This is a genomic window from Nonomuraea sp. NPDC049158 (assembly GCF_040648335.1).
GTDB lineage: Bacteria > Actinomycetota > Actinomycetes > Streptosporangiales > Streptosporangiaceae > Nonomuraea.
In genome coordinates this window covers 62910-118368 of record NZ_JBEZDM010000001.1, presented here as the reverse complement: position 1 = coordinate 118368, position 55459 = coordinate 62910, and the positions used below count along the sequence as shown (strand labels likewise).

The following is a 55459-nucleotide window of genomic DNA, read 5'->3' as shown; positions in this document are numbered from 1 at the left end:
GATCAGGTCGGAGAGGAGCTGTCGAAGGCGGGGATGTTCCTGCTCAGCTCACGCTCCGAGGGGATGCCGATGGCGTTGATCGAGGCGATGAGCAAGGGCCTGCCCGCCGTCGCCTTCGACTGCCCCACCGGTCCGGCCGAGGTCATCACCGACGGTCTCGACGGCCGCCTGGTCAAGCCGGGCGACGTCGGCGCCTTCGCCGAGACGATCTGTGAGCTCATCGACAATGAGGACCTGCGCCGCAAGTTCGGCGCCACCGCGAAGCGCACCGCCAAGGCCTACGACCCGCGGGAGATCGGCGCCCACTGGGACAGCCTGCTGGCCGAGATCACGGAGCCTCGGCGGCCGCCCCGGCCCAGGACGGCCGCGGAGATCCCGGAGCGGCCACCGCATACTGGGCCACGCCGTCGCCGAACGACCAGTCGATCGGCTCGTTCTCGGTGACCGTGACGAAGAGGTTGCGTGGCTCGGTGCCCGCGTAGTCCTGGGCGAGCTCGGCGATCCTGCGGTAGAGGGCCTGCTTCTGCTCCGCGGTGCGCCCGGAGCGCATCGTAATGGCCACGAACACGAGGTCGTCGTCCCGGTGGATGCCGAGGTAGTCCTCGTCGTAGCTGATGATCCGCCGCGTTCCGTCGTGGCCGGTGATCACCTGGAACCTGTCGTCCGGCGGGATGCCGATGGCCTCGACCAGGGCATCGTGCACGGCCCGGCCCAGGGCCGCCAGCCGCTTCTCGTCTGCACGAACCGCATCAATGCGAACAAATGGCATTACTTCTTCCTTTCAACGATCCGGTTCAGTGGGCAGCGAGCAGGCCGAGCGCGCCGTCCACGGCCTGCGCGTAGACGTCCGCGTCGCCGGCCGCGCGGGCCAGCACATACGCGCCCTGCAGCACCGCGACGAGCGCGGTGGCGGTGGCCGCCGGGTCGAGCGCCGTGGCCAGCTCGCCGGCCGCCCGTGCCTCCGTGAGAACCCCGGCCAGCCGGTCGCGCAGCCAGGCGAAGGTCTCCTCGATCGGGCGGCGCAACGTGGGCTCGGCCATGACGTCCGAGTCCTGGGTGAGCCGGCCGACCGGGCAGCCCCGGAGCGCCTCCCGCTCCCGGCGCAGGTAGGTGGCGACCCGCTGGAGCGGCGTCCCCGAGCCGCCGAGCTCCGCCTCCGCGCGATCACGCAACTCCTCGGCGCTCCGGGTGATCGCGGCCAGCGCCAGGTCGGACTTCCCGCGGAAGTGGTGGTACATGCTGCCCTGGCCGGCGCCGGATCGCCGCTGGATCGCCTTCGGCGAGGTGCCTACGTATCCGCACTCCCACAGCAGTTCCCGGGTGCTCTCGATCAGCCGTTCCCTCGTGTCCACGACACTGACCGTACATACTAGTAGGTACAGAAGCAACCCCAGGGCGGAGTCAGTGCTTGGACCCGCGCGCCAGCCCGAGCTTCCCAGCCACCTGGTCCAGCCGGTAGTACAGCCGCGGCGGCACGCGCGGGAGCAGCACCGACTGCCGCTGGCCGAGCAGCGCGAACAGCTGCCAAGGCGGCAGGTCGATGTAGCGCGGGAGGCTCTCGTACCACCGGGCGCTGTAGCGGGCCGCCCGCTGCGTCGGCCGGATCACGGCCCGGCGTTCCCGCTCGTAACGGGCGAGGGCCGGTTCGAGCAGCGTCTCCTCGTGCAGCGCGTTGACCAGGAAGGCGGCGTCCCCCAGCGCGAGGGCGGTGCCCGCGCCGATGGAGTAGTGCGTGGTGTGCGCGGCGTCCCCGAGCAGGACGAGGTTGCCGTGGTGCCACGTCCGGTTGGTCAGGGTGCGGAAGTTCAGCCAGTGCGCCCGGCCGTCGGGGTGCGCCCGGCCGATCAGGGGGTGCCCGTCCAGGATGTCGGCGAAGAGCTTCTCCAGGAGGGCCAGGCCGTCGGCCTCGGTCGCCTGGTCGAGCCCGAGCCCCCGCCAGGTCTCGGGGGAGCACTCGATGACGCAGGTGCTGTGCTCCTTGCCGAATCCGTAGCCGTAGTACCAGATCCAGCCGTGGTCGGTCTCCACGAAGGCGAAGGTGAAGGATTCGAAGATCTTGGTGGTGCCCAGCCAGATATAGACGTTCCGCCCGACCGCGACCTGGGTGCCGAAGTGGTCGGCGTGGCGTTCACGCAGCACGCTGTTGACCCCGTCGCCGGCGACGATGAGGTCGGCGTCGGCCAGCTCCTCCTCTTCGGCGATCTCACGCTCGTACTCGATGCGCACGCCGAGGGAGCGGGCCCGCTCGGAGAAGATGTCGAGCAGCCGGTGCCGGCCGATGCCGAAGCCCTCGTCCCCATGGTCCACGGTCACCGTCGCGCGGTCGTGGACGTGCATGATCCAGCCGTCCCAGCGGACCGAGCTCTCGCTGATGGCGCGTGCCGACTCGGGATCGACACCGTGGAGATTGTTGAGCAGGTCGTAGATATATGTCACGCCCCAGCCATACGTCGACCCGGCCGGGTTCCGCTCATAGACAGTGATGTCGTGGGACGGGTCCACCCGCTTCATCAGAATCGAGAAGTACAGGCTGGCGGGCCCGCCGCCGACGCAGGCGACCTTCACACTAACTCCCATAGCTACGCAACGTAATCAAGTCATGTCATAGCGTAGCAACGAGGTATGTATTGCAGCGGTTTCCTCTTGCCGAACCACCGGCCATGAGATGGCCAATAATCGGCACAACCCCGCCCCCCAGGGAGTGGCCATGCGCGTTCCCGTGCAGGTGGGACAATGGGGGTGTTCATTCCGTGCTCCCCCTTGGCGACGATTTCCGGAAAGGGGGCGGCCATGGCGACCATCGCTCATCACCCGGCGACAGACGCGGCGTCCGGCGCCCTGCGGCTCGGCGCAGCGCTCATGGCACTGGCCGGCCTGGCATTCATGGGTTACGCGGTGATCTTCTTCATCCGCAACTTCACCGGCGGGTTCCTGGAGCTCGGCATCGGTCCGCACGAGGTCGATGTCAGCCGGGCCCAGGTCCAGTCGTTCAGTCCCGATCTGTTCAGGTACATCGCGCACCTGCACATCGCGCTGTCGGGCTTCATCGCCTCGACCGGGCTGGCCACCGCGGCACTCGCCTGGTTCGGGGTCAGGCACGGGCTCTGGTGGGCGTACGTGACGGCGATCGTGGTCCCGGTGCTGGCCTTGATCATCGCCCTGCCCGCGCACTACCCGTACCATTTCGCCACTATCGGCCACCTCGGGCTCATCTACCTGGCCACCGTGATCTTCGTCGTCGGCGCGCTGGTGGCGCTGAAACCGATGCTGCACGCGCGGCACACCTGATCGAGTCGGGCGAACCAGGAGCGGTTGCCTCCGGACCCGCTCCTGGCGCGTGATCGTCAGGCGGACGGAGAGACATGGTGACCTTGCGGCACGAGTTGTCCGTACGGACTCGGATGACGCTGCTGGCCGGTGCCGTCATGGCGGCGTTGTGCCTGGTCGTCTGCGTGTTCATCCTGGTGGGCGCCCACGAACGCGCCATGGACGACCGGACCGACACGATCCTCCAGGCCGAGCTGCACGTGGCCCGGCACATCTCGCGCAACCAGCTCCCTTCCCTGCTCCCCGACCATGGAATCGCCGCTCTCCAGGTGGTGAACGCCCACGGTGAGCTCGTCGCGGCGAACCTGCGGATGCTCAGCGAACCACGCATGGCCTCCTTCGCCCCACCGGATGACAATCTGATCAAGGACCGGGTCATCTGCACCGTGCCGAGCTTCGCGAACGCGTGCATGATCGTCGTGGCCATACGGGTCGCCGGGGCCGGCGGCGACTGGATCGTCTACGGCGCCGATCTCGTCGTCCCCTGGTACATCGATCGCTCGGTCGTCATCGCCCTCCTCGTCGGGTCCGCGCTGCTGATCAGCGCCACGGCGATCGGCGCCTACCGTACGGTCAGCAAGACCCTCGACCCCGTCGACGACATCGTCGCCGAGCTGGCCGAGATCACCTCGACCGACCTCGGCCGCCGGGTGCCCGTGCCCGACCACCACGACGAGATCCGGAAGCTGGCCGAGACCGCGAACCTCACCCTGGAGCGGCTGGAGGCGGCGGTCGAGCAGCAGCGGCGCTTCGCCTCCGACGCCTCGCACGACCTGCGCAGTCCCATCACCGCCATCCGCACCCAGCTGGAAGCGGCCATGCTGCACCCGGACGAGGCGGACTGGACCGCCATGGCGCAGGCCCTGCTGGCCAGCCTCGACCGGCTGGAGGCGATCGTGGTCGACCTGCTGGTGCTGGCCCGGCTCGACGCCGGCGCGCAGTGCGACGGCGACCGCGTGGACCTGCGCGAGCTGGTCATGACCGAGCTCGAACGCCGTGCCCCCAAAGCACGCGTCGTGACAGACCTCGGGCCCGAGGCGATCGTCGACGGAGACCGGCTCCAGCTCGGCCGCCTGCTCACCAACCTCCTGGACAACGCCGCGCGGCACGCCGACTCCACCGTGGCGATCTCGGTCCGCCGCAAGGGCGAGGAGGCGGTGCTCGAGGTGAACGACGACGGCCCCGGCATCTCCCCCGACCAGCGGGAATTCGTCTTCCAGCGCTTCACCCGGTTGGATGCCGCCCGCAGCAAGGACATGGGAGGTACGGGACTCGGCCTGGCGATCGCCCGGGAGATCGCCGAGCGCCACGGCGGGTTGCTGACCATCGAGGATTCGGAGAAGGGCGCGCGATTCGTGCTGAAAATCCCTGTCGCTCCTGCCGACCCAGCACGTTGAGAGGGCTTGACAGAGCCAGTCATCGGGATGGATCTTCTCATTCATCAGATGAATTGCCTCACCAGCCCCCCAGCGGAGGCACAAATGTCGGAAAATACATCCTCGCGACGAACATTCCTCGGAGGTCTCGCCTTAGGCGGGGCCGCTGCCGTGGTCGCCACCTCCCCCACCGCGTGGGCACAGGCCGTACCGGAGAAGACGGACGCGTACGGGGACGTCCTGCGGGACGCCGCCATGATCTGGAGGCGGCTGCCCAGCGGCTGGCAGAACGGGCCGTTCCTCGGTAACGGGTTTCTCGGCGTACACGTCTACAACAAGGGCGGCGAGGGGAACGTCCTGCGGTTCATGCTGAGCCACTCCCTCGTACAGGACCAGCGAGGGCAGTGGGAGGCGGCGATCGGCTACTCGCGGCTGCCCATCGGCTATCTGACGCTGACCTTCGCCGGGGCCGTCACCGCGGTGGACTGGCGGCTGGATCTCGAACGCGCCGAGCTCACCGGGACCGTGACGACCGCCCAGGGCGGCGTCCGGTTCAGCGCGCTCGTGCTCAACCAGCGCGGCGTGCTGCTGGTGTCCATGACGCCGACCCCGGGAGAGGAGGCGGCGGCGTGGGGCTTCACGTCCCTGCCCTCCCATACGACCAGGACGATCCGGCTCCCGCCCGAGTACACCGGCAACCCCGAACCGGTGGCCGCCGAAGGGCGCGTCGAGCAGCCCATGCACGCCGGAGGCGGCTACACCACGGCTTGGCGCGAGGTCCGGCACGGCACCAGCCGGGTGCTCGCGGCCACGATCGCCTATGGATACCCGGACTCGACCGGGGCCGAGGAGGCCGTACGGACCGTGCGCCGGGTGCTCGACGGGAACCCGGAGGCACAGGTCGTGGCCCACCGGCTTTGGTGGCACCGGTTCTACCGGCGCAGCCTGGTGTCGATCCCGGACAAGCGGCTGCAGCGGTTCTACTGGATCCAGCTCTACAAGATGGCCTCGGCCACCAGGGACGGCGCGCCCGTGGTGACCGAGTGGGGGCCGTGGTTCCCCGAGGTGGGCAACAGCTGGACCAACATCTGGTGGAACCTGAACGTCCAGGTCAGCTATCCGATGATCAACGGCTCGAACCACCCGGAGCTGGACGCGGTAACCACCACGTTCCGGAAATATCGCGAAAATCTGGAGCTTAATGTGAATCCGGGTTATCGCGATGGGAAGTCCTACGCGCTGTGCCATCCGGGCGACCGCATGCTCCGGCCCGGCCCGCGATACGTCGGCGTACCCGGCGTGAGCCCCAACGACCACACCGGCAACCTCACCTGGGGCATGCACAACGTCTGGCTCGCCTACCGCCACTCCATGGACGACGGCGTGCTGCGCGACCTGCTCCACCCGATCCTCACCGGCGCGATCACCTACTACGAGCGCTTCCTCGTCGAGGGCGCCGACGGCCGGCTGCACCTGCCCGAGACCCGCTCGCCCGAGTACGCCAACGCCTCCGACGCCACCTACGACCTCTCGCTCATCCGCTGGGGCTGCCGCACCCTGCTCGACAGCGCCGAGCGGCTACGCCTCGACGACCCGCGCAAGGCCCGCTGGCAGGACATCCTCGCGCGGCTGGTGCCGTACCACCAGAACGAGGACGGGGTGATGATCGGGGCGGACGTGCCGCTGGCGGAGTCGCACCGGCACTACTCGCACCTGCTCTGGATGTATCCGCTGCAGGAGTCGCTCGACCGGCGCAGCTTCGAGCACTGGACCAGTATGCGCGAGCGGTGGCACGGCTACAGTTTCGCGGCGGCCTCCTCGATGGAGACGCTGTTCGGCAACCCGGAGGAGGCGCTGGCCCAGCTGCGCTTCTTCATCGACGGCAACGTCGTGGACAACTGCGCGATCACCCCCAACACCATGTACAGGGAGGGCGCCAACTTCGCCATCGAGAGCCCGCTGGCCGCCGCCCAGTCGGTGCTCGACATGCTGATCCAGAGCCACGGCGGGGTGGTCAAGGTGTTCCCGGCGGTCTCCGCCACCTGGGCCGACGTCTCGGTCGAACAGCTGCGTACGCAGGGCGCGTTCCTGGTGGACGCCTCGCGGAGCCAGGGGCGTACGGACTGGATCAGGGTCCACAGCGAGGCAGGCGAGCCGCTGCGGCTGCGGCACGGGATCGAGGGCCCGGTCGAGGTCCGCGACGAGCACGGCAGACCCCTCTCCCACCGGGGTACGGACACGCTCGAGATCCCGCTGCGCAGAGGCAGGACGGCCATCGTCAGCCGGCCAGGTCAGCACCCTTCCCGGCCGCGCGACGTCCCGGGCGATGGCAGCGCGCCGGCTTGGGGACTGCCCTAGCGACTGCCGGATTGAAGACCGTCGACGGATAGCCCGTCGGCGGTCTTCGCGTTGGGTGCGCGATGTGCCATGTAAAACTTTCTAGACATGAAGTCAAAGATTTGCTACTTTCGAGATGTCAAAGATTCTGTACATCAAGGAGCCGTCATGACACTCGAAGAGAGACGGGCGTGGATCCGGCTGATCGTCTCCGTCGCCGCGTACGGCGGGTACGCGTTCGTGGTCTTAAGCCGGGCCGGCGACCGCCCGCTGGCCGAGGTGCCCTATGGCGCGGCGCTGCTGTGGAGCGTGGGAGGGGCCATCCTCGCCACGATCGCGCTCGAGGTCGTGGTCGCCGCGGCCAGGCCGGCGTCCCTGGTCAAGGACGAGAGAGACCGGGAGATCGGGCGGCTGGGCGACCACGTCGGCCAGGCGTTCGTGGTGATCGGCGCGGTCGCGGCGATGCTCATGGCGATCGCCGGCTGGGACCGCTTCTGGATCGCCAACGTGATCTACGTGTGCTTCGCCCTGTCGTCGGTCCTCGGCAATGTCGCCAAGGTCATCGTCTACCGCAGGAGCCTGCCTCAATGGTGAAGCCGACCCGTGTGACCAACCGCATCCGCGCCCTGCGCTTCGCGCACGACGAGATGACGCAGGCCGAGCTGGCCGACCGCATCTCCGTGACCCGCCAGACCGTCATCGCCATCGAGCAGGGCCGCTACTCGCCGTCCCTGGAGATGGCCTTCCAGATAGCCCACGTGTTCAAGGTCCCGCTCGACGAGGTGTTCCAATACCCCGGCTCCCAGGAGGAGACACAATGAAAGCGATCGCTCAGGACACGTACGGCTCGGCCGATGTCCTCCGGTTACGCGAGCTGGACCGGCCGTCGATCGGCGACGAGGAGGTGCTGGTCCAGGTGCGCGCCGCCGGGGTGGACCCGGGCGTGTGGGTCTGCATGACCGGCCGGCCCTACGGAGCGCGTGCCTGGTTCGGCCTGACCAGGCCCAGGGTGCCGGTCCGCGGCCGGGCACTGGCCGGGGTGGTCGTGGCGGTCGGCGCCGGCGTTCAGCGGTTCAAACCCGGTGACGAGGTGTACGGCACCAGCCCGCGTAGCGGCACGTTCGCCGAATACGCGGCCGCCCCCGCCAAGCGGCTCGCGCCCAAGCCGCCCAGTCTGTCGTTCGAGCAGGCCGCCGCGGTGCCCATCTCCGGGGTGACCGCGCTGGAGTGCGTCCGCGACGGCGGCCACGTACACGCCGGACAGAGAGTGATGATCACCGGCGCGGCCGGGGGCATCGGGTCGTTCGCGGTGCAGATCGCCAAGGCGGCCGGCGCGAAGGTGACCGCCGTGTGCGGCACCGGCAAGGCCGACCTGGTGCGGTCGCTCGGCGCCGACGAGGTGATCGACTACACCCAGGAGGAGGTCGACCGCGACGGGCCGAGCTACGACGTGATCATCGACCTCGCGGGTTGTCGCCCGCTGGCCCTGCTGCGGCGCGCCCTGACTCCGCGCGGGACCCTGGTGCTGGCCGGCGGCGGGCATGACGCCGGCGGACTGCTCGGCGGCTACACCCGCCAGATGCGCGCACCCTTCGTCTCGATGTTCACCAGCCAGCGGCTCCGTGGCGTGACCTCCAAGGAACGCGCCCAAGAGCTGGAGGAGCTGGCGGAGCTGATCGAATCCGGTGCGGTCACCCCGGTCATCGACCGCACCTACTCCCTCGCCGACGCACCCGACGCCATCCGCTACCTCGCCGAAGGCCATCCCGCCGGGAAGATCGTCATCACCGTGGGATCAGGTCCGTCGACGGACGCTCCGTGACCTCCGCCCCCGCTCACTTAGAACCTGGCCACCGAGATGGCAAGAGGAGCGCGCCGTCCCGGCGCTGCGAGAATGGTGCGCAGCTGCCAGGAGGCCCGACGCCCGGACGGCGCGGCAGGCGAAGGAGGCGTGTGGACGAGAGCGTGTCGTTGGCCCAGTTGGCCCATCGGCTGGAAGAGGTCGTGGGCGAGCTGCGCGGCATCCCCGTCGACGTCGAGCGGCTGGAGGACCCCACGCTCGTACGGCAGCAGATCGCGCAGGCCGCCGCCTCGGCCCGGGAGCTGCGCGCCATGCATCCGGTGGGCTCGCCGGAGAAGGGCCGCGAGGAGCAGAAGAGCCGGGTCCACGTGCTCGACGCCCTGCGGGACGGCATGACGATGCGCACGATCATCCACGCGAGCGTGCTGGACGACCCGCGCAAAGCGGCCCGGCTCAGGGAGCTGCACGCGGCCGGTGACCTGCACCGGGTCGTCGACGAGCCGATACAGCAGTTGCTCATCTTCGACCGGACCATAGCGTTCGTCCGCATCACCCCCGTCGCCTACTCGCCGGGTGCCCTGGTGATCAGGCAGCAGAGTCTGATCGCCACCCTCATCGACCTGTTCGAGCAGACCTGGGCCAGGGCCAGGGAGGTCACCGAGCCTGCTCACCAGCTGACCCCGCGCGAGCGCGAGGTGCTCGCGCTGATCGCCGAAGGGCGCTCCAACAGGGCCGTCGCCCGCGCCCTGTCGATCACGGAAGCGGCCGTCGGCAAGCACGTGGCCGGCGTGTTCGCCAAGCTGGAACTGCCTGCTTCCGACGACGACAACCGGCGGGTGCTGGCCGTGCTGGCTTATCTGCGCGGCGCAGTCAGGTAGTGCGCGGCCAGGTAGTGCCAGACCTACCTCGTCCTCGTCCCAGCCCCACTGCGGACCGCACCCGGCAGGGATTTCAATAAGCTCATGCAGCGAATGACTGGATTGCTGGTTGGCGCGGTCTTCGGCGCGGTCTTCGTCGTCGTCAACGCGCAGAGCCCGCTCAACACCGTGACCGTGAATCTCTTGAGAGTGGCCGCGTGCCTGGCGGCCGCGAGTGTCATGGCCCTATGGTTTGTCACCGCCCGCAAGGAGCGGTCCGTCGCGGCCCCGCAACGGAACATGTTCAGCCGCGGCTACCTGATCATCGTCGCCGCCGAGGCGATCCTGCTCTTCGGCGGCATCCGGGTGCTGACCGCCTGGGAACGTCCGGTTGAGACCAACGTGGCCTGGGTCGCGTTCGTGGTCGGTGTGCACTTCATCGCGTTGGCACCCATGTGGAAGGACTGGAGCATCGCCGTGCCTGGTGTGGTTCTCACTCTGCTGGGCGTCGCCGGTCTCGTTCTGGCGTCCACGGCGGCCGTGACCTGGGTGCCGCTCATCAGCGGTGTGCTGTCCGGCCTGGTGCTTCTGGCCGGCGCCGTCACCTTCGGGTGGCGGACGGTGGCGGCTCGGACGGCTTAGCTCGCAGCTCGGTCGGCTTAGATCGCGAGCCGGTTCGCCGGTCCTTTCTGGCGTACGGAGGGACGGTCGGCGGGCCGGTTCACGGGTCCTTGCCGGACGTACGGAGGGAGACGCACGGACACGGAGCGAAACCATGCAATTTCTGTATGTTTTCTGTACGGATTTTCCGCACCCTGGGCCCTAGCAAGACATACACGGTGCGGAAGGGGTCCAGTGAAACTCCGAGCTATCGCGATCGCGGGCTTAGCCCTGTTCCTGAGTGTTGCCGCCGCCGACCCAGGCGAGGAGAGCGGCGGCGACCCGCCCAACCAGGTGACGGCGGACGCGAGCATCATGGCCACCAACTTCCAGCTGCCCTTCCCCTGCGGGCAGTCGTGGACCGGCAATTCCAACGGGAGCAGCGCCCACCTGTCGTGGGAGATCGACTTCAACAGGGGCAGCACGCCCGAGGCCGACCTGGGCGACCCCGTGGTGGCCGCGGCCGCGGGCACGGTGGTCATCTCCGCCCACCAGGGCTCGACCAACGGCTACGGCAACCTTGTCAAGATCGACCATGGCGGCGGCTGGGCGACCTACTACGCGCACCTGAACACTCGCTCGGTCAGCGAGGGAGCCACCGTCTCCCAGGGACAGAAGATCGGCACGGTCGGCAACACCAGCAAGCCCGGTAACAACATCTCCCCCCACCTCCACTACGAGGTACGGCAGGGCACCGACTACCCCTCCAACATCCAGAAGGCAGTCTTCAACGGGACGACCTTCGGCTATCCCGTCCAGACGTTGACCTCCAAGAACTGCGGCAACACCTCCAACCCGTACACCCCGCAGGAGGTCTGCGGCGCCGGCTACAACGTGATCGACTCGGCGGCGCTCGGCACCTCCGGCACGGTCTACCTGCTCTACAACAGCGGCAACGGCAACAACTGCGTCGCCACCCTGAAGCGAACCTCCCTCGGCACCGCCACGGCGACGAGCGCCTACCTGGAAGTGCAGGGAAGCAGCAGAGTTACCGACTCAGGCAACTTCACGTACTACGCGGGGCCCGTACGCGCCGCGGCGGCGGACAAGTGCGTGAGGTGGGGCGGCAAGGCAGGCTCCTCAACTTACGACAGCATCTTCGAACACTGCAGCTGATCATCGAGCGTTGACAGGGCCTCCCCGGCGCGGTGGAGGCCCTGTTTTCGTGCGCGCTGAGGACGACCTGCACGGCGAGCATGGCAATCCAGCGACCGACTGCCGACGGCGGGCGGCGGGCGGCGGGCGGCCCTGGCCTCCACGATCGCCACGCACAGCCTCGCGGTGTCCGGCCCGAGGACGTTGCCGCAAGGCGAGTACCTCCTGCGCATGAACGGCCTCACCCCGCCGCGCCTCGCCACTCGCGCGTTCGGCGCCCTGCTGCGCACCCTCAGCGACCGGATCTGACGCCGGAGGGATGCGGCGCTGAAACAAGGCGGCTTCCCGGGCGGCCATGCCACGACATGGCCGCCTGGAAGGAAACTGTCAGGGGCGCGCTACGGCCAGGACGGGGTCGGCTTGGGTCGCGATGCGGCGCAGACCCCGCTCCGCGGCGCGGGTCATCTCGGTCGGCACCCCGAGATCGTCCAGGTATGCCCCGGTGTCGTGCATTTCCTGCGCCCGCCGTACGGCATGCGTACGGGTGCCGGTCAGGAACCGGTCGATGATCGCCTGCCCGTCACCGGCGAGCTGCCTGGCGACCTCGGCCCGGATCCAGTCCTTGTCACCCGCGGCCTCCCCCGCCGTGACGACCTCGCAGACCACCAAGGCCAGCCCCTTCATGAACACACTGCGCAGGAGCTTGCGGGCCATGGCCGCGCCGGGCGGCGCCTCGAGCACCTCCACAGGGGTGCCGAGCGGGCTCACGAGCTGGGAGATCGCCGCCGCGCCCGGCCCGCTGACGAGGAGCGGCACCTTGTGCCCGTGCAGCGGCACGGGGCCGAGAATGGCCACGTCCGCGAAGCCGCCGATGGTCTCGCCGAGCCGCTCCATGACCGCGGGGGGCGCGGTGGTGAAGTCGGCATAGCAGGCGCCTTCGGCCAGAAGGGGCCCACACTCCGCCGCTACGTCAGGGGCGGCGGAGGCCGCGGTCAGGACCAGCACGTACGCGGCTGACTCGACGCATTCCCGCAGCGTCGCGGTCCTGGTGACGCCTTCGGGTGTTGGCGTGTTCGCGGGGTCGTACCCGAGCACCTCGTGCCCGGACGCGGCGAGTGCGGCGGCGAAGACGCCGCCCGCCTCTCCCAGGCCGATGACGGCACAACGCATGTTTCATCAATCCTTGCTAAGAAAGTAGAGAGGTCAACGAAGAAGAGATCGTCAGAGGTCACGCGCGCGGCCGAGCGCGGCGGCGGCGCGGAGCAGTTCGGGCACGATGCTCAGCATTTCGCTCTCGGGGTGGCGTTCGGCGGGACCGGAGATGCCCACCGTGGCCATGACCTGGCCGTCGGGGCGCGGCACGGGCGCGCTCACGCCCGAGGAGCCGACCACGCGCTCGTCGGCGGAGACGTGGTAGCCGCGCTCCCTGATCAGCGCCAGCTCGGCACGCAGGTCCGCCTCGCTCACGGACTTGCCGCCCGCGGTGCTCAGGTCGCGTACCGCTGACATCAGGGCCTCGAGCTCTTCCTCGGGCATGGCCGCCGCGAGCACCTTGCCCGCGCCGAGATGCAGCGGGAGCCGCTGGCCGATGGGCAGCTGGTAGCGCAGCGGGTCGGCGCCGTCGACCCGGGCGATGACGATGCGCTCCAGGCCCGATCTGATGTGCAGGGTGGCGGTCAGGCCGGTGGTGGCGGCCAGTTCCTGCAGTACCGGGGTGGCGGCGCGGCTCAGGCTGTCGGTGACGAGGAAGCTGTGGGCGGCGGCGAGCGTGGCCGGACCGAGGTGGTAGGCCTGCTGCTCGGCGACCACGAACCCGCGCCGCTGAAGCACCCCGAGCAGGCGCAGGGTGGTGGCCGGGGACAGGCCGGCCCGGCGCGCGACGTTCGAGAGCCGCATCGGCTTGTCGCTCTGCTCCAGCACCTCGATCACGTCGAACGCGCGCTCGACCGAGCGCATGGACGGCTGTGGCTGCCCGGCGGCCATCGGCGGAACTCCCTCGCCTTTAGGAGAACGGTTGTCACGCGGATTCAAGGATGGCAGCCCGTTTGCCCTCCTCGAGGCTGAAGACCGCCTCCGCCGCCTGCGCGACCCGCTCGCGACATAGACCGAGAGGGCCACGAGGGCGGCCTGCGCCCCGGTTCTCAGCCGGGCGTCAGCGGGCGGTGCCGCTGGTTCCGGTTGGTCGGGAGGGTGCTGGGCGAGCGCGGGTTCGTGGCTCATGGGGGTGTGCCGCCTTCCAATGCTTTTCACTGTGTGAAAAGGCTTTTCATTTCCCGACAAGCGTGCTGGGTGGCGGGTTGGCGTGTCAAGGGTTGCGCGGAGGTTTCCGGCTTTCGACCGCCATGTGACATCACCCGCAGGGGTGGCCATCCGCCCAGGTCAGCCGGCCGATCTGCCGATTCAGGATTAACGAGACAGCCCAGGGAAACGGACAATATAGACAAATCACTCGGACGCTGAGGGAACGCCAATGGCTGACATCGATGTTCCGATCTGGGCCGCCCGCCTGAGGGTCCTGCGCCGCGGCCGGTTGTGGAGCCGCGACGAGCTCGGTAGACGGCTGGCCGACGCGGCGGACGAGACGACGCGTGATCAGCTCCCCGCACCGGAGGCGCTCAGCACGATGATCCGGCTGTGGGAGACCGGTGAGCGGCGGCTCGAGGAGTCGCACGCGGAACTGCTCTGCCGGGCCTTCGGCGTGGACGAGGCGGACCTGTTCGTCGGGGACGCGGCCGGCACCACCCGGTGGCACTACGTCACGAACATCCCGCTGCAGTCGGGGATGTTCAGCGCCGAGGAGGAGGAGCGCACCGGCCGGGCGATCGAGGCGCCCCAGCGCGCCGATGACGGGACGGTCCGTTACTTCAGGACCCTCCTCGACGCCTACTCCCGGACCGACCTGCGGCCCGCCGACCTGATCAACGCGCTGCGGCCGGTCTTCGCCGGGATCGAGGAGTTCCACCGCGACGCCAGTACGCCGGTCAGGCGGGCCTTCCTGGCGCTCGCCGCGGAGAACGCGGAGCTGATCAGCCGCATGTACCACGAGGCCGGCGACCCCGACGGGGCGCTGACCTGGTCGGACGAGGCCATCCGCGACGCCCGTGAAACGGCGGACGCGCTGCTGGAGGCGTACACGCTGGCCCAGCGGGGCGGTCTTTCCGACACCCGAGGCGGTCCCGGCCGGCTCGTGGACCTCGCCATCGCGGCCCGCGAACGCGCAGAACTTCCGCCCCGGATGGACGCCTTGTGCCGGCATCACGAAGCGCAAGGTCACGCCCTGGCCGGCGACGTGGACATGTGCCATCGCCGCCTGGAGGAGTCGGCGCAGTCCCTGGAGGAGCCGGGCGAGGACCCGCCCTACCGGTTCGACTGCTCGGCCGAGGCGCACAACGCGCTGTGCGCCGGGTGTCTCATCGACCTCGGGCAGGCCGGTGGCGCGATCGAGATCCTGGAGCTGGGACCGCCGAAGGCGCAGCCGACGTACGCCATCGCCTACGCCCTGGCCCGCATGGCCCACGCCTACGCCGACGCCCATGACAGGGAGCGCTCGGCCGAGACGGCCCGTCAGGCACTCGCCCTGGCCAGGCGGAGCGGCGCGTCGCGCGCCCTGCGCGAACTCGCCAGGGTCCAGCGTCCTCGCCAGTACGCGGGGCACCGACGCATCCTGCTGTAATCACCCAGCGACGGCGTGCTGCGAGTAATGAGTTCTTTTCTCTTTACTAGTTTCGAACCAGTGGATTCCCGGGCTTTGCTGGAAGGGTGTTCTCAGGGGTGCTACGACCCGCCTGAGACACCTTTTCAGGGGGCCGTCATGGCTAGTTCGCGCATTGTCTTCTCGCTCTCACTGGTCGCGGCGATCGCGCTGGTGGCGCTGGTACTCGGAGTGGTGGGAGGCCGCGCGACGAGTACGGCCGGCCACGCGGCGGGCGGCGGCGCGGGCGGGCTGGCGAGCGGCAAGAAAATCGATGTGATCATCAAGGCGAGCGACTCCTCGTTCTGGCAGACGATGATCGCCGGGGCGAAACAGTCGGGCGGGGATTTCGGGCTCAACGTGAGCACGTTCGGCCCGACTTCCGAGACGAACATCGACCAGCAGGTACAACTGGTCGAGAACTCCATCTCCCGGGGCGTTGACGGGCTGGTCATCGCGCCCAACTCCTCCAGCGCCCTGAACTCGGCGATCGACCGGGCACGCAAGGCCGGTCTCAAGGTCATCACCGTGGACAGCCGCGTGACCACCCCCTCGGAGGGGTTCATCGGCACCGACAACGTCAAGGCCGGGACCCAGGCGGGCAAGCGCATGTGCGAGCTGCTCAAGGCGCAGAACAAGACGAGCGGCACCGTCATGATCGAGTCCTCGGTGGCCGGCATCCAGTCGCTCGTCGATCGGGACGCCGGCTTCAAGCAGGGCATCACGAACAACTGCCCGCAGGTCAAGGTGGGGCTGCAGCGCTTCAACAACAACGACATCAACACCGCCGCGTCGCAGGTCAACGACGCGCTGACCGCCAACCCGAACCTGGCGGGGGTCTTCGCCGACAACAACACCTCAGGTGTCGGCGCGGCTCGGGCGATCCAGGACAACCACGCCGCCGCGACCGTCCCCGTCGTGGCCTTCGACTCCGACCCGCAGGAGAACGCCGCGCTCGCCGCCGGCACGATCGACGCGCTGGTGGTGCAGAACCCGTACTTCTTCGGTTACCAGGGCGTTCTGGCGGCCGGGATGGCCACGGTCAAGCGCATCCCGCCACGGGACATCGACCCCGGGGCGGTCGTGGCCGACAAGGGCAACATGACGGCGCCGGATGTGAAGCAGCTGCTCCACCCGCCGACGATGAAGGCGGAATGATGACCGCGCCGGTCGTCGAGCTGCACGGCGTCTCCAAGGCCTTCGGCCCCGTCCAGGCCCTCAGCGACGTCTCGCTCCGCCTGGTCCCCGGCCAGGTGAACTGCCTGGCCGGGGAGAACGGCGCGGGGAAGTCGACCCTGATCCGCGTACTGACGGGTGCGCTGCGCCGCGACAGCGGCAGCTACGAGATCGACGGCCGCCCGGTCACCGCGCCGACCCCGGCATCGGTACGCGCGGCCGGCGTCCAGGCCGTCTACCAGGAGCTCAGCCTGCTCCCCCACCTGTCGGTCGCGGAGAACCTGTTCATGGGCCGTCTTCCGGCACGGACCGGGATCATCGCCAGGAACCAGCTGGAGACCCGCGCCAGGAAGGCCCTCGACGAGGTCGGCCTGACAGAGCTCAGTCCGCACTCGATCGTGGAACGCCTTCCGGCGGCCACCCGCCAGCTCGTCGAGATCGCCAAGGTGCTGACCGCGGACTCGGTCAAGGTGATCGTCTTCGACGAGCCGACCACGGCGCTCACCGAGGCCGAGTCGGAGCGCCTCCTCCAGCACATCCTGCGGCTGCGCGAGCGCGGCATAGCGATGCTGTACGTGACCCACCGGCTGGAGGAGATGTTCGAGATCGGCGACTGGGTGACCGTCCTGCGGGACGGGGGCCTGTCCGAGGCCGGGCCGATCAGCGGGTACGACGAGGACCGGCTGATCACCGCCATGGTCGGCCGGGAGATCAGCTCGCTCTATCCGGAGACCCACCGGCACGCGGGCACGCCCGCGCTGCGGGTCCGGGGCCTGCGCCGGTTCGACCGCTCGCCGAGCATCGACCTGCACGTCGGGGAGGGCGAGATCCTCGGCATCGGCGGGCTGCTGGGGGCGGGGCGGAGCGGGTTGCTGCTGTCCATCTTCGGCGCCGCTCCCATCGTGGCCGGTGAGGTGGAGGTCAGGGGCAAGTCGGTGAAACCGTCCGGGCCGCGCACGATGATGAACGCCGGAGTGGGGCTCCTCACCGAGGACCGCAAGGTGCTGGGGCTGCTGCCGGAGCTGTCGATCCGGGAGAACGTCACCATCGCGAGCCTGCGCAGCGGCTCTCGCCGGGGTCTCCTGCCCGGCCGCGAACAGGCCGAGGAGGCGGACCGGCTGCTCGACAGCCTGCGGCTGCGCGCCGGTTCGTACGACCAGCCGGTGTCGACGTTGTCCGGCGGCAACCAGCAGAAGGTGCTGCTCGCCCGGTGGCTGCTCACCAAGCCGAAGGTGCTGATGTTCGACGAGCCCACGAAGGGCATCGACGTCGGGGCCAAGGGTGAGCTCTACACCGTCATCGGTGACCTGGCGGCCGACGGGCTGGGGATCATCGTGGTCTCGTCGTACCTCCCGGAGCTGCTGGGGCTCGCCGATCGCATCCTCGTGCTGCGGGACGGCGCGGTCGCGGGCGAGCTGCCCGGAACCGCCACTGAGGAGGACGTCCTCCGCCTGGCCAGCGGCGCCGGAGGCACCGAGCTCGCGGACGCCGAGCTCCTGGACGCCGAGCTCCCGGACGGTGAGCCCCCGGACAGCGAGCCCCCGAAGAGCGGGCTCCAGAGTGGCGGAGATGACCCAGGAGGGGTGAGCCGAGATGCCTAAGCTGGTCTGGCGCGAGCCGATCGAGACCACGACGATCACCAACCGGCCTCCCGGCGGCGCAACGGACGACGCGGCGGCGCTGGAGACGGTGCCGCAGCCCAGGCAGGCGCTCGAGCCGACGGCCGAGCCGAAGCGGCGGGTCGTCACGCTGGGCGACATCGCCGGACGGGAGAGCGGCGGGCTCGTCGTCCTGCTCGTGGCGATCGGCGCCCTCACGCTGGCCAGCGACGAGTTCCTCACCGGCAACAACCTGGCCAACCTCGCCCGTCAGGTCGCCATCTTCGGGATCATCGCGATCGGCCAGCTCCTGGTCATCCTGACCGCCGGGATCGACCTGTCGGTCGGCTCCATCCTCGGCCTGTCCGGCGCCTCCACCGCGCAGTTCCTGGTCGCCGGTGTGCCGATCCTGCCGTCGATCCTGCTCGGCGTGGCCATCGGCACGGTGCTCGGGATCGTCAACGGCCTGCTGGTGACCAAGGCCCTGCTGCCGCCGTTCATCGCGACGCTGGGCATGCTCGGCATCGCCCGTGGCCTGGTCCTGGTCACCACGGACGCCCAGACCATTCAGGGAGTGCCGGACGCGTTCCAGACCATCGCCAACGGCACGATCCTGGGGATCCCCAACCTCCTCATCATCGCCGCCGTGGTGACCGCCGTGATGTGGTTCGTCCTCGCCCGGACGGTCTTCGGCCGCTACATCTACGCCGTCGGCTCCAACCCCGAGTCGGCCCGCCTCGCGGGCGTCCCCGTCCGCCTGGTGACGATCTCCGTCTACATGATCTCGGGCCTGCTCGCCGGCCTCGGCGGGGTGCTGCTCGCCTCCCGTCTGGGAGCGGGCATCCCCACCGCCGGCACCGGCTTCGAGCTCAACGCGATCGCCGCCTGCGTCATCGGCGGCGCCAGCCTCTTCGGTGCGAAGGGCAGCGCGGTCGGCGCCGCCACCGGCGCACTGATCATGGGCGTACTCAACAACGGCGGCAACCTCCTGGCGATCAACGCCTTCTACCTGCAGATCGCCATCGGCGTGCTCATCCTCGTCGCGGTGGGCTTCGACCAGCTGAACACCAGACGATCGGCCGCCGGCGGCTGACTGGGAACGGGAACCTGTCAGGTCAACAGGAGGGTCTTGCCCAGGGTGTCGCGGTTCTCAAGGGCGGCGTGCGCTTCGGCGGCGTGTTCCAGCGGGAACGTCTGGCCGATGAGCGGACGGATCCGGCCGGCCACCGCCTCCTTCAGTACGCGCCCCACCCACTTCCTTCGATGAGCCTGGCCCTCGACAAGCTGCTCCATGCCGATCGCGGTCACCCCGCGTCGCGCCGCCTCGTCGCGGTCGATCTCGGTGAACCCGCCGCCGGAGAATCCGTAGTTGGAGTACGTGCCGCCCGGCTCCACCAGGTCGAAGACGGCCCGGCCGAGCTCCCCGCCGACGCCGTCGAAGACCACGTCCACCCTGCCGACCTGGCCGAGCCAGCCGGGTGTGGTGTAGTCGACCACCACGTCGGCGCCGAGCTCCTCGACTGCCTTGAGCTTGCGGGCGCCACGGGCGGCGCCGATGACCCGGGCACCGGCGGCGTGGGCGAGCTGCACCAGCCCGCTGCCCAGGCCGCCGGCGGCGGGCTGGACCAACACGGTCGCGCCGGGCCGCAGGTCGACCCGGTCGAAGAGCTGCATCGCCACGGAGCCGTCGTGGAGCAGCGCCAACGCTTCCCGCGTCCCCAAGCCGTCCGGGATCGGGATGAGGCTCTCCGGCGTGGCGGTGACCTGCTCGGCGTACGCGCCGTTCTCGACGTCGGCGAGGACCCGCCGGCCGATCCACTCCCGCTCGATGCCCTCGCCGACCGCGCTGACCCGCCCCGCCGCACCGACGCCTGGCACGTAGGGCAGCTCCACCGGGAAGATCTCACCGGCCTGCCCGCTGCGGATCACCGTGTCGATCGACAGGACTCCGGCGGCCTCGACGTCGACGACGACCTGGCCTGGCCCAGGGACCTGGTCCGGCACTGTCGCGATCTGAAGGACCTCCGGGCCGCCGAACTCCGCCACTCGTACAACTCGCACAACTGATCACTTTCCTCGCTTGACGACTACGAGAGCCAGTCTGGAACCTCAACTTCGGTAGAGGTCAAGCGTGCGGCGTAGGCGTGCCTGCGGACCGCGGCCCGAGACCCACCGTCACCCCCACGACACGTGGCGTATCCCCTGAAATCGGGTCGGGAAAGTCTTGATTTGTGAGGTAGATCGCTCTTAGAGTCGGAATAGTGTCCCGTTAACTACGGTTAAGTGATCCTGTGAGGTTCATCGTCCTGTCTGTGTGGCTTGTTGAGCGGCTGCACATTGATCTCTGTCGTCTGACCGGCTCCCTCTGTCGCTGACCGCGCTCTGACGAGCGCTGGATTCCCCGACCCCTCACCCGCCCCCCTTTCGCATGCCCTCCTAGGCATGCCGTCTTTCGGAGCCTTCCTCATCGTGAAGAGATTCTCTTTCTCCCTGCAGTTGCTGCTGGGCCTGGTCGTGGGCGTGGCCCTCGGCTTCGCCGCCCGTATCTGGGACCTCGCCTGGCTGGCCACCACGCTCACCGAAGTCGGAAAACTCTTTGTTCAGCTGCTGAAGCTGGCAGTGCCGCCGCTGGTGTTCACCGCCGTGGTGGTCAGCGTCGCCAACCTCCGCAACGTCAACGGCGCGGCCAGGCTGGCCGGCAAGACGCTGTTCTGGTTCCTGGCCACCGCGCTGATCGCCGTCATCATCGGCATCGGCCTCGGTCTGATCATCAACCCGGGCCAGGGCATCACCCTGAACACGGCGGGCGCGAAGGCGCCCGAGAACGTCGGCACCTGGGTCGACTTCCTCACCGGCATCATCCCGACGAACATCGTGACGGCGTTCACCGAGCTCAACGTCCTCCAGATCGTCTTCCTGGGGATCGTCCTCGGCGCGGCGGCCATCGCGATCGGTGAGAAGGCCGAGCCGTTCCTCACCTTCAGCCGCTCCATCCTCGAACTGGTCCAGAAGGCGCTGTGGTGGGTCATCCGCCTGGCCCCCATCGGGACCGCCGGCCTGATCGGCAAGTCGGTCGCCACGTACGGCTGGGACCTGATCGCGCCGCTGGCCAAGTTCAGCCTCGGCGTCTACGTCGGCTGCTTCATCGTCCTGCTGGCCGTCTACCCGACGCTGCTCGCGGTGGTCGGCAAGGTCAACCCGATCACGTTCTTCCGCAACGCGTGGCCCGCGATCGAGCTGGCCTTCGTCTCCCGCTCCTCGGTCGGCACGCTGCCGCTGACGCAGAAGGTCACGATCGAGCGCCTGGGCGTCGACCGCGACTACGCCTCCTTCGCCGTACCGTTCGGCGCGACCACCAAAATGGACGGCTGCGCCTCGATCTACCCGGCGCTGGCGGCGATCTTCGTGGCGCAGGTCTTCAACGTCCCGCTGGGGATCGGCGAGTACCTGTTGATCGCGTTCGTCTCCGTGGTCGGCTCGGCCGCGACAGCCGGTCTGACCGGCGCGATCGTCATGCTCACGCTGACGCTGAGCACCCTGGGCCTGCCGCTTGAGGGCGTCGGCCTGCTGCTGGCCATCGACCCGATCCTCGACATGATCCGCACCGCGACCAACGTCGCGGGACAGATCGTGGTGCCGGTCCTCGTCGCCCGCGGCGAGGGTCGTCTCGACGAGGCGGTGTTCAACGCTCCCCCGCAGTCGCTCGACGAGGCTCCGGTGAGCGCGCCGCGCCCCTCGGGCGAACCGGCCATCGCCTGACCTCATGAAAAGACCGGGCGGCCCCTGCGCAGGGGCCGCCCGGTCTTGCTATTCGGCGGCGCGCAGCCCGCGCATCATGGTGTCGAAGGCGTCGTCCCAGTGGCGGCGTGCCTCGTCGGGGCCACCGAGGGCGCCACGCAGGTTGAGGCTGCACAGCCCGTGCGCGAGGGCGTTGATCCGCACGGCGAGCTCTTGGGGCTCACCGGGCGCGAATTCGCCTTCCTGTACGCAGCGGGCGACGGCGGCGACGAGAGTGTCGAAGGTCGGCTGGATCAGCGCGGCGGTGGCGGCGTCGGGCTGGAAGGCGGGGATCGGCCGGCCGAACATGAGCTCGTACAGGTGCGGGTTGGCCAGGGCGTTGGCCCGGTAGGCGTGGCCGAGTGCGAGCAGGTCGGCGACCGGGTCGCTGGTACGAGGGACGGCGGCGAAGGCCACGGCGAGGCGCTCGAAGCCGGCCAGGAACATCTCGCGGATGAGGCCGGCCTTGTCGCCGAAGAGCTGGTAGACGGCCGTGGTGGACACGCCCGTCTCCTGTACGACCCGGCGGGTGGTCAGCGCCGCCGGGCCCTCCGCGGCCAGGAGCCGGCCGCCTGCGTCGACGAGTTCGAGTCGAAGCTCGCCGTAGTCGCGGGTTCTCGGTCTTGCCATGGAAGCCATGGTAAACATAACCTTGTTACATAACAACGGTTTGAAACTGGCTTTCGGGGGATCAATACCATGTCTGACCTGCATGTCGTCCTTGGCGCCACCGGCGGGGTCGGCGCGGCCGTCGTCGCCGAACTCACCGCCCGCGGCCACCGCGTCCGCGCCGTCAGCCGGGGCGCCGCCTTCGGCCGAGACAGCCTCCGAGCCGACGTCACCACCTCCGAGGGCGCCCTCGCCGCCTGCCAGGGCGCCGCGGTCGTCTACCAGTGCGCGCAGCCGAAGTACGAGCGCTGGGCCGAGGAGTTCCCCGGCCTCATCCGTACGATCCTGACCGGGGTGGAGGCCGCCGGGGCGAAGCTGGTCATGGCCGACAACTTGTACGTCTACGGACCCGTCGACGGCCACATGACCGAAGACCTCCCGTACGCCGCCACCACCCGCAAGGGCCGGGCCCGCGCCGAGGTCGACGAGTTGATCCTCGACGCCCACCGGTCCGGGCGCGTCCGCGCGACCATGGGGCGCGCCTCCGACTACTACGGCCCCGGAGGCGTCAACACCACCTACGGCCCGACCATCTTCGCCGCCGCCCTGGCCGGCAAGACCGCCCGCTGGGTCGGCGACCTCGACCAGCCGCACACCGTCGCGTACCTGCCGGACATCGCCGCCGGACTGGTCACCCTCGGCGAGCGCGCCGACGCCGACGGCCGCTCCTGGCACCTGCCCGCCGCCGAGGCGATCACCGGCCGCCAGTTCCTCGACCTCGTGCGTGCCGAGATGGGAGGCGAGCTGAAGACCGCCGGGCTAGGCCGGGGTATGCAGCGCCTCATCGGCCTGTTCAACCCCACCGTGCGCGAACTCGGCGAAACCTGGTATCAGCGCGACCGCCCGTTCGTCGCCGACGACTCGGCCTTCCGCAAGGCCTTCGGACCGGTCGAGGTCACCCCGCACGCCAAGGGCATCGCCGCGACGCTCGACTGGTATCGCCACAACGCCGGCTGAACGCGTTATCACAACGTACAGGCCGGCGCGATGCCAGGCTGGATGATGACGCCTGCCGACCGGCGAAATTCGGCAGGCACGCTCCCCCGGCCGACGCACAGCACTTTCTGTGCGCCCGATGTGTTGACCAGGACGGCCTGGCAGCCGGGCAGCGGCTCGTTGACGAATGCGTCGATCTCGTACTGCCGCACCGGGTACTGCCTCGGGCTCTGGCACGTGGGGTAGGCGATGGTGGCGGCAGCTGTGCCGCTGATCAGGGTCAGCCGCCCGGTGGCCGCGTTCGCCGCGCCCGTCGCGCCCACTACTGTCAGGCAGGCCAATGCCGACGCGGCGAGAAATGTCTTCACTGTCGATTTCATGGGGCCAGTGTCAATCGCGTTTGGCCGCCGATCCAGGGCATTGACCGGACATCGGCAATGCCCGGCCAGACGATCACCTGGTGAAGGCGGCGCGCAGCCGGGACCCGTTGACGATGAAGGCGACCGCGGCGATGGCGAGGGCGCAGGTGGCCTGCATCATGGCGAACCAAGCCGTGGTGACACCGGGGATCAGGTCGACGCCGACGATCGCGAGCGGCATGACGATCGAGATGATCCGTACGCGGAGAAAGGCCCCTCGTGCTCCCCGTGCGGCGAGGACGGTCAGCCAGTAGGTCACCGCCGCGCTCGCGAGCACTCCGGCTGATCGGCCCCACATGAACGAGGTCACCGTGTGCCCGGTGATCGCCAGGATGGCGACCGTGATGAGGACCGCGGCGCTGAGCGCGCCGTAGGCCGCGATGAAGATCTTCGCCTTGCCGAAGGCCCGCTGGGTGCCTGGATGGTTGGTGGTTTCCATGTCTCTTCTTCCCTCGTGTCGTCTGGAGTGGTGTCGACGTTAGGGAGGGCATGAGTGACGCGGTATCGGCCTGGACGTACAGGTGAGTGGGGCTAGACCCACTCCACAGCCGATCTGGCGGGGACCAGACGCCGTGCGGTGCACAGTGGTACTGGATCGGTGCAGGGTCATGAAGTGAGAAGGAAGAATCATGCGACAGTGGGTGGCGAGCGCCTGTGTGGGATTCGGGCGAGCGTGCGTCGTGGTGGTCGTCGCCATGCTGGTGCCTGCGGTGTGGGCCGCCGCCGTCGTGTTGTGGTTCTGGTGGTGGGGCGGAAACCTGTGGTCGGGGATAGCGCCGTTCATATGGGCGTGTATCGGCACGCTCGCCCTGTCCCGCCCGGTGTGCCGAATGGTCCGCTCTCTCGTCGCGAAGTGGACGGGCACCGTCATTCCCGCCGGATATCGCCAGGCCGGGCCGGTGACGCAGATGGCGACCGGGCACTGGTGGAACGGCTACTCCTACGAGCGCACCAGCCGGGATGCCCGCATGGATCTGCGGTGGCGAACCCGGTGGCGCGATCCCGCCGTCTGGCGTGACCTGCGGTTCATGGCGATCGTACCGATCACCGCGGGCGTGATCTGCGCGATCCCGCCGGCCGGAGTCGTGGCGGCGGTCCTCGGGTTGTCCCAGCCGGCGCTCCCCGCGCGCCTGGTCGGAGTGCTCGGTCTGGCCGTGGCGATCGGCGGTGCCCCGTACGCCTGGCGGTCCGTCGAGCCGGTAGCCGTCCGCTTCCTGCGCGCCTCACCCGCGACAGCTCTGGCGGACCGGGTGGACGAGTTGACGGCTCAGCGCGCGGACACCACGGTCGCGCAGGCCGCCGAGATCCGCCGGATCGAGCGGGACCTGCACGACGGAGCGCAGGCCCGCCTGGTCGCGCTCGGGCTCTCCTTGGCGACCGCGGAGAAGCTGATGGAAACCAATCCCGACCAGGCCAAGGCGCTGATGCGGGAAGCACGGGCCGGCGCCGCCACGTCGCTGACCGAGCTCCGCGAACTGGTCAAGGGAATCAACCCGCCGGTGCTGAGCGAGCGCGGGCTCGTCGACGCCGTTCGCGCTCTCGCCCTGGACAGCCCGCTCGAAGCGACGGTCAGCACCGACCTTCAGCTACGCCTGGACCCGCCGATCGAGTCCGCCGTGTACTTCGGAGTCGCCGAACTGCTGACCAACGCCGTCAAACACGCCCATGCCACCCGGGCGCGCATCTCCATCGCCAGGGATGACACCGGCATCGTCGTTGACGTCGAAGACGACGGCCGGGGCGGAGCGGGCATGCGACCCGACGGTGGACTCGCGGGGCTACGCCGCCGCCTCGCGGTCTTCGACGGCGCTCTGGAGATCACCAGCCCGGCGGGCGGTCCGACCTGTGTGAGGATGGTGGTGCCATGCGAATCGTTGTAGCCGAAGACCTCTACCTCCTGCGTGACGGGATGGTCCGCCTTATCGAGGCGTACGGACACCAGGTCGTGGCGACGGCGACCACCGGGCCCGAGACGCTCGACGCGCTGCTGAAGTGGCGGCCGGATGTGTCCGTCGTCGATGTCCGCATGCCGCCGACCCAGTCGGACGAGGGGCTGCGAGCGGCTCTCGCCGCCCGCCGCGAGGTGCCCGGGCTGCCGATCCTGATCCTCTCTCAGCACGTCGAACAGCTGTACGCCCGCGAACTCCTGGCCGACGGCGCCGGTGGCGTCGGCTATCTCCTCAAGGACAGCGTGTTCGACGCCGACCAGTTCATCGACGCGCTGATCCGAGTCGCCGCCGCCGGGACCGCCATGGACCCGGCCGTCATCGCCAAGCTGCTGTCCAGCGGGTCCTCGACCCGGCGGCTCGGCGGGCTCACCGAACGCGAACACTCCGTGCTCGGCCTCATGGCCGAAGGACTGTCCAATCAGGCCATCGGTCAGCGGCTCTTCCTCAGTGAAAGCGCCATCAGCAAGTACACCACCTCCATGTTCGGCAAGCTCGGCATCGCCGATGACGACGGCAGCAACCGCCGCGTCCTGGCCGTCCTCACTTACCTCAACGAGCCCTGACCGGCCTCACCTGGTGAAGAGGGCGCGGTGCAGCATGCCGCGCACCCGCCTGATGCGTCCCTCGCGGCGGACCAGGTCATCGCTGGCCACGACGCTCTCGCCCATCGAGATGGCCAGCATCAGGTCCTCGATGTCGATGACCGGGTGGACGATTCCGGCCGCGCGACCTCGCTCGAGCAGCGGCTCGAAAGAGGCGGCGATGCGGCTGTAGAGGTCGGTGAACCACTGCGTGTCCACCCCGGCGAGGACCTGCGCGAGGCCGCGATTCTCCACCTGCATGTCCAGCACGAAGTCGAGCAGCTTCACCACACCGTCGGGCACCTCACGCAACTCTGCCGCGTAGTGCTCGATCTGGGCGGCATTGTCCTCGAAGACCGTGGCCACGAGTTCTTCACGGGTCGCGAAATTTCGGTAGATGGTGGTGCGGCTGACCCCGGCCGCCCGCGCGACCTCTTCCAGCGCCACGTCATGGCCATGCTCGGCGAACACCTGCCGGGCCGCCGACAGCAATCGGTCTCGGTTGCGGGCAGCGTCACGCCGCATCGTCGGTGGGCCGTCTTCACGCACGGTCCAACCCTAGCGGGCATAAACGTACACAGATGTACGGTTAGCTGGTGTGTGGTCCCGGCATCTGCTGGATCACGGCGACTTTCATCACGTACACGGACGCCAGGGCGTCGCATCGATCGGAGCACAGTAATGCGCGGTTTGCGGGAGAAGACGTTCATCGTGGCCGGCGGGGCGACCGGCATCGGCGCTGGTACCGCGGTCAGACTCGCCGAGGAGGGCGCCAACGTCGTCGTCGGCGACATCAACCTGCCCGGGGCGGAGTCCACCGTCGCCAAGATCACCGAGGCGGGTGGCTCGGCGATCGCGGTGCATTTCGATCTCGCCGACGAGGTGTCCATCAACGCGATGGTGGCGCGGACGATGGAGACGTTCGGCACGGTGCACGGCCTGTTCAATGTCGGCGCGGATCTCTCGCCGGGCAATCTCGGGCGCGACAAGTCGCTGCTCGACACCGATCTCGACGTGTGGGAGCGCACCATGGACGTCAACGTGATCGGCTACGTACGGACCGTCCGCGCCGTCCTGCCCCACCTGCTCGCGAACGGCGGGGGCAGCATCGTCAACACCTCCTCGGGCACCGCCGTCAGCGGCGGCGACCGCAAGCGCCCCGCCTACGGGGCCTCGAAGTCGGCCATCAACGCGCTCACGCGCCACATCGCCGGAAACTGGGGCTCCGCGGGCGTACGCTGCAACGGCGTGATGCCCGGCCTCGTCATGGGCGAGACGCAGAAGGAACAGAACGACGTCCAGCTCCAGAAGATGTTCCTGGAGATGGTCCCCACGACCCGCCTAGGCCGTCCGAGCGACCTGGCCGCGACCGTGGCCTTCCTGCTGTCGGACGACGCCGAATGGATCAACGGCCAGGTGTGGGCCATCGACGGCGGCGCCAACATGCGCGCCTGAACCACCGCGGTTCGGCCCGAACCACTGCCCGCGGAGCCGCAGGGCGCGCCAACCGGCGACCGCCGCTCATGACGGCAAAAGGCGACGACGGCCTCCTGGACGCCCTGCGCGCCGCCACCTTCACCCACCGAGGCCCTGCCCATCTCATCCCCATGGGCGGTGACGATGGGTACGTGGAAGAGGCCGAACTGCAATGGGAGAAGGCCCTTCGCCCCGTCCAGAACCAGGCCCTCCGCGACCACCTCCGCTTCCACTGCGTGGGCGACGCGGACGCCGTCTCCGCGGGCGCCCAGTACCTCGCCACCGCGGAATGGCCCCCCCCCGGCAGCGGCGCCGTCGCACACCTGGGCGCCACCCTCATCGCCGGCTGGAGCTTCGGCGAATACCAGCACGGCGCCGCGGTCGTCCGCCTCCCTAACCCCTGAGGTGACCGGTGGGAGCCCGCCCAAGGGCTCCCATCTCGCACGACGCGCCTACCACTGGCCGCCCGCCTGCTGGCGGGTCGGTGCGTTGAGGCGGTTGAAGGCGTTGGTGATGGCGATGTTGAGTACGAGTGCGGCGAGCTCTTTCTGGTCGAAGTGCTTGGCGGCCATGTCCCATACCTCGTTGGGCACCGGGTCGGGCCGGTCGGCGAGCCGGGTGATGGCCTCGGTCAGGGCCAGCGCGGCGCGTTCCTCCTCGCTGAACCAGGGCGTCTCACGCCAGGCGACGACGGCGTGGGCCTGTTCGTCGGTGGCGCCGTGGTGGCGGAGCTGCTGGGCGCCCCCGGCCACGCAGGGGCTGCAGCCGTTGATCTGGCTGGCTCGCAGGTGGCACAGCGCCAGCAGCTTCCCGTCCACTCCGGCGCCCAGGATGGCCTTGTTGACGGCCATCAGCGCCTGCATCGCCTCGGGGATCAGGGTCGCCGGGTTCGGCATGCGTTCGGTGGGCATCGCTTTCTCCTTCGTGGTCATGTTCTGACGGGAGTCAGTGGTCGTGATCTGACGGGTGTCGGTCGCGTTCCGACGGGAGTCATCTGACCACCGGCGCGTCCGGAACCGCCTCGTCCGTGGGACAGCGTGGGACACCCGGAATGTGGCCTATCTGCGGAAACGACCCTCTGTTCCGTGGTCGCGGGCTGGGACGGGTACCGTGTGCGGGTGTCGAGCGCACCTGAACACCTGACCGCCCAGCTCACCCAGATCAAGGAGTTGAGCGGGCTCAGCGTGCGCGCCCTCGCCCGCCAGGCGGGCCTCAGCAGTTCCTCCCTGTCCCGGTACATGACCGGCCGGCTGGTGCCGCCCTGGGAAGCCGTCGTGGCGCTGTGCCGGGTCGTCGCCCGCGATCCCCGTCCGCTGCGCGCGGTGTGGGTCGAGGCGTCCAAGGCCGGCGCGGCGCCCAGCCCGCGCCGGAACGACCTTCCTGCCGACCTCGCCGACTTCACCGGACGCGAGACGGAGGCGGCGCTGATCGAGGAGCTGCTGCGTACCACGGGCGCGGTCGCGATCGACGGCATGGCGGGCGTCGGGAAGACCAGCCTCTCCGTGCACGTGGCGCACCGACTCGCGCCGTCCTTTCCTGACGGTGGGCTCTATCTCGACCTGCACGGCTTCACCCCGGGCCAGGAACCGTTGGAGCCGTCGGCCGCACTCGGCCGGCTCCTGGGCGCCCTGGGTGTCGCGCATCCCCCGTCCGACACGGTCGAACGCGCGGCGCTCTGGCGCTCGGAACTGTCCCGGCGCCGGGCGCTCGTCCTGCTCGACAACGCGGTCGACGCGGAGCACGTACGTCCGCTCCTTCCTGGCGCGGGCAAGTCCGCGGTGCTGGTCACCAGCCGCAACCGGCTGGTGAGCCTGGACGGGGTGCCGCCGGTGTCCCTGGAGGCGCTTCCTCCCGCGGACGCGGCGTCGCTGTTCGGCCGGGCGGCCGGGGTGGACCTGGCCGAAGAGGAGGCGGTCGCCCAGGTGCTGCGGCAGTGCGGCGGCCTGCCGTTGGCACTGCGGATGGCGGGCGCGCGGCTGCGGCACCGGCCGGGCTGGACGGTGGCGGTGCTGGCCGAGCGGCTGCGTGACAGTGCCAGTCGCTTCGACTCGGTGTTCGGCATGTCGCTGCAGCAGCTGGACGCGGTCCAGCGGCGCGTGTTCCGGTTGCTGGGCGTGCTGCCCGGCGCCGACTTCGACGCGGCGGTGGCGGGGGCGCTCGCCGACATGACGCCGGACCGCGTCAACGCGGTGCTGGAAGAGCTGGTGGACGCGCATCTGATCCAGGAGCCCTCGCCTGGGCGGTACCGGCTGCACGACCTGATCCGGCGGTACGCGGCGGACATCGCCGCCGATGAGGAGCCGCAGGCGGATGCCGCCGTGCACCGTGTCCTGCGCCACTATCTGGCGCAGGCGACCACCTACGACAGGACGCTGCCCCTGCCCCACCGCAAGGAGGGCGATCCGGCGAAGGCCATGGCCTGGTTCGACACCGAGTACGCCAACCTGATCGCCTGCTTCGACGCCGCAGTCCGGCTCGGCGCGGACGAGGTGGTGGCGGAATTGCCGCCGGCCATGCGTGTCTGGTTCTTCCGGCATCGCGGAACCGACGACCAGATACGCCTGCTCGAAGCGGCCGCGGCCGCCGCGGGACGTCTCGGGCGCGACCAGCAGCGGGCCTCGCTGCTGGTGGATCTCGGGTTCGCCCGCGCCGCCGCCGGTCGTCTCACCGAGGCGCTCGCCGCGTACGAACTGGCCGAACAGTTCGATGTGCACGATGACGAGCTGGCAGGCGCGCTGGCGCTGCGTACCGGCTTCGTCCGCCGGGATCTCGGCGACTTCGAAGCGGCCCAGGCGAAGTTCCGGCTGGCGCGCCTGCTGTTCGAGAAGACCGGGCATCGTTCCGGACGCTCCCAGGCGCTGGCCTTCGACGGCTGGGTGACCCTGCACCTCGGACGGCACAGCGAGGCCGCCGAACTCGCCCATGCGTCACTCGCCCTGGCCGATGGGCCTGCCCGGATAACCGGGCTGGTCACGCTCGGTGTCGCGCTGGCACCGGACAACCCGGCGGAGTCGCTGCGAGCACTGCATGAGGCATTGGAGCTCGCCGAGGCCCAGCACAACAAGGCGTGGTGTCACAACTATCTGGGTGTCGCGCTGCGCGTCATGGGCTCGCTCGACGAGGCACTCGAACACCATCGACAGGCCTTCGAGCTGCTGGAACCGCTGGCCGAGGCCCAGCTGGAGATCGACTTCCTGCCCGCGTACGCCGAGACGTGCCGCGCGGCGGGCCGCTTCGACGAGGCGCTGGCGCTGCACGAGCGCACGATCGAGCTGGCGCGCAAGCTCGGGCGGCCGCACAACGAAACGCTCGCGCGGGAGGCGTACCAGGTCATCGTAGGTGGCGTCCCAGCCCGCGACGATGGAACGGACCCTCGTTTCCGCAGCTAGGCCGCGTTTCCGATGTCCCACGGTGTCCCACGGACGATGCGGGCCCTGACGCGTCGGTGGTCAGATAACTCCTGTCGGAACACACCGACGAACTGCCACCCAGACAAAAGGAAGCCCGCCATGAGCGACACCGAGAAGTACGACGGATTCACCGACGAGGAGCGGAGCGCGATGAAGGAGCGCTCCAAGGAGCTGAAGGCGACCGCCCGGCGCGGCTCGCGCTCGGCCAAGGCCGACGGGGAGAGCGAGGTGCTCGCCAAGCTCGCCGAGATGTCGGAGCAGGACCGCGCCACCGGCGAGCGGCTGCACGCCATCATCAAGGCCAGCGCGCCGGAGCTGGCGCCGAAGCTGTGGTACGGAATGCCGGCCTACGCCCGGGACGGCAAGATCGTCTGCTTCTTCCAGCCCGCGCAGAAGTTCAAGACGCGATACGCGACGCTCGGCTTCAACGACCAGGCCTACCTCGACGACGGCACCATGTGGCCGACCGCCTTCGCCCTGACGACGTTGACCGCCGAGGACGAGGCACGGATCGGCGAGCTCGTGAAGCGGGCGGCGGGCTGAGGAACCGCTCCGGCAGCCACCCAAAAGGCCCTGCCAGGCACCCGCCGCCCGGAGGGTGCCTACTTGCCCAAGCCCTGAAATCTGTTAATTCCGGCGATGCTTACATGGCCTTCGGCGGCGCGGAATCCAGCCCCAGCCGCTGGGCGACCAGGGCCACCTCCGTCCGATTGGAGCAGTTGAACTTCACCAGCAGGTTCGAGACATGCCGTTTGACGCCGTGGATGGATATCCCCATGGCCCGGCCGATCTGGTGGTTGCTCATCCCCCGCAGCAGCAGAGTCAGCACGAAGTGCTCCCGCTGGGTCAACTTCCCGTTCAGGTGCGTGTCCGGGCCGTGCACCGTGGTGGGCACGTCGCCGCGGATCAGCCGGTCGAAGGTACGGGCCAGGCTCGCGACATTGATCTCGTCCCAAAGGAGGCAGCCGGCCACGCCGTACCGCCAGTCGAGGCGCGAGACGATCTCTCCTTGCTCCCGCACGAGGGCCAATATCCTCGGGCGGTTTCGCCGGGGATCGCCGTCCAGCACCTCCGGCACCATGGTGAGCGGTATCACCGCCATGTCGAAATCCTCGCCGGCCAGCCGCGATCTGGCCTCCGCCGCGCTCCGCCCGACCTCGGCCCTGGCGACGTTCGGCACCTTCATGAGCAGCAGGGGCAGCCCGTAATAGGAGACCTCGTTCATGGCGAGGCAGAAGACCGACAGCTTGGAGCACCCTGCCCGGTGACCGGAAAGGGAGGCTGGGAACGGCCTGGTGACCTCCAACGTTCTCGTACTCATCGCATGATCCTCTCTTCTCGGCTCTCTCCTTGGGTGATCACGTCGCAGCGCACTGTCTCGAACGTGCAGATGTCCGATTCGGCCAGGTAGGAGGTGGTCAGGCTGTCCCAGCAGCAGTACGGCAGGCCGGTGGTCTCCAAGGTGCCGAATGTCAGCGCGAGCAGCGATCCGGCGAGGTCGCTGACGTGCCACCCGTAGTGGCGGCCGAAGGCCCGGACGAAGTCGAGGGCCACCGGCACGCGGTTGGTCACGTCCAGCGGGAACATGGTGATGGGGAAGGCAGTCGGCAGGAGTCACCGCGACGCCGCGCAGGTCGATGTTGTCGTACTGGGTCAGCAGGAGAAGCGACAGCAGGTCGTCCGGTGCGCCGTCCTGGTCGAACAGAACCTGACGGCGGCGTCCCAAGGTGTCAGTCACGGTGCCTCACCAGGTGGAAGGAGAAGTCGGTGCCCCGGTGATAGTCCTGGGAGTACAGCAGCGGCCGTCCCGCGCTGTCGTGGTGGGTCTGGATGAGCAGCAGCCACGCGCCGTCGGCTTCGAGGCTGCCGATGCGCTCCGCCTGTGTCTGGCTGAGGGTGACGGCGCGGACCTGGGTGATCGCGTACGCGATGTTGTGGCCGTACTCGGTGAGCAGCTGGAACAGCGACCCGGTCCAGTCCACCTCGTCCAGCGGACGGCCGATGAGCGAGCGGGGGAACAGGTCGATCGAGTAGAGCAGCGCGTCGTCCTGGTAGCGGCGCAGGCGCTCCAGCCGGACGATGGCCTCGCTGCCGGATAGCTGCAGCAGTTCGCGCTGGTTGCGGTCCGGTTCCGTCGCCGCGATGTCCAGCACCGCGTTGACGCCGGTGTAGCCGCGGCTGGCCAGCATCTCCGTGACGCCTTCGAGGCGGGTCAGCGGGCGGTCCAGACTGGGCTGGGAGGTGAGATACCGGCCGTCGCCGTGGCGGGACTGGATGAGTCCTTCCTGCTCCAGGAGCTTGAACGCTTCTCTGATGCTGGTACGTCCGACGTCGAAGAGGGTGATGAGCTCGTTCTCCGAGGGCAGCCTGTCCCCGGGGCGCAGCCCCTGCTCGACGATCAGCGCGTGGAGCCGATCGCGTACCTGTATGGCGAGAGTGGGTTGTCGTCGTGTCACGTGGTTCTCTCCTGCCCGGGCGCACCTTGGAGCGGAGCGACACCGAGCTCTGCGGCCGATGGGTAACTGGGAGCACAGAACCGGCGCGTGACAATCCCGGCTCAGCGCCCATCGTGAATACTCATCAGACAAGTGTCAAGGGTTCTCAGATGACTCGCTCCAGCCAGACCGCGACCCCGTCGTCGCCGTTGCAGGCGGTCACCGACGAGCGCGAGGCGCAGGAGGTCAGCCACGGTCGGCTTCGTTCCAGGCTTGGAAGGCGCGGCGCGCCCGGTCGTGGAAGTCGGTCCATCCCGTCGGTGTACCGGAGCTTTTCGCGCAGGGGCGAGTGCAACGGCTCGTGCCGCTTCAGGGAGTTGGCGATCTGGGAGTCGTGCCAGCCGACGTAGCCACTGCGGACGATGCCGAGCCGGCCGGTCCGCATCGCGGCCGGCCGGAAGGCCGCGGTGACGACCTCCGAGGCGGTCTTGAAGAACGCGCCTCCATCTCCGGGCCGCTCGCCCAGCGGTCGGTTCCAGGTATTCCTGATGGAAGGTGGTGAACCCCGGCATCATGATGCCGTTGGCCAGATAGCCGCCGAGAATTTCGTTGAAGAGGTCGTCCGAGTGGCCGATTATCACTGGCCCATAACCCATGACGGAGTCGATGCACGACACGCCGTTCGCATCGGAGACCTCGCCTCTCTTACCTCGTGAGAACAGCAGCTACTGCCCTTCCGCTCTGAACTTTTTGGTGATCTTCGAGTGAGCGATCCGCTCCTTCCTGGCCATGCTTAATAAGATCGAATAAGCAATTCCAGCGACAATACCTTCGCCCGGCCTGACCCCGTCAAGTGCTCTTTTTCCAGGGTCACCCGATTTTCCGGGTTTCCCCTGCGGCAAAAAGAAAAGAGATCACGCGCGGGCCAGGCGACATAGCAAGGCTTCGCGAGCGCCGTCAAGTGCTCTTTATTCCAGGGTTGACAAACCGGTGGCCGCATATCAAGTTGTGTGGGCCATTGTCGGCGTGATGTGGAGGCGACGTGGACCACGAAGCGACCCGGGGAAGCCCGGATATCATCGGGCGTAGTAAGCGCCTGTCATTACTGCCCGGCGGGCGGTGCCTCGTGCAGATAATCCCCAGCCTGCGCAGTTTCACCTACCAGCGTGATGAAATCGTCTGACCGGCGCTGTTTCCGCCGAACTGCTGGCGCCGCTGAGCCGGTACGCCGTCCCTCCCCGTCCGTCCACCGACGGCGGCCCCGTCGCCTTGGACCTGGACGCGGCCTGGTTGTGGATCCATGTCCAGGACGGTCACCGCGTGTCCCGGCATCGCCGGTCCGCCGACGTGCGCTTCTCCTTCGCCGGACCCGGGCTCGTGGCCATCCAGGCGCGCTTGACCGAAGCGGCGAATGGACCAGATGAAAGCGAAGGAGCCTCATGAACCGCCAGCCAACCTCGGACGCCACGGAACCGAGGGAGAAGTCGCCGCAGCGCACCCCGTGGATGCTGATCGCCATCGTCTACCTCGGCGGCGTCGCCGCGGCGATGAGCCTCGGCAAGTTCGCCTCCGTCGGCCCGGCGGTGGCCGGTGAGCTCGGGCTGTCGCTGTCGGAACTGGGCTGGGTGATCTCGGCGGTCGTCGGTGTGGGCGCCGCCGTCGGCCTGCCCGCCGGATACCTGGTCCGCCGCTTCGGCACGGAGCGGTCGCTGATCACCGGGCTGGTCCTGATGGCGGCGGCGAGCGCGGCGAGCGTGTGGGCGGGCGGCTTCGGCTGGTTGCTGGCCGCCAGAGGCGTCGAGGGCACCGGATACGTCCTGGTCACCATCGCCTGCCCCGCGCTGATCCTCCGCCTGGCCGGCGAACGGGACCGCGGCACCGCCCTGTCGATCTGGGCCACATTCGTCGCCGTGGGCATCGGACTGAGCACCCTTGGGGGCGGCGTACTCGGCTCCGCTCTGGGCTGGCGTGGCTGGATCGGGCTGATCGCCGCGCTGACGCTGGCGATGGCCCTGGTGGTCCGGGTACGGCTGCCGCGCGGATCCGGCCGACTGACGGCGGCCGGGCCCGTTCCCAGGGTCGGGGCCCTGAAGTGGCCGGCCGCACTCGCCGTCGCCTTCTGCCTGGGCGCGCTGGTGACCATTCCGGTGATCGTCCTGCTGCCCACACTCCTCATCGAGGAGTACGGCCGCACGGCCACCGCCGCCGGCGCGGTGACCTCGGTGATCTCCCTGCTCAGCGCGCTCGGCGGCTTGGCCGTGGGAATGCTGCTCCGCCGTGGCACGCCGGTCCGCGTGCTCGCGGTGGTCGGCCTCCTCACCGTCCCGGCGGCCTGGCTCATGTACGGTGGCGCGGCTTCGCTGACGGCGGCGCAGGTCGGCGCGGCGATCATCTCGATGGAGAACGGCTTCCTGGGCGCCCTCGTCTTCGCCGCGCTCCCGATGGTGCTGGACCGTCTCGACCACGCCGATGTCGGCAACGGCGTCGTCGCGCAGGCGGGCAGCCTCGGATCGTTGCTCGGCCCGCCGATGTTCGGCCTGGTGGTCGCCGGGCCGGGCTTCCAGGCCCTCGTACCGGTCATCGCCGTCGGGATGGTCGCCGCCGTCGGCACGCTGCTGCTGGTCGGCGGCCGGGCGACCCGGCCGTCGCCGGGCACCGACTGAGCCGTCAAGCAGGTAGCCGTCCTGAGCCGTCAAGGCAGGTAGCCGTGCCGCCGGCCGCGGAGGCGACGCCCATCCAGTCGATCCTGCGGTTGTTCCTCGCCGTGGCGGTCTCCTGCTCGCCCAGGCCGGGCTGGCGATCTTCACCTTCACCGTGGGAACGGAGTTCGACCACACCGCCCTGGACAGGCAACGCACCGTCGTGGGCGTCGCCGCCCTGGCGATGGTGGCCGTACCGTTCGCTCTGGGCACGGTCGCGGCGATCCCAGCGGAAACCAGATTGCCCACGCCCGCGAGTCTCGCGCTCGTCCTGGGCCTGACCTTCTCCCTGGCGGCGGCGACGGACGCCATCGGCGCGCCCCCGATGCCACGACCAGCCGAAAAGGAGCGCCTTGCCTGAGCGTTTATGCGGCGTCAACGAATCGTGAATGGCCGCCCGGCAGAGTCGCTCGCGAACAAGACGATCGGCATGGAGGCGTACATGAAGACTGAGATCCGCCACCCAGGTTCGTTCGCGGTCGCGCGCTGTCATCTGGACGGCGGGGAGCCCCTGCGCGTCGAGGCGGGCGCGATGTACGCGACGAGCGCGGGGGTTCAACTCCAGGCCAAGGTGGAGGGTGGTCTGCTGCGTGGGCTGGCGCGTTCGGCGCTGGGCGGGGAGTCGCTGTTCACCACCCGCTACACCGCTCCGGAAGGTGGCGGCTGGGTGGATGTGGCGCATCACCTGCCCGGCGATGTCCAGGCCGCCGAGGTACGCGACGACAACGTGCTGCTGTTGACCAGGGGATCGTGGATCGCCTCCAGTGACGGCGTGGAGATCGTCACCAAGTGGGGTGGCATGTCCAACCTCATCGGCAGCGAGGGCGGCTTCCTCATCAAGGCGCAGGGCGGCGGCGTCGTCGTGCTCGGCTGCTACGGCGCGATGGACGTGATCGAGCTGGCGGCCGGCCAGCAGGTCGTGGTGGACTCCGGGCATCTGGTCGCCTACGACGAGACGGTCAAGAGCAATCTGCGCCGGGCGGTCGAGGGCAAGACGATCCAGTCGCTCAAGTCCGGCGAAGGGCTGGTCTTCGAGTTCACCGGACCGGGCCGGATCATGACGCAGACCAGGAATCCCGGCGCCTTGATCCAGCACCTGACGGAAGTGCTCCCCTTCGAGCGCGCCTGACGCATTGACCTCGAGTCGCCTCTAGGGTGCACAATCCCGCCCAACGCTCAAGATGGAGGGGATTCCCATGAGGTATCGCGCGATCGGCAGCGATCCGCAGACTCGTCGTCAGGTCAGTGTGCTGAGTCTTGGCGCGATGCTGTTCGGCACCGCCATCGACGAGGCGACGTCGTACGCCATCCTCGACCGCTACGTCGAGGCCGGCGGCACTTTCCTCGACACCGCCAACAACTACGCCTATTGGGTCAACGGCACTCAGGGGGGTGAAAGCGAGGCGCTGCTCGGCCGTTGGCGACGCAGTCGTAACATCACGGACGAGATCGTCATCGCCACCAAGCTCGGCGGGCGGCCGAACGTTCCATCGTCCACCCTCAGTCATGACCTTGAGGGCTTGTCGGCCCGGGTGATCCGGGAATCCTCGGAGCGAAGCCGGGAACGGCTTGGCGTGGACAAGCTGGATCTCCTGTACGCACACGCCTACCTCGAAGGTTCCACGGTGCCGCTGGAGGAGACGGTCGAGGGTTTCGCCGGTCTGGTCGAGGAAGGCACTGCTGGTCTGCTTGGGGCGAGTAATCACTGGACATGGCGACTCGAGCGGGCCCGGAACCTGGCGGCCACGGCGGGGCTGCCCGGCTACGAGGTCGTGCAATATCACCACACCTACCTCCGTCAGCGCACCGATCTTCCGACGCTGCGCTCTCAGGACGGCAACCTCGGCGTGGTCGGCGGTGACCTGCTCAGCTACCTGCGAGCCGAGCCCGAACTCGCGCTGGTCGCCTACTCGCCCTTGCTGAGCGGCGGTTACGTACGTGACGACAAGCCACTTGGCGACGCGTTCGATCACGCGGGCACCCCCCGGCGTCTCGCGGCGCTGCGGGAAGTGGCCCAGGAGACAGGAGCGACCGTCAACCAGGTGGTGCTCGCCTGGCTCATCGGCGGCGAGGTCCCGATGATCCCGCTGATCGGCGCTTCCTCGATCGAGCAACTGGACGAGAGTCTGGCCGCGGCGGACCTGGAGTTGACGACGGAGCAACGAGCGAAACTCGACGCCGCCCACTGAGCCGACATCACCCGGCGGGCAGAACGGCTCGCCGGGTGATGTCGCGCATCGTCAGACGACCCGGATGAACACGCGGTCGTAGCGGGTGAGGGGGAACGCGCCGTCGTCGGTGCCCTGGAGGATGATCGAGATGGTCTGCCCCGGTGTGGCGTCCGCCGGGACGGTGACGGCGGCTCGGCCGCGACCGCGGTCGGTGATGGTGACGGTGCCGGGGTAGCTGCCTTCTTCTCGGTACTGCGACCAGCGGAGCGTCACAGCGTCCTGGTCGGGATCGGTGGCGAGGCCGGTCAGCGTGACGACGGAGCCGGGCCGGGCCCGGACGGTGTCGTTGCCGTGGACGTCGACCGTGGGCGGGTGGTTGCCGTCGCGGTATTTGGGGGTCAGCGTCCACCGCATGCGGGCCGCGAAGTCGTTCTGCGCGGCTCCGGCCCACCGCAGCGTCGTGTAGTTCTTGACGTCGGCGCCGGTGTCGTCCTTCTCCGCGCCCACCATGGTCCACAGGTTCGGCGCGGTGGTCGTCTGGGTCGCCCGGCCGCCCCAGCCGCCGAGCAGCGGGTTCTCCGGCTCCTCGATGCCGGTCTTGAGCAAGGGGTTGAAGGCGACGTTGTCGCCCTCGGAGAGGAAGTCGTACGGCGCCAGCGGCTTGCACCAGCCGCTCGCGGCACGTTCGGGGTCGCCGAAGATGTCGAGTTGGTCGCCCGGCATCGACTGGCCGTCCAGCCATGACCGGTAGAGCGAGCCCAGCGGCCCGATCTGGATGTTCTTCTTGATCCACGCGCCGCTGAAGTAGACGCGGTCAGCCGGGAGGCCGCGCACGTTGCCCTGCCCGCGCTCGCAGTTGTAGCCCCAGGTGGCATAGCCGGCCGCCATGTTCTCGACGCGGATGTCCGGCCAGACGGGAGCGATGTACTGCGCGTAGGTGTCGTCCTGGAAGCCGCTGGCCAGGATCACCGCCTTCTTCGAGACCGCGACCTTGACGCGGGGCCATTGCTTCGTGCTGCCGAAGCGGTCCTCGATCGACTTGAGGGCCCGGGCGATCGTGTTGGTGCCACCCCACGCCTGGAGGTACAGGGGCCGGGAATCGCGGTCCAGCAGCAGGTCGCGGATGAGGTCGGAGCCCTCGGTGTCCTTGGCCATCTCGTTCTCGAACTCGATGTTGCCGATCTTGACCTTGGACAGCAGCTCGCCCGGCGTCGGGTAGTGGGGGTCGTGCCTGCGCAAATTGGGGTAGACCTCGGCGTACGCGCGCAGGGCCTGGTCCTGGATGGTCCGCGTCCCGGTCCATCGCCATGACGTCTGCGGGGTGGTGTACTCCCGGTTGGGAAGGAAGAACGGCGTGCCCTTGCCGTCTCCCGACCAGTGGAACTTGCCGCTGCTGTAAATGATCCCCTCGGTGTCGACCTCGTTGGTGTAGAGCAGATAGCGGATGAGCGAGGCGTAGTCGTCCTGCTCCATGTCCGTGGTGACGACCGTTCTGGGCAGGTCCCCCTCCTGATGGAGGCTGTCGGCCTCGGCCGCCGCGGGGAGCGTGGCGACAGTCATGCCGAGAGCCGCGATCATGCAGGTCAATGCCCGGATAGGTCGCCTGCTCCGGGAGGCTGGGAGTCTGGAGGGGGGCACGGCAACTCCTTCTGCGAATACCTATTCACCATTGAGTGGAGAATTGCATGCGCAGTATTCATGTTGCTCCTGGATGTCGTCAAGGTTGCCCACACGTGACCGACCACCCCATTGACACCTCTTTTGCTCCTCCCGTAGCTTGCTTTGCATGTCTGATCGTGATCGCATAAACATTCAGCCCCACGATGAGCCGGTCTACGGGGCCGGCATCTGGCACTTCGCCACCTATGTCGACCGGTATGCGACCGACGGCTACGGCGAGCCGAAGACGGTCTTGGACTGCATCAAACTTGCCGGGGCAGTGGGCGACCTGTCCGTCGTCGACCTGAACTGGCCGTTTCCGCCCGGCGGCATCAGCACCGCCGAGGTACGGGCGGCGCTCGCCGAGCAGAACCTGCGCGCGATCGCGGTCACGCCCGAGTTCTACACGGGCAAGTTCGCCAAGGGCGGTTTCACCAACCCCGACCCCGCCGTACGCCAGGACGCCATCGACCTGGTGGCGGCCGCGGCCGAAGTCGGGCGTGAGCTGGGTGTCGACTACATCAAGTTGTGGCCGGGGCAGGACGGCTACGACTATCCCTTCCAGGCCGACTACACCGACCTGTGGGACAAGTCGGTCGGCGCGGTCCGTGAGCTCGCGCAGGCGTTCCCCGACTTGAAGTTCGCGATCGAGTACAAGCCGCGCGAGCCGCGCAACCGGATGGTCTTCTCCTCCGTCGCGCGCACCCTGCTCGCGATCGAGGACATGGGCGTGGACAACGTCGGCATCCTGCTCGACTTCGGCCACTCCCTGTACGGCGGCGAGACGCCGGCCGAGGCCGCCAAGATGGCGATGAGCCGCGGAAAACTCTTCGCGATCGACGTCAACGACAACTTCCGCGGCTGGGACGACGACATGGTCGTCGGCTCGGTGCACCTGCTGGAGACGTTCGAGTTCTTCTTCGCCCTGCGTGACGCCGGCTGGGAGGGCGTCTGGCAGCTCGACCAGTTCCCGTTCCGCGAGGACTCCGTCGAGGCGGCGCGGGCGGGCATCCGTACCATGCGCGCCTTCCACCACGCACTGGGCTATCTCGACCGTGACGCGCTCGCCGCGGCCCAGTCGGCGCAGGACGCCCTCGGCGCCCAGCGCATCGCGAAGCGGGCGCTCTACCGGGCACTCGCCGAGAGCGAGTCCGCATGACCGCCGTGAAGATCGCGTCCAGGCCCCTCGAACTGGACGCGCCCGTCGCCGCCGCCTACGTCGAGCGGAGCGCGCTCCTGCGTGCGGCCTCGCCCGCCGAGGCGGCCCCCGAACTGGCCGGAATCGCCACGCGCATCCGGCGCGACATCCTCACGACCATCCAGGCGGCCCGGATGGGGCACGTCGGTGGCGACCTGTCGGTGACGGACCTGCTGGTGACCGCCATGTGGGGGACGCTCCGGCTCGATCCGCACGACCCGGCCAACCCGCTGCGCGACCGGTTCGTGCTGAGCAAGGGCCACTGCGCCGCCGCCCTGTACTCGACGCTGGCCTCCTGCGGCTTCTTCCCCCAGGAGCGGCTCACCGAGTACATGGCGCCGCTGTCGCCGCTGAACGGCCACCCCAACCGGGTCAAGGTGCCCGGCGTGGAGACCAACACCGGCCCGCTCGGGCACGGCTTCCCGGTCGCCACCGGCTGCGCCCTCGGCGCCAAGCTGCGCGGCGAGACCTGGCGCACCATCGTCGTCCTCGGCGACGGCGAGATGCAGGAGGGCAGCAACTGGGAGGCGGCCATGACGGCCGCCCACTACGGGCTGGACAACCTCACCGCCGTGGTCGACCGCAACCGGCTGCAGCAGGGCGCCCGCACCGAGGACACCAAGTCGCTGGAGCCGCTCGACCAGAAGTGGGCGAGCTTCGGCTGGGAGGTGCGCGTCATCGACGGCCACGACCACGCCGCGATCAAGCAGGCGTACGCGCCGTCGTCGACGGGCCGGCCCGTCGCCGTCATCGCCAACACCGTCAAGGGCAAGGGTGTCTCATTCATGGAAGACCGGGTCGAGTGGCACCACAAGGTGCCCACCGACGAGCAGGTCCAGCTCGCGCTCGAGGAGCTGAGCCGATGACCGCTCTCGCCGAGCAGGCGCCCACGTTCGACTGCCGCGTCGACTTCGGCGAGGAGCTGGCCGCCCTGGCCCGCGCCGACGAGCGGATCGTGGCGGTCTGCAATGACTCGGTCGGCTCCAGCAACCTGGTCAAGTTCCGCGAGGAGTTCCCCGACCGCCTGATCAACGTCGGCATCGCCGAACAGGACCTCGTCGGCGTGTCAGCGGGCCTGGCCAACGCCGGTTTCATCCCCTTCGTGTCCGCCGCGGCGCCGTTCCTCACTGGGCGCGCCCTGGAGCAGATCAAGGCGGACGTGGCCTACAGCGACCGGCATGTGGTGCTGTGCGGGCAGAGCCCGGGCATGGCGTACGGCGAGCTGGGGCCCACCCACCACTCCATCGAGGACCTGTCCTGGATGCGCGCCGTCCCCGGGCTGCGCATCGTCGTCCCGGCCGACCCGTCGCAGACCCGCGACGCCGTCCGCTGGGCCGCGGCGTCCGGTCTCCCCTCCTATATCCGCATCCCCCGCTTCAAGGTCCCCGCGGTGACACCGGCGGGCGCGCCCTTCGAGGCCGGCCGCGCGACGCGCCTGGCCGAAGGCGACGACGTGACCGTGATCGCGATCGGCACGATGGTCTCGCGGGCCCTCGACGCCGCCGCGCTCCTGCGCGCGGAGGGCCTCACCGCGCGGGTGGTCAACATGACCTTCGTCGAGCCGCTGGACGTGGCCGAGGTCGTCGCCGCCGCGGAGCAGACCGGCGCGATCATCACCGCGGAGGAGGGCCTGCTGTCCGGCGGTCTGGGCGCCGCCGTCGCCAAGGTCGTCGCGGAGCGTCATCCGGTCCCCGTACGCATGCTGGGCGTCCCGACGTTCGCACCGACGGGAAGCACGTCCTTCCTGCTCGACCACTTCGGCCTGAACGCCGAGGGCATCGTCAAGGCCGCCCGTGAGGCTCTGGGACGGGTCTGATGGAACCGCTCGTCCTCGCCATCGATCAGGGCACAGGCTCCACCAAGGCCCTGCTGGTCGACGCCGCCGGCCAGGTCGTGGCCCGCGCCAGTGCGCCGCTGTCCCAGAGCCACCCGGCGCCGGGTCTGGCGGAGCAGGACGCCGAGGAACTGCTCGGCAGCGTCCGCGACGCCGTCGCCTCCTGCCTGCGGCAGGCCGATCCGCGGGCCGTACGCGGGATCGGGCTGAGCACCCAGCGCGAGTCGGTGGTCCTGTGGGACGCGGCGACCGGCCGGCCGATCGCGCCGCTGGTCGGCTGGCAGGATCGCCGTGGCGCGGACCGGGCGGCCCAGCTTCTGGAGGAAGGGTACGGCGACCTGGTCCGGAGTCGTACCGGGCTGCCGCTGGACCCGATGTTCTCGGCGCTGAAGATGGGCGCCCTGCTCGACCGGCACGACCCGGCGCGCGAGCGCAGCCGGCGCGGCGAGTTGCGCCTGGGCACCGTGGACGCGTGGCTGCTCGACGCGCTCACCGGCGAGTTCGTCACCGAGGTGGGCAACGCCTCCCGTACTCAGCTGCTGAACCTGGCGACCGGCGACTGGGACGACGAACTGCTGGAGATCTTCGGCGTCCCCCGCGCGGCGCTGGGCCGCGTCGTCGCCTCCACCGGCCCCTTCGGCACGGTCCGCGACCTGGACCCGCTGCCCGCCGGGGTGCCCGTACTCGCGGTGCTGGGCGATTCGCACGCCGCGCTGTTCGCGCACGCGGGCTGGCGGCCGGGCGTGGTCAAGGTGACCTACGGCACGGGATCGTCGGTGATGACGGTCGCGGAGTCGCCTGGCGGCCTGGGCGACCCGGACAGCCCGGGTGGGCTGGGTGGGCCGGGCAGCCCGGTCTGCGACACGATCGCCTGGTCGACCGGGCAGCGGCCGACGTTCGCCAGGGAGGCGAACATCCGCTCCACCGGCCGGACCCTGACCTGGCTGGCGGAGTTGCTCGGCATCTCCGCCGACCAGGTCGTCGACCTGGCGGCCGGCTCCGACGCGGGCGACGTCACCCTCGTACCGGCCTTCGGCGGTCTGGGCGCGCCGTGGTGGGACCCCCGGGCGGTGCCGGTGCTGGCCGGGTTCGATCTCGGCACCGGGCGGGAGCAGCTCGCGCGGGCGGCCCTGGAGTCGGTGGCGCACCAAGTCGACGACGTCCTGACCGCCATGCCGGGCCTGCGCAGGATCGTCGCCGACGGCGGCCTGACCCGCAGCACCGCGCTCATGCGGCTGCAGGCCGGCCTCAGCGATGTCGAGGTGGCCCGCACCCGGCATCACGAGCTCTCGGCGGGCGGCGCGGCGGACCTGGCCGGTCTCGGACTGGGCCTGTGGACCACCGCCGACCTGGAGCGGCGGGCCGACGGCGACGTGGAGATCTTCACCCCTGACTGGAGCGCGGAGCACCGCAGGGCAGCCGCGGCGAGATGGCACCAGCGCCTGACGGTCGCCCGCGACCTCGGCGCACGCGCGAACGGGAGTACGTCATGACAGCAGTGCAATCTACCCGGCCCGGCCGGCTCACGCTGGGGCGCGGCAGCCTGATCGCGCTCGTGCTCGTGATCATCGCGATCATCGCCAGTACGACGTACCGCTCGGACACCGCGCCGCGCGCCGGCGAGCAGGCGAAGTTCGACCCGGCCCGCTACGGCGCCGCGACCTACGGACCGAAGGTCGTCCCGGCGATCAAGGGCAAGGCCGTCGACATCGTCACGCTGAGCAAGGCGATCGCCGACGACACCGACGCGGCCGGCCAGAAGTACGGCCACCGCGCCGGCACCGGGCCCTACAGCTACGCCGTCACGCTGACCGGCACCGCCGGTACGGCGAAGAGCGGCCTGCTGCCGGTCGAGGTGCCCGGCAGCGGCAAGACCAGGGTCCAGGTGCAGATCGGCCCGGCCATCAATGGCACGGCGCTGCGCGACGCGGTCGGTTTCATCGCGTTCGGCCAGTTCGTCAACCAGGTCGACTACGCCGACGCGGGCACCGCCCTGAACAACGAGGTCAAGTCGAAGGTGCTGTCGTCGCTCGACGTACCGTCGCTCGACGGCAAGAAGATCACCGTGGTCGGCGCGATGACGCCGCTGACCGCCGACGTGCTGACCGTCACCCCGATCTCCGTCGAGGCGGCGTCGTGACGGCGACTCCGGTGCTGAGGGCGGTGGACGTCACCAAGGTGTACGGCGGCACGCAGGCGCTCAAGGGCGTCTCGCTCGACATCGTCCCGGGGCGCGTGATGGTGCTGTTCGGCGAGAACGGCGCCGGCAAGTCGACGCTGATGAAGATCCTCAGCGCGGTCGAGTCGCCCACCACCGGCCAGGTGGAGCTCGACGGGAAGATCGTCGAGTTCGGCAGCGCCCGAGACGCGGCCGATCGCGGCATCTCGATCATCCATCAGGAACTCAGCCTGTGCTCGAACCTGAGCATCCAGGACAACCTGTTCCTCGGGCGGGAGCGGACCCGCGGCGGCGTCCTCGTCGACCGCACGGCCGAGCGGTCGCTGGCGGCCACCGTGCTCCGCCGCCTGGACGGGGCGCTGAACCCCGATCTGATGGTCGGCGACCTGCGGCTGGGCCAGCAGCAACTCGTCGAGATCGCCCGCGCGCTGCTGCAGGACGCCCGAATCCTGATCATGGACGAGCCGACGTCGGCGCTGAGCGCCCCGGAGGTGGCGGTCCTCTTCCAGGTCATCCGCGAGCTCACGGCCGAAGGCGTGGCGATCGTCTACATCTCCCACCACCTGGAGGAGGCGCTCGACATCGCCGACGACGTGGCCGTGCTCCGCGACGGCTCCATGGTCGCCACGGCCGCCGCCGACGACGTCGACCTCGCCTGGGTCGTACGCAAGATGGTCGGCCGCGACCAGGACGACCTCTTCCCGGCCCGCGAGCCCAAGCTCGGGCCGGTGGCGCTCGAGATCGTCGAGCTGTCGGTCGCCGACCCCGCCAACCCCGACCGCCTGGCCGTCGACGGCGTCTCGCTCACCGTCCGCGCCGGGGAGACGGTCGGCATCTACGGGCTCATGGGCAGTGGCCGTACCGAACTCCTGGAGTGCCTGGCCGGCCGCCTGCACGCCGACTCGGGAGAGATCCGCCTGTACGGCGAGCCGGTCGTCGGCACCGTACGCCGCCGCATCCAGACCGGGCTGGCCCTGGTCCCCGAGGACCGCCAGCGCGACGGGCTGGTCCAGACGATGAGCGTGGGCCAGAACCTGTCGCTGGCCGCGCTGACCGGTTTCGTCCGCCGCCTCTTCGTGAACCGCACGAAGGAACGCGCCGCCGTCCAGACGATGATCACCGATGTCACCGTCAAGACCAGCGGCCCCGACGCCCCGATCGGCTCGCTGAGCGGCGGCAACCAGCAGAAGGTCGTCATCGGCAAGGCCTTGATGACCGGCCCCCGCGTGCTGCTGCTCGACGAACCCTCCCGCGGCGTGGACGTCGCCGCCAAGGCCGATGTCTTCGAATTGATGGCGCGGCAGGCCGAACGCGGCCTGGCGGTGCTGTTCACCACATCTGAGACCGAAGAGGCGCTGCACATACCCGACCGCCTGCTCGTCCTGGTCCGCGGCAGGCTGATCGCCGACCTCCGGGCCGGCGAGATCACCCGCGACCAGCTGATGAGCCTGGCCGACAGCGCCGACACCACCGAAGAGGTTAGCCATGGCTGACACCCTGACCAACGACCACGCAGCCGTGCTGCGGCAACGCCGCCGGGCGGCGGCGGAGGCGCGCCGCCTGAAGACGCTCAATTCGATCTTCGAGCTACGTGCGTTCATCGCGCTCGGTGTCCTGATCATCGTCTTCGCCCTGCTGTCCGACTCCTTCCTGACCGTCGACAACCTGATCACGATGATCAAGCACGTGGCCATCAACGCCGTCCTGGCGCTCGGCATGCTGCTGGTGATCCTCAAGGGCGGCATCGACCTGTCGGTCGGCTCCATCGTCGGGCTGTCGGGCGTGATCGCCGGCGAACTGCTCCAAGGCGTGCACCTGAGCGTGTTCGGCGTCATCGCCTACCCGCCGGTGTGGGCGGTGGTCATCCTGTGCATCGCGGCCGGCACCGTGATGGGCAGCATCAACGGTCTCCTCATCACCAGACTGAACGTCGCGCCCTTCATCGCGACCCTGGGCATGCTGTACGTCGCGCGCGGCGCCGCGCTCCTGATCTCCGGCGGCACCACCTACCCCAAGCTGGGCGGCGACCCCAGCACCCACAACACCGGCTTCGACTGGATCGGCGGCGGCCGGCCGCTCGGCCTTCCGGTGGCGATCTGGATCATGATCATCCTCGCCGCCGTCGTCGCCGTACTCCTGCGCTCGACGCCCTTCGGCCGCTGGCTCTACGCCACGGGCGGCAACGAGCGGGCCACCGAGCTCACCGGCGTCCCCGTCCAGCGCGTCAAGGTGATCGTCTACATGATCTCCGGCGCCTGCGCCGCGATGTCCGGCCTCATCATCGCCTCCGAACTGACCTCGGCCGCGCCACAGGCCGGCGACAGCTTCGAGCTCAACGCCATCGCGGCCGTCGTCATCGGCGGCGCCGCCCTGTCCGGCGGACGCGGGAACGTACGCGGCACTCTGGTCGGTGCCCTGGTCATCGGCTTCCTCGCCGACGGCCTGGTCATCGTCGGGGTCTCGACGTTCTGGCAGATCTTCATCAAGGGGACCGTGATCATCGTCGCGGTCATCCTCGACCAGACCCAGCAGCGCTTCCAGCGCCGCGGCGCGGCCGCCTCGGCGGTCGCGGTCGCGACCGCCGACGAAGCGGCGGCCACCGACGACGAACCGGTCAGACCCGGCGCCCCCGCCCGCTGACCCTTCTCCACTCCCTATGCCAGATGCCAGACCGGAACGGTTTCAGAACCGGTCCCATCCCCCATCCCGCGTCCACGCCGGCGCGTCTTCCAGGAGGTAAACCATGTCCCACCCCAGCCGTCGCCTGGTCGTCCAGGCCGCGGCGGCCCTGACCACAGGGCTGCTGACGCTGACCGCATGCGGATCATCCGGCGCACCCGCGGACTCGAAGCCGTCGAGCGGCTCCTCGTCGAGCGCCGCCGCCGCACCCAAGAGCAACCTGATCGCGATCATCACCCCCTCCCCGGACAACCCGTTCTTCAAGGCCGAGGCGGACGCGGCCAAGAAGAAGGCCGAGTCGCTCGGCTACCAGACCTCGGTGGACTCCCACGACGACGACCCGAACAAGCAGAGCGAGCTGATCGACTCGGCCATCTCGCGCAAGGCCGCGGCGATCATCCTCGACAACGCCGGCGCCGACGCCTCCATCGGCCCCGTCCAGAAGGCCACGACCGCCGGGATCCCGGTCTTCCTGATCGACCGGGAGATCAACCAGACCGGCATCGCCAAGGCCCAGATCGTCTCCAACAACTCCCAGGGCGCCCAGCTCGCCGCCCAGGAGTTCGTGAAGGGTATGAAGGAGAAGGGCAACTACGTCGAGCTCACCGGCAAGGAATCCGACACCAACGCCGGCGTGCGCTCCAAGGGCTTCGGCGACGTCATCTCGCAGTACCCAGACCTGAAGCGGGTCGCCCAGCAGACCGCGAACTGGGACCAGCAAGAGGCTTTCAGCAAGATGGAGACCATCCTCCAGCGCAACCCGGACATCCAAGGCGTGATCGCCGGCAACGACACGATGGCACTCGGCGCCGTGGCGGCGTTGAAGGCCGCCAAGAAGAGCGGCGTCATCGTCGTCGGCTTCGACGGCAGCCCGGACGCCATCGCGCAGATCAAGGCCGGAACCATGCTCGCCACGTCCCTGCAGCCGGCCGCGCTCGGCGCCACGACCGCGGTCGAGCAGGCCGACAAGTTCGTCAAAACCGGCGCGACCGGGCAGCCGGAGAAGCAGTCGATCGACTGCGAGATCATCACGAAGGACAACGCCGACCAGTACGGCGTCTTCGCGAAACTCTGAGGCGCCGGCGGCTAGGGGCGACGACATCGCCTCTAGCCACTCCAACGTCTAGCATGCAGACCGGACGTTCCGGGCGACGCGCTCACCGGAGCGAGAAAGGACGGGGAACTCACGTGGTGATCGCTTCGACTCCCAGCCCCGACCACATGCGGCTGCTGGTCAAGGTGGCCCGCATGTACCACGAGCGCGGGCTACGCCAGCCAGAGATCGCCGCCCATCTCAACATGTCGCAGCCGCGCGTCTCGCGCCTCCTCAAAGAGGCGGCCGACCGCGCTGTCGTCCGTACCGTGGTCGTCTCCCCCGACGGCGTGCACGCCGAGCTCGAGGAAGCCCTCGTGGAGCAGTACGGCCTGCGCGACGCCGTCGTCGTCGAGACCGAGGGCGTGGGACCTGACGTCATCCCGGCACTCGCCGCCGCGACGGCCACCTACCTCGACGCCACGCTCAAAGGCGGCGACGTCATCGGCATCTCCTCCTGGAGCGCGACGCTCCTGGAGGCGATCAACGTCATGCGGGCCAAGACGACCCCCGTCGCCGAAGAGGTCGTCCAGATAGTCGGCGGATCGGGCAGCCCCGAAGTGCAACTGCACGCGACCCGCCTCACCAGCCGCCTCGCCGAACTGACCGGAGCGCGCCCCGTCTTCGCGCCGTCGGCCGCGCTCGTCCACAGCCGCGAACTGCGCGACATGCTGTCGAAGGAGCCCGCCGTCGCCGAGGTCATGAAGTCGTGGTCGCGTCTCACGCTGGCCCTCCTCGGCATCGGCACCCTCGAACCCTCCCCGCTGCTCCGCCGCTCCGGCAACGCCATCGCCCCCGAGGACCAGCGCCAGCTCCAGGAGCTCGGCGCCGTGGGCGACGTCTGCACCCGATACTTCGACGCCGACGGACGAGCCGTCGAAGCCGACTTCGACGACCGCATCATCGGCATCGCCCCCGACCAACTGCGCGCCGTGGAGCGCCGCATCGGGGTCGCGGGGGGCGCGGCCAAGCTGGCCGCGATCCGGGGAGCGGTACGGGGGCGCTGGATCAACATCCTCATCACGGACGTCGAGGTGGCCCGGGCCCTGCTGGGCCGCGCGTAAACCCGCGAGCACGCGTCTCCTGTCAGCCGGTAGCGCCCAGGACCTGGTCCTGAGCGCTTCCAGCTGCGGCGAAGTCGATCAGGAAGCGAATCCGAAGGCCGCAGGAGAATCAGGCAGGCCCCACTGCTGGTCGGGGTGCAGGTGGCAGTCCCAGATCACCAGCGGGGTGCCATTGGCCGTGCTGCCGTTGTTGGCCAGACCGACACACTTGGCGGTGCTGGCGGCGAAGCTGCGGATGGAGTAGATGTTGGCGCCCATGGCCGCGAACCTCCATTGCTGGTCGGGGTGCAGGTGGCAGTCCCAGATCACCAGCGGAGTGCCGTTGGCGGTGCTCCCGTTGTTCGCCAGACCGACACACTTGCCGCTGCCGGCGAGCGTGCGGATGGAGCGGTCGTTGTTGCCCTGCCAGATCTGGTCGGCATGGAAATGACAGTCCCAGATCACCAGCGGGGTGCCGTTGGCGGTGCTGCCGTTGTTCGCCAGACCGATGCACTTGGCGGTGCCGGCGGCGTTGCTGCGCAAGGCAGTCGAGGAAAGAGCGCTCGCCTGGGCGGCGGCCGGGAACCCGAGGGCCATGGCGAACATGACCAGGACGGTCAACACGCGGCGCTGGAAGCCGGTCTGGTGGCGCATGTGGTCTCCTTTTCGAACGGTGACGGTTCTCCTCTCTCAGGGCGTTCCATGGCCGTTCCACGACCACGGACGGTGCGGTACACCCCAGGGGCGATCGGACATCGGCCATAAAAGAGCTGCAAGCCTGGAATATCTTCGCATTTATCACGTAAGCCCTCTATCCGACAGAAACCATGGCTATGATCTTGGATCTGCGCGGATCTCTTGACTCCGATTCGCGAAGTCAGTCATGAACTTTGAGAGGGCACACGTGCGCAAAATCGCTATCGGCACCTTGATCGGCTTAGCGGCGACCCTCGGCGTGGCACCGTCCGCCAACGCCGGCACCCCGAGCCTCGCTGACCTGGTCCAACTCAAGGACATCCGGGCGCACCAGTTGGCCTTCCAGATGATCGCCAACAGCAACGGCGGCAACCGGGCTTCGGGCGAGGTCGGATTCGAGAAGTCAGCGAATTACGTTGTGGCCAAACTCACACTGGCCGGTTACAAACCCACGATCCAGCGCTTCGCTTTTCCCTTCTATAAAGAGGTAACACCCTCGGTCTTCGCGCAGACCGCTCCGTCCCCGGCCTCTTACACCCATGGCACCCACTACCGCACCCTCGACTACTCGGGCGCCGGCGACGTGACGGCCACCGCGGTGGCCGTGGATCCCGACGCGGCCGGAGTGGGCAGCGGCTGCGAAGCTGACGACTTCACCGGTTTCACCGCCGGCAGCATCGCGCTCATCCGCCGGGGCGGCTGCACCTTCGAGGTCAAGACGGACAACGCCCAGAAGGCCGGCGCGAGCGCGGTCGCCTACTATCAGCGGCCTGATGTCCCCGATGCGCCAGTGGAGGGTACGGCGCTGCGCCCGTTCACCATCCCGCTGATCGGCTTCACCAACAAGCTGGGCGTCGAACTGGTGCAGGCGGCGCAGGCGGGCGGCCTGAAACTCCACATCAAGACCGACACCATCAGCGAACAGCGCACGACGTCCAACATCGTGGCCGAGACCGCCTACGGCAACCCTGATCGCGTGGTCACCGTCGGCGCCCACCTCGACAGCGTGGCCGCGGGCCCTGGCATCAATGACAACGGCAGCGGTGCGGGGACGGTCCTCACCATCGCCCAGAAGATCGGCGAGATTCGCGGCCGGGTCAACAACCGGGTCCGCTTCACCTTCTGGGGCGCCGAGGAAGGCGGCGACCTCGGCTCCAAGTACTACGTGGCGAACCTCAGCGCCGAAGAGAAGGCCAAGATCGCGCTCTACCTGAACCTCGACATGATCGGCTCCCCGAACGGGGTCCGCGGTGTCCTGGACGGTGACGACTCACTCGGCACCAACAGCTCCAAGCCGCCGGCGGGCTCGGACGCGATCGAGAAGACCTTCACCGACTACTACGCCGGGCGCAAGCTCGCGCTCAAGCAGGACGCGTTCACCGGCAGCTCCGACTACCAGTCGTTCATGGACGCGGGCATCCCGGCGGGTGGCGTGCGATCCGGAACCGACACCGTCAAGACGGCTGAGGAGGCCGCTGTCTTCGGCGGCACCGCCGGGGTGGCCTATGACCCCTGCTACCACCAGGCCTGCGACACCTACAACAACGTCAACACGTCACTCCTGAACGAGCTCGCGGACGGCGCGGCCTACGCGACTGAGACGTTCGCCAACAGTGTGCCGACGGTGCAGCGCGGCAACGTACAGACACCTACCAGCCAGACGGCCACCCAGACCGGCGCGGACCACACCCCCGCCAGCTGATGACGAGGGCAGCCCGGGGGCTTACCCCGGGCTGCCCATGGCCGGACGAATCCACGGGATCTACGGATCGTTCGCTCAGCCGGCAGCGGCCGCCTGCTTGATCAGCGCGACGACGGCCTCCGGCTGGGAGATGTAGATGGCGTGGCTGCCCTCGGCTTCGACCACGGTGGCGCCCGCACGTTCGGACATCGCCCGCTGCGCGGCCGGCGGGATCGTCTGGTCACCGGAGGCGACCAGGTACCAGGTCGGCTTGGTGCGCCAGGCGGGTTCGGTGACCGCGGCGCCGGCCGCGCCGGCGCCCCACGGCACCTGCGAGTCGGCCATGAACTCCGCCAACTCCGCCGGCAGGTCACCCGCGAAGGCGCCGTGGAACTTGTCCCGCTCAATAGCCAAGAATCCGCCCTCCAGGGGCACGATCGGCGGCGCCGGCGTACCCGGCGGCGGGTCGGCGAGCAGCGACTCCACACTCTCCCCCTTGTCGGGCGCGAACGCGGCGACGTAGACGAGCGCCGACACCCGCGGATGGGTACCGGCCTCGGTGATGACCGAGCCGCCGTAGGAGTGCCCGACGAGCACGGTGGGACCGTCTTGGATGTCCAGCACCCGCCGCGTGACCTCGGCGTCCCCCTCCAGCGTCACCGTGGGGTTCTGGACGACGCTGACCCGGTAGCCGTCCTGTTTGAGCAGGTTGTAGACGCCCTGCCAGCCCGACCCGTCGACGAACGCACCGTGCACGAGCACGACATTGACCGCAGTGGAGCTCATGACGCTTCCTCCTCGCGTAGCTGTGCGATACAGACGTGACTGGACGTCAACAGCCACCCGTGCGCTCTGACGTCAAGCGCCGGCCGGTTGCATCGCCTCGTCACTCACGTCCGAAGCGTAGGAGCGCGTACTTCCTACTTAGTGAACGGCGAGTGGAACCAGCGCCCGCAGCACTGACCCGGCTGGAGGAACGCCCCGGTTCGGCGTTATGCGGAGCGGCCGTTGCCGTTGAGGGCTTCGCGGCGGTATTTGCGCCCGGTGGTCTCGTGCACGCCGAGCGTACGGGCGAGCGCGGCCCCGGTCATGTTGGGATCCTGAGCGAGCAAGGCCGCCACCCGCGCCCGCCGGTCGTTATCCTCGCGGACCTCGCTCCCCTGCACTGGCCGGTCATTGTCCTCAGGGACTTCACCCGCCAGCGCTCGTCGGTCGCTGTCCTCACGGACCTCGCCCGCCAGCGCGTCTTGGCTTGCCAGCGCGTCTTGGCCCGCCAGTGGGGCCGCCGGTTCGGGCTCGGCGGACACTGACCGGCGCTCGCCTGCTTCCTGCGTCGGCTCGCCGGGGGCGATCTGCGACGTGGCGTGCACCACTGATCCGGGCTTCGACACCTGCTCTGTGGGGACGCTCGGGACGCTCGGGGGTGCGGGCTCGGCGAGCACTCGCCCGGGCTGCCCCGCGTCGTACGCTCGCTCGGACTCCCCCGCGTCGTACGCGCGATCGGCGAGTTCGCGACCCGAGCGGACCACCCACATGATCAGCTCGTACGAGATCACCAACGCGATCGCCGGCCACGCGGCCAGCGCCGCGGCCAGGGCTCCCCGCTCGATCCCGTGCAAGATGTTCGCCGCCAGTGTCGCGGCGACTCCCAGAGCCAGCGCCCAGCGAGCCAGCGACGGCACCCTCAGGCGGTAGCGGGCACACCACAGCAGCACCATCGAGGAGGCGTAGATCATGCCGTCCACGGTCGCCGGGACCAGATGCGCCGACAACTCGTCCTCGGCACCGTACTTCTCGATCACCGCCACCGCATGCCAGTACGACACCCACGCGGCCACCGCCGCGACCGCCAGCACCACGACCGTCATCGACACACGGATCAGCCGATCCCCGCCCCGAGGCACCTGCTTGACCGCATTCACACCAGAAATGGTCCCATGCCCGATGTATCACTATGTGCCCATCAGTCACTTCTGTCTCAGGCCGGACAGCGTGGACGAGGTCCGGCCGCCCGCAGACAGCCGCCTTCTTGACGGCCCTGTCGCCGGCGGGCGCCTACATCCCGGCGTTTCCCTGGCCTCACTGCACATTCCAGTCGACCGCCGCGATGATCAGTGATCATCGCGGCGGTCGCAGGTGGTGAGACGTCAGACCGGCTTGGTACGGGACTGCTCCCAGTTGCCTGCGCCGGAGTCCCAGGTGTTGACGGGCGGGTTGAAGCCGCCGCTGGTGTTGGCGGTCCAGATCCACAGGGCCGTCCGGGCGCCGGGGTAGTCATAGAAGGTGCCGATGTCACCGTGACCGTCGCCGTTGAAGTCACCGGTGACGGGCTTGGCGCGTGGCTGTTCGAAGTTGCCTGCGCCGGAGTCCCAGGTGTTGACGGGCGGGTTGAAGCCGCCGCTGGTGTTGGCGGTCCAGATCCACAGGGCGGTCCGGGCGCCGGGGTAGTCGTAGAAGGTGCCGATGTCGGTCAGGTTGTCGCCGTTGAAGTCGCCGGTGACGGGCTTGGCGCGGGGTTGCTCGAAGTTGCCCGCTCCGGAGTCCCACGTGTTGGTGGGTGCGTTGAAGCCGCCGCCGGCCTTGGCGGTCCAGATCCACAGAGCCGTCCGGGCGCCGGGGTAGTCATAGAAGGTGCCGATGTCACCGAGGCCGTCACCATTGAAGTCACCTGAGACCGGCTTGGCGCGTGGCTGCTCGAAGTTGCCCGCCCCGGAATCCCACGTGTTGGTGGGCGGGTTGAAGCCGCCACCGGCCTTGGCGGTCCAGATCCACAGAGCCGTCCGAGCCCCGGGATAGTCATAGAAGGTGCCGATGTCACCGAGGCCGTCACCATTAAAGTCACCTGAGACCGGCTTGGCGCGCGGCTGCTCGAAGTTGCCCGCCCCGGAATCCCACGTGTTGGTGGGCGGGTTGAAGCCGCCACCGGCCTTGGCGGTCCAGATCCACAGAGCCGTCCG

The 55459-nt window shown here is 69.2% G+C and carries 58 protein-coding genes (1 of these 58 running past the window's edge); 38 read left to right on the top strand and 20 right to left on the bottom strand.

What is annotated here, in order from left to right:
- A protein-coding gene (locus AB0B61_RS00610) for a glycosyltransferase family 4 protein (RefSeq protein WP_358425748.1) crosses the window boundary here: on the top strand, window positions 1-444 show its 3' end. Its footprint begins 915 nt before the window's first position; the window shows 444 of its 1359 coding nt (coding positions 916-1359); its start codon lies beyond the left edge, outside the window; its stop codon occupies window positions 442-444.
- On the opposite strand, the gene AB0B61_RS00605 is transcribed toward AB0B61_RS00610, so the two are convergent.
- Genes AB0B61_RS00605 through AB0B61_RS00595 form a run of 3 tightly spaced genes read right to left on the bottom strand, consistent with a single transcriptional unit; the run spans window position 329 to window position 2577 of the window.
- Window positions 329-769, bottom strand: a complete 441-nt coding sequence (locus AB0B61_RS00605; protein ID WP_358425745.1) for a tautomerase family protein — start codon at window positions 767-769, stop codon at window positions 329-331. The two genes, AB0B61_RS00610 and AB0B61_RS00605, sit on opposite strands and share 116 nt — an antisense overlap.
- Window positions 770-794: 25 nt before the next feature.
- Entirely contained in the window at window positions 795-1352 is a 558-nt protein-coding gene (locus AB0B61_RS00600; RefSeq protein WP_358425742.1) for a TetR/AcrR family transcriptional regulator, read from the bottom strand.
- Between the two features lie 49 nt (window positions 1353-1401).
- Window positions 1402-2577 carry an FAD-dependent monooxygenase gene (locus tag AB0B61_RS00595; protein ID WP_358425739.1) on the bottom strand — a complete coding sequence of 392 codons (1176 nt, stop codon included), beginning with the start codon at window positions 2575-2577 and terminating at the stop codon, window positions 1402-1404.
- Between the two features lie 213 nt (window positions 2578-2790).
- On the opposite strand from AB0B61_RS00595, the gene AB0B61_RS00590 reads away from it, so the two are divergent.
- The 10 genes from AB0B61_RS00590 to AB0B61_RS00545 all read left to right on the top strand — a co-directional run bounded on the left by AB0B61_RS00590 (window position 2791) and on the right by AB0B61_RS00545 (window position 11762).
- The gene (locus AB0B61_RS00590; RefSeq protein ID WP_358425736.1) at window positions 2791-3288 is read left to right on the top strand and encodes a hypothetical protein; all 498 of its coding nucleotides are present in this window, start codon (window positions 2791-2793) and stop codon (window positions 3286-3288) included.
- Between the two features lie 74 nt (window positions 3289-3362).
- On the top strand, window positions 3363-4724 hold the full coding sequence (locus AB0B61_RS00585) for an ATP-binding protein (protein WP_358425733.1): 1362 nt from the start codon (window positions 3363-3365) through the stop codon (window positions 4722-4724).
- A gap of 27 nt (window positions 4725-4751) precedes the next feature.
- Window positions 4752-7061: a glycoside hydrolase family 95-like protein gene (locus AB0B61_RS00580; RefSeq protein ID WP_358425730.1), complete on the top strand. Its 2310-nt coding sequence runs from the start codon at window positions 4752-4754 to the stop codon at window positions 7059-7061.
- Between the two features lie 147 nt (window positions 7062-7208).
- On the top strand, window positions 7209-7634 hold the full coding sequence (locus AB0B61_RS00575; protein WP_358425727.1) for a hypothetical protein: 426 nt from the start codon (window positions 7209-7211) through the stop codon (window positions 7632-7634).
- Complete coding sequence (locus AB0B61_RS00570) at window positions 7628-7861, top strand: helix-turn-helix transcriptional regulator (RefSeq protein ID WP_358425724.1); 234 nt, start codon at window positions 7628-7630, stop codon at window positions 7859-7861. The genes AB0B61_RS00575 and AB0B61_RS00570 overlap by 7 nt, the downstream gene beginning before the upstream one ends.
- Window positions 7858-8862, top strand: coding sequence for an NAD(P)-dependent alcohol dehydrogenase (locus tag AB0B61_RS00565; protein WP_358425721.1), 1005 nt, complete (start codon window positions 7858-7860; stop codon window positions 8860-8862). Before AB0B61_RS00570 ends, AB0B61_RS00565 begins: the two co-directional genes overlap by 4 nt.
- 131 nt (window positions 8863-8993) lie before the next feature.
- The gene (locus AB0B61_RS00560; RefSeq protein WP_358425718.1) at window positions 8994-9719 is read left to right on the top strand and encodes a helix-turn-helix transcriptional regulator; all 726 of its coding nucleotides are present in this window, start codon (window positions 8994-8996) and stop codon (window positions 9717-9719) included.
- 93 nt (window positions 9720-9812) lie between these two features.
- Entirely contained in the window at window positions 9813-10340 is a 528-nt protein-coding gene (locus AB0B61_RS00555; protein WP_358425716.1) for a hypothetical protein, read from the top strand.
- 213 nt (window positions 10341-10553) lie between these two features.
- Window positions 10554-11474 (top strand): M23 family metallopeptidase, encoded by a 921-nt coding sequence (locus AB0B61_RS00550; RefSeq protein WP_358425713.1) that lies wholly within the window; start codon window positions 10554-10556, stop codon window positions 11472-11474.
- Between the two features lie 165 nt (window positions 11475-11639).
- The gene (locus AB0B61_RS00545; RefSeq protein WP_358425710.1) at window positions 11640-11762 is read left to right on the top strand and encodes a hypothetical protein; all 123 of its coding nucleotides are present in this window, start codon (window positions 11640-11642) and stop codon (window positions 11760-11762) included.
- Between the two features lie 78 nt (window positions 11763-11840).
- Here the strand turns inward: AB0B61_RS00545 and AB0B61_RS00540 are convergent, their stop codons facing one another.
- The gene (locus AB0B61_RS00540) at window positions 11841-12623 is read right to left on the bottom strand and encodes a DUF1932 domain-containing protein (RefSeq protein WP_358425707.1); all 783 of its coding nucleotides are present in this window, start codon (window positions 12621-12623) and stop codon (window positions 11841-11843) included.
- A gap of 51 nt (window positions 12624-12674) precedes the next feature.
- Window positions 12675-13436: an IclR family transcriptional regulator gene (locus tag AB0B61_RS00535; protein ID WP_358425704.1), complete on the bottom strand. Its 762-nt coding sequence runs from the start codon at window positions 13434-13436 to the stop codon at window positions 12675-12677.
- A gap of 487 nt (window positions 13437-13923) precedes the next feature.
- Here AB0B61_RS00535 and AB0B61_RS00530 point away from each other — a divergent pair, with 487 nt between their 5' ends.
- The 4 genes from AB0B61_RS00530 to AB0B61_RS00515 all read left to right on the top strand — a co-directional run bounded on the left by AB0B61_RS00530 (window position 13924) and on the right by AB0B61_RS00515 (window position 19011).
- Complete coding sequence (locus AB0B61_RS00530; protein ID WP_358425701.1) at window positions 13924-15126, top strand: hypothetical protein; 1203 nt, start codon at window positions 13924-13926, stop codon at window positions 15124-15126.
- Window positions 15127-15264: 138 nt separating this feature from the next.
- A complete protein-coding gene (locus tag AB0B61_RS00525) occupies window positions 15265-16302 on the top strand; it encodes an ABC transporter substrate-binding protein (protein WP_358425698.1) in 1038 nt (345 codons plus the stop codon).
- Entirely contained in the window at window positions 16302-17921 is a 1620-nt protein-coding gene (locus AB0B61_RS00520; RefSeq protein ID WP_358425695.1) for a sugar ABC transporter ATP-binding protein, read from the top strand. Before AB0B61_RS00525 ends, AB0B61_RS00520 begins: the two co-directional genes overlap by 1 nt.
- Window positions 17914-19011 carry an ABC transporter permease gene (locus AB0B61_RS00515; protein WP_358425692.1) on the top strand — a complete coding sequence of 366 codons (1098 nt, stop codon included), beginning with the start codon at window positions 17914-17916 and terminating at the stop codon, window positions 19009-19011. The genes AB0B61_RS00520 and AB0B61_RS00515 overlap by 8 nt, the downstream gene beginning before the upstream one ends.
- Before the next feature lie 17 nt (window positions 19012-19028).
- On the opposite strand, the gene AB0B61_RS00510 is transcribed toward AB0B61_RS00515, so the two are convergent.
- Window positions 19029-19979 (bottom strand): zinc-binding dehydrogenase, encoded by a 951-nt coding sequence (locus AB0B61_RS00510; RefSeq protein WP_358425690.1) that lies wholly within the window; start codon window positions 19977-19979, stop codon window positions 19029-19031.
- 230 nt (window positions 19980-20209) lie between these two features.
- Between AB0B61_RS00510 and AB0B61_RS00505 the strand changes: the two genes are divergently transcribed.
- Together AB0B61_RS00505 and AB0B61_RS00500 are read left to right on the top strand one after the other, a co-directional pair.
- Complete coding sequence (locus AB0B61_RS00505; RefSeq protein WP_357943094.1) at window positions 20210-20293, top strand: putative leader peptide; 84 nt, start codon at window positions 20210-20212, stop codon at window positions 20291-20293.
- Window positions 20294-20387: 94 nt separating this feature from the next.
- Window positions 20388-21677 carry a dicarboxylate/amino acid:cation symporter gene (locus AB0B61_RS00500; RefSeq protein WP_358425687.1) on the top strand — a complete coding sequence of 430 codons (1290 nt, stop codon included), beginning with the start codon at window positions 20388-20390 and terminating at the stop codon, window positions 21675-21677.
- 48 nt (window positions 21678-21725) lie between these two features.
- Here the strand turns inward: AB0B61_RS00500 and AB0B61_RS00495 are convergent, their stop codons facing one another.
- Window positions 21726-22325 (bottom strand): TetR/AcrR family transcriptional regulator, encoded by a 600-nt coding sequence (locus AB0B61_RS00495; RefSeq protein ID WP_358425684.1) that lies wholly within the window; start codon window positions 22323-22325, stop codon window positions 21726-21728.
- Between the two features lie 69 nt (window positions 22326-22394).
- Between AB0B61_RS00495 and AB0B61_RS00490 the strand changes: the two genes are divergently transcribed.
- Window positions 22395-23321 carry an NAD-dependent epimerase/dehydratase family protein gene (locus tag AB0B61_RS00490; RefSeq protein WP_358425681.1) on the top strand — a complete coding sequence of 309 codons (927 nt, stop codon included), beginning with the start codon at window positions 22395-22397 and terminating at the stop codon, window positions 23319-23321.
- 8 nt (window positions 23322-23329) lie between these two features.
- Here AB0B61_RS00490 and AB0B61_RS00485 read toward each other — a convergent pair whose 3' ends face one another.
- Window positions 23330-23680, bottom strand: a complete 351-nt coding sequence (locus tag AB0B61_RS00485; RefSeq protein WP_358425678.1) for a hypothetical protein — start codon at window positions 23678-23680, stop codon at window positions 23330-23332.
- A 73-nt stretch (window positions 23681-23753) separates the two neighbouring features.
- Window positions 23754-24158: a hypothetical protein gene (locus AB0B61_RS00480; protein ID WP_358425675.1), complete on the bottom strand. Its 405-nt coding sequence runs from the start codon at window positions 24156-24158 to the stop codon at window positions 23754-23756.
- A 190-nt stretch (window positions 24159-24348) separates the two neighbouring features.
- Between AB0B61_RS00480 and AB0B61_RS00475 the strand changes: the two genes are divergently transcribed.
- Together AB0B61_RS00475 and AB0B61_RS00470 are read left to right on the top strand one after the other, a co-directional pair.
- Window positions 24349-25599 (top strand): sensor histidine kinase, encoded by a 1251-nt coding sequence (locus tag AB0B61_RS00475; protein ID WP_358425672.1) that lies wholly within the window; start codon window positions 24349-24351, stop codon window positions 25597-25599.
- On the top strand, window positions 25584-26231 hold the full coding sequence (locus AB0B61_RS00470; RefSeq protein ID WP_358425669.1) for a response regulator transcription factor: 648 nt from the start codon (window positions 25584-25586) through the stop codon (window positions 26229-26231). The genes AB0B61_RS00475 and AB0B61_RS00470 overlap by 16 nt, the downstream gene beginning before the upstream one ends.
- A gap of 6 nt (window positions 26232-26237) precedes the next feature.
- Here the strand turns inward: AB0B61_RS00470 and AB0B61_RS00465 are convergent, their stop codons facing one another.
- On the bottom strand, window positions 26238-26798 hold the full coding sequence (locus AB0B61_RS00465) for a helix-turn-helix domain-containing protein (protein ID WP_358425666.1): 561 nt from the start codon (window positions 26796-26798) through the stop codon (window positions 26238-26240).
- A gap of 132 nt (window positions 26799-26930) precedes the next feature.
- On the opposite strand from AB0B61_RS00465, the gene AB0B61_RS00460 reads away from it, so the two are divergent.
- Window positions 26931-27704, top strand: a complete 774-nt coding sequence (locus tag AB0B61_RS00460) for an SDR family oxidoreductase (protein ID WP_358425663.1) — start codon at window positions 26931-26933, stop codon at window positions 27702-27704.
- Window positions 27705-27772: 68 nt separating this feature from the next.
- The gene (locus AB0B61_RS00455; RefSeq protein ID WP_358425661.1) at window positions 27773-28129 is read left to right on the top strand and encodes a hypothetical protein; all 357 of its coding nucleotides are present in this window, start codon (window positions 27773-27775) and stop codon (window positions 28127-28129) included.
- A gap of 48 nt (window positions 28130-28177) precedes the next feature.
- Here the strand turns inward: AB0B61_RS00455 and AB0B61_RS00450 are convergent, their stop codons facing one another.
- Window positions 28178-28636 (bottom strand): carboxymuconolactone decarboxylase family protein, encoded by a 459-nt coding sequence (locus tag AB0B61_RS00450; protein WP_358425658.1) that lies wholly within the window; start codon window positions 28634-28636, stop codon window positions 28178-28180.
- Between the two features lie 207 nt (window positions 28637-28843).
- Here AB0B61_RS00450 and AB0B61_RS00445 point away from each other — a divergent pair, with 207 nt between their 5' ends.
- Window positions 28844-31114 (top strand): helix-turn-helix domain-containing protein, encoded by a 2271-nt coding sequence (locus tag AB0B61_RS00445; RefSeq protein ID WP_358425655.1) that lies wholly within the window; start codon window positions 28844-28846, stop codon window positions 31112-31114.
- A 120-nt stretch (window positions 31115-31234) separates the two neighbouring features.
- On the top strand, window positions 31235-31678 hold the full coding sequence (locus tag AB0B61_RS00440) for a DUF1801 domain-containing protein (RefSeq protein WP_358425652.1): 444 nt from the start codon (window positions 31235-31237) through the stop codon (window positions 31676-31678).
- Window positions 31679-31778: 100 nt separating this feature from the next.
- On the opposite strand, the gene AB0B61_RS00435 is transcribed toward AB0B61_RS00440, so the two are convergent.
- From AB0B61_RS00435 to AB0B61_RS00420, 4 genes are all read right to left on the bottom strand, one after another.
- Window positions 31779-32456 (bottom strand): LuxR C-terminal-related transcriptional regulator, encoded by a 678-nt coding sequence (locus AB0B61_RS00435; protein ID WP_358425649.1) that lies wholly within the window; start codon window positions 32454-32456, stop codon window positions 31779-31781.
- Window positions 32453-32722, bottom strand: coding sequence for a hypothetical protein (locus AB0B61_RS00430; protein ID WP_358425646.1), 270 nt, complete (start codon window positions 32720-32722; stop codon window positions 32453-32455). Before AB0B61_RS00430 ends, AB0B61_RS00435 begins: the two co-directional genes overlap by 4 nt.
- Before the next feature lie 143 nt (window positions 32723-32865).
- Window positions 32866-33591: a GntR family transcriptional regulator gene (locus AB0B61_RS00425; protein ID WP_358425643.1), complete on the bottom strand. Its 726-nt coding sequence runs from the start codon at window positions 33589-33591 to the stop codon at window positions 32866-32868.
- Between the two features lie 145 nt (window positions 33592-33736).
- Entirely contained in the window at window positions 33737-34015 is a 279-nt protein-coding gene (locus AB0B61_RS00420) for a hypothetical protein (RefSeq protein ID WP_358425641.1), read from the bottom strand.
- Between the two features lie 994 nt (window positions 34016-35009).
- Here AB0B61_RS00420 and AB0B61_RS00415 point away from each other — a divergent pair.
- From AB0B61_RS00415 to AB0B61_RS00400, 4 genes are all read left to right on the top strand, one after another.
- Entirely contained in the window at window positions 35010-36233 is a 1224-nt protein-coding gene (locus AB0B61_RS00415) for an MFS transporter (protein ID WP_358425638.1), read from the top strand.
- A gap of 151 nt (window positions 36234-36384) precedes the next feature.
- Window positions 36385-36630 (top strand): hypothetical protein, encoded by a 246-nt coding sequence (locus AB0B61_RS00410; protein WP_358425635.1) that lies wholly within the window; start codon window positions 36385-36387, stop codon window positions 36628-36630.
- Between the two features lie 81 nt (window positions 36631-36711).
- Window positions 36712-37398: a TIGR00266 family protein gene (locus AB0B61_RS00405; RefSeq protein ID WP_358425632.1), complete on the top strand. Its 687-nt coding sequence runs from the start codon at window positions 36712-36714 to the stop codon at window positions 37396-37398.
- Between the two features lie 67 nt (window positions 37399-37465).
- Window positions 37466-38458, top strand: a complete 993-nt coding sequence (locus AB0B61_RS00400; protein ID WP_358425629.1) for an aldo/keto reductase — start codon at window positions 37466-37468, stop codon at window positions 38456-38458.
- 51 nt (window positions 38459-38509) lie between these two features.
- Here AB0B61_RS00400 and AB0B61_RS00395 read toward each other — a convergent pair whose 3' ends face one another.
- A complete protein-coding gene (locus AB0B61_RS00395; RefSeq protein WP_358425626.1) occupies window positions 38510-40018 on the bottom strand; it encodes a nucleoside hydrolase-like domain-containing protein in 1509 nt (502 codons plus the stop codon).
- Window positions 40019-40226: 208 nt separating this feature from the next.
- Here AB0B61_RS00395 and AB0B61_RS00390 point away from each other — a divergent pair, with 208 nt between their 5' ends.
- The 9 genes from AB0B61_RS00390 (at window position 40227) to AB0B61_RS00350 (ending at window position 50146) form a co-directional block, all read left to right on the top strand.
- Window positions 40227-41258, top strand: a complete 1032-nt coding sequence (locus AB0B61_RS00390) for a sugar phosphate isomerase/epimerase family protein (protein WP_358425623.1) — start codon at window positions 40227-40229, stop codon at window positions 41256-41258.
- Window positions 41255-42163, top strand: coding sequence for a transketolase (locus AB0B61_RS00385; RefSeq protein ID WP_358425620.1), 909 nt, complete (start codon window positions 41255-41257; stop codon window positions 42161-42163). The genes AB0B61_RS00390 and AB0B61_RS00385 overlap by 4 nt, the downstream gene beginning before the upstream one ends.
- A complete protein-coding gene (locus AB0B61_RS00380) occupies window positions 42160-43113 on the top strand; it encodes a transketolase C-terminal domain-containing protein (RefSeq protein ID WP_358425617.1) in 954 nt (317 codons plus the stop codon). Before AB0B61_RS00385 ends, AB0B61_RS00380 begins: the two co-directional genes overlap by 4 nt.
- Entirely contained in the window at window positions 43113-44624 is a 1512-nt protein-coding gene (locus tag AB0B61_RS00375; protein WP_358425614.1) for an FGGY family carbohydrate kinase, read from the top strand. Before AB0B61_RS00380 ends, AB0B61_RS00375 begins: the two co-directional genes overlap by 1 nt.
- Window positions 44621-45271, top strand: a complete 651-nt coding sequence (locus tag AB0B61_RS00370; protein WP_358425611.1) for a DUF2291 domain-containing protein — start codon at window positions 44621-44623, stop codon at window positions 45269-45271. The genes AB0B61_RS00375 and AB0B61_RS00370 overlap by 4 nt, the downstream gene beginning before the upstream one ends.
- Window positions 45268-46803 (top strand): sugar ABC transporter ATP-binding protein, encoded by a 1536-nt coding sequence (locus tag AB0B61_RS00365; RefSeq protein WP_358425608.1) that lies wholly within the window; start codon window positions 45268-45270, stop codon window positions 46801-46803. Before AB0B61_RS00370 ends, AB0B61_RS00365 begins: the two co-directional genes overlap by 4 nt.
- Complete coding sequence (locus AB0B61_RS00360) at window positions 46796-47950, top strand: ABC transporter permease (protein WP_358425605.1); 1155 nt, start codon at window positions 46796-46798, stop codon at window positions 47948-47950. The genes AB0B61_RS00365 and AB0B61_RS00360 overlap by 8 nt, the downstream gene beginning before the upstream one ends.
- A 103-nt stretch (window positions 47951-48053) precedes the next feature.
- Window positions 48054-49064: a D-ribose ABC transporter substrate-binding protein gene (locus AB0B61_RS00355; protein WP_358425602.1), complete on the top strand. Its 1011-nt coding sequence runs from the start codon at window positions 48054-48056 to the stop codon at window positions 49062-49064.
- A 113-nt stretch (window positions 49065-49177) separates the two neighbouring features.
- Window positions 49178-50146 (top strand): sugar-binding domain-containing protein, encoded by a 969-nt coding sequence (locus AB0B61_RS00350; RefSeq protein WP_225289899.1) that lies wholly within the window; start codon window positions 49178-49180, stop codon window positions 50144-50146.
- A gap of 78 nt (window positions 50147-50224) precedes the next feature.
- Here AB0B61_RS00350 and AB0B61_RS00345 read toward each other — a convergent pair whose 3' ends face one another.
- Window positions 50225-50779 carry an RICIN domain-containing protein gene (locus AB0B61_RS00345; protein WP_358425599.1) on the bottom strand — a complete coding sequence of 185 codons (555 nt, stop codon included), beginning with the start codon at window positions 50777-50779 and terminating at the stop codon, window positions 50225-50227.
- A 250-nt stretch (window positions 50780-51029) separates the two neighbouring features.
- Here AB0B61_RS00345 and AB0B61_RS00340 point away from each other — a divergent pair, with 250 nt between their 5' ends.
- Window positions 51030-52523: a M20/M25/M40 family metallo-hydrolase gene (locus AB0B61_RS00340; protein WP_358425596.1), complete on the top strand. Its 1494-nt coding sequence runs from the start codon at window positions 51030-51032 to the stop codon at window positions 52521-52523.
- A gap of 75 nt (window positions 52524-52598) precedes the next feature.
- Here the strand turns inward: AB0B61_RS00340 and AB0B61_RS00335 are convergent, their stop codons facing one another.
- From AB0B61_RS00335 to AB0B61_RS00325, 3 genes are all read right to left on the bottom strand, one after another.
- Complete coding sequence (locus tag AB0B61_RS00335) at window positions 52599-53288, bottom strand: alpha/beta hydrolase (protein ID WP_358425593.1); 690 nt, start codon at window positions 53286-53288, stop codon at window positions 52599-52601.
- 206 nt (window positions 53289-53494) lie between these two features.
- Window positions 53495-54424: a DUF2637 domain-containing protein gene (locus AB0B61_RS00330; RefSeq protein ID WP_358425590.1), complete on the bottom strand. Its 930-nt coding sequence runs from the start codon at window positions 54422-54424 to the stop codon at window positions 53495-53497.
- Window positions 54425-54649: 225 nt separating this feature from the next.
- The coding region (locus AB0B61_RS00325) for a VCBS repeat-containing protein (protein ID WP_358425587.1) at window positions 54650-55459 on the bottom strand (810 nt) is incomplete at its 5' end.

Bases quoted from the DNA above. Each gene is read 5' to 3' on its own strand.
- AB0B61_RS00605 (WP_358425745.1), bottom strand. From the start codon at position 769: ATGCCATTTGTTCGCATTGATGCGGTTCGTGCAGACGAGAAGCGGCTG.
- AB0B61_RS00595 (WP_358425739.1), bottom strand. From the start codon at position 2,577: ATGGGAGTTAGTGTGAAGGTCGCCTGCGTCGGCGGCGGGCCCGCCAGC.
- AB0B61_RS00590 (WP_358425736.1), top strand. From the start codon at position 2,791: ATGGCGACCATCGCTCATCACCCGGCGACAGACGCGGCGTCCGGCGCC.
- AB0B61_RS00585 (WP_358425733.1), top strand. From the start codon at position 3,363: ATGGTGACCTTGCGGCACGAGTTGTCCGTACGGACTCGGATGACGCTG.
- AB0B61_RS00580 (WP_358425730.1), top strand. From the start codon at position 4,752: ATGGATCTTCTCATTCATCAGATGAATTGCCTCACCAGCCCCCCAGCG.
- AB0B61_RS00575 (WP_358425727.1), top strand. From the start codon at position 7,209: ATGACACTCGAAGAGAGACGGGCGTGGATCCGGCTGATCGTCTCCGTC.
- AB0B61_RS00570 (WP_358425724.1), top strand. From the start codon at position 7,628: ATGGTGAAGCCGACCCGTGTGACCAACCGCATCCGCGCCCTGCGCTTC.
- AB0B61_RS00565 (WP_358425721.1), top strand. From the start codon at position 7,858: ATGAAAGCGATCGCTCAGGACACGTACGGCTCGGCCGATGTCCTCCGG.
- AB0B61_RS00555 (WP_358425716.1), top strand. From the start codon at position 9,813: ATGACTGGATTGCTGGTTGGCGCGGTCTTCGGCGCGGTCTTCGTCGTC.
- AB0B61_RS00540 (WP_358425707.1), bottom strand. From the start codon at position 12,623: ATGCGTTGTGCCGTCATCGGCCTGGGAGAGGCGGGCGGCGTCTTCGCC.
- AB0B61_RS00535 (WP_358425704.1), bottom strand. From the start codon at position 13,436: ATGGCCGCCGGGCAGCCACAGCCGTCCATGCGCTCGGTCGAGCGCGCG.
- AB0B61_RS00530 (WP_358425701.1), top strand. From the start codon at position 13,924: ATGGCTGACATCGATGTTCCGATCTGGGCCGCCCGCCTGAGGGTCCTG.
- AB0B61_RS00525 (WP_358425698.1), top strand. From the start codon at position 15,265: ATGGCTAGTTCGCGCATTGTCTTCTCGCTCTCACTGGTCGCGGCGATC.
- AB0B61_RS00520 (WP_358425695.1), top strand. From the start codon at position 16,302: ATGACCGCGCCGGTCGTCGAGCTGCACGGCGTCTCCAAGGCCTTCGGC.
- AB0B61_RS00515 (WP_358425692.1), top strand. From the start codon at position 17,914: ATGCCTAAGCTGGTCTGGCGCGAGCCGATCGAGACCACGACGATCACC.
- AB0B61_RS00495 (WP_358425684.1), bottom strand. From the start codon at position 22,325: ATGGCAAGACCGAGAACCCGCGACTACGGCGAGCTTCGACTCGAACTC.
- AB0B61_RS00490 (WP_358425681.1), top strand. From the start codon at position 22,395: ATGTCTGACCTGCATGTCGTCCTTGGCGCCACCGGCGGGGTCGGCGCG.
- AB0B61_RS00485 (WP_358425678.1), bottom strand. From the start codon at position 23,680: ATGAAATCGACAGTGAAGACATTTCTCGCCGCGTCGGCATTGGCCTGC.
- AB0B61_RS00480 (WP_358425675.1), bottom strand. From the start codon at position 24,158: ATGGAAACCACCAACCATCCAGGCACCCAGCGGGCCTTCGGCAAGGCG.
- AB0B61_RS00475 (WP_358425672.1), top strand. From the start codon at position 24,349: ATGCGACAGTGGGTGGCGAGCGCCTGTGTGGGATTCGGGCGAGCGTGC.
- AB0B61_RS00470 (WP_358425669.1), top strand. From the start codon at position 25,584: ATGCGAATCGTTGTAGCCGAAGACCTCTACCTCCTGCGTGACGGGATG.
- AB0B61_RS00460 (WP_358425663.1), top strand. From the start codon at position 26,931: ATGCGCGGTTTGCGGGAGAAGACGTTCATCGTGGCCGGCGGGGCGACC.
- AB0B61_RS00455 (WP_358425661.1), top strand. From the start codon at position 27,773: ATGACGGCAAAAGGCGACGACGGCCTCCTGGACGCCCTGCGCGCCGCC.
- AB0B61_RS00450 (WP_358425658.1), bottom strand. From the start codon at position 28,636: ATGCCCACCGAACGCATGCCGAACCCGGCGACCCTGATCCCCGAGGCG.
- AB0B61_RS00440 (WP_358425652.1), top strand. From the start codon at position 31,235: ATGAGCGACACCGAGAAGTACGACGGATTCACCGACGAGGAGCGGAGC.
- AB0B61_RS00435 (WP_358425649.1), bottom strand. From the start codon at position 32,456: ATGAGTACGAGAACGTTGGAGGTCACCAGGCCGTTCCCAGCCTCCCTT.
- AB0B61_RS00430 (WP_358425646.1), bottom strand. From the start codon at position 32,722: ATGTTCCCGCTGGACGTGACCAACCGCGTGCCGGTGGCCCTCGACTTC.
- AB0B61_RS00420 (WP_358425641.1), bottom strand. From the start codon at position 34,015: ATGCGGACCGGCCGGCTCGGCATCGTCCGCAGTGGCTACGTCGGCTGG.
- AB0B61_RS00415 (WP_358425638.1), top strand. From the start codon at position 35,010: ATGAACCGCCAGCCAACCTCGGACGCCACGGAACCGAGGGAGAAGTCG.
- AB0B61_RS00405 (WP_358425632.1), top strand. From the start codon at position 36,712: ATGAAGACTGAGATCCGCCACCCAGGTTCGTTCGCGGTCGCGCGCTGT.
- AB0B61_RS00400 (WP_358425629.1), top strand. From the start codon at position 37,466: ATGAGGTATCGCGCGATCGGCAGCGATCCGCAGACTCGTCGTCAGGTC.
- AB0B61_RS00395 (WP_358425626.1), bottom strand. From the start codon at position 40,018: ATGATCGCGGCTCTCGGCATGACTGTCGCCACGCTCCCCGCGGCGGCC.
- AB0B61_RS00390 (WP_358425623.1), top strand. From the start codon at position 40,227: ATGTCTGATCGTGATCGCATAAACATTCAGCCCCACGATGAGCCGGTC.
- AB0B61_RS00385 (WP_358425620.1), top strand. From the start codon at position 41,255: ATGACCGCCGTGAAGATCGCGTCCAGGCCCCTCGAACTGGACGCGCCC.
- AB0B61_RS00380 (WP_358425617.1), top strand. From the start codon at position 42,160: ATGACCGCTCTCGCCGAGCAGGCGCCCACGTTCGACTGCCGCGTCGAC.
- AB0B61_RS00375 (WP_358425614.1), top strand. From the start codon at position 43,113: ATGGAACCGCTCGTCCTCGCCATCGATCAGGGCACAGGCTCCACCAAG.
- AB0B61_RS00370 (WP_358425611.1), top strand. From the start codon at position 44,621: ATGACAGCAGTGCAATCTACCCGGCCCGGCCGGCTCACGCTGGGGCGC.
- AB0B61_RS00360 (WP_358425605.1), top strand. From the start codon at position 46,796: ATGGCTGACACCCTGACCAACGACCACGCAGCCGTGCTGCGGCAACGC.
- AB0B61_RS00355 (WP_358425602.1), top strand. From the start codon at position 48,054: ATGTCCCACCCCAGCCGTCGCCTGGTCGTCCAGGCCGCGGCGGCCCTG.
- AB0B61_RS00345 (WP_358425599.1), bottom strand. From the start codon at position 50,779: ATGCGCCACCAGACCGGCTTCCAGCGCCGCGTGTTGACCGTCCTGGTC.
- AB0B61_RS00335 (WP_358425593.1), bottom strand. From the start codon at position 53,288: ATGAGCTCCACTGCGGTCAATGTCGTGCTCGTGCACGGTGCGTTCGTC.